Raw genomic sequence first — 57671 nt, forward strand, 5'->3', positions numbered from 1 at the left:
GATGGACACCTCACCGCTCATGATATCCACAACATAATTCAGGTCACTGCGATGACGAACGTGATCGATCCATGGTGAATACCACGCGTAAATCTTATCCCAGGGTGCCCCATGAACGTTATTCACATACAGGAAATCACGCATATACCGCCAGCCTTCACGAAATATCTGATGATATTCCTGCTGCGGATCAACCCTGATGCGCGCATCCATTTTTAAGGTTCCGTTATCTGCCTTTCCTGTTGTCGGGATAATACTCCATGCGTTGCCCTTTCGGATCAGCATTTGTTTCCGATCGGCAGACACGACGCCGCTCTGTACGCCCGACTGGTAGTCTTCGGCTTTTTGTTTTTTCACATCATACCGATGAATGGTCAACCCGGGAGTATTGGGAACACTTTCTGCTACAAATACAACATGCTCCGGGCCTGCAACAAGTCCGGCATAGTTTCGGTCGGGAAGCTCCAGCGGGACTATACGTTGCTGAATACCGTCAACATCGATCACTACATTTACGCCCTTCTCTTCCGGAGCAGGTTCATCTGTCTTTTTCTTTGACTTTTCTTCCGGTTTCTTTTGGGGTTCTTCTGAAACCGTTTCCTCGTCACTTCTCGGAAGTGCCGGAGCTTTGCCATCCTTTGCTAAAACGATGCAGTATAAACTGCGTGTTACGGACGGGTCATAGCTGCTCATATCCAGCCAGCCCGACTGAAGACCATAGTTCGTACTGGCCAGTGTATACAGATAGGCCCCGCTCTCATCCCAAACAGGCGTAATTGCATCAGCCATTCCATCGGTGAGCTGATGGCGGGCACCCGTTGAGACATTGTAAACAAAAATAGCCTTGAAATGACTTTCCAGCTGTCGGGAATAGGCGATCCATTTGCTGTCGGGTGACCACACCGGATTCATGGCCCTGTTTGGATGGGCATAGCGATCTGTATCAGCGATTTTCATTGTCCCGCTTTGCAGGTCAACAATCCAAATATTATAGTCTGTATCCGTAAAGGCAATATATTTTCCGTCCGGTGACCAGTCGGGCTGGAAATAAAAAGTTGGATCAGGCATTTTAATTTCCCTCACATTGCCTCCATCCTGATCTGCCACCATGAGTGCATACTCTCCAGACTTATCCGAGAACCATGCTACTTTATCTCCTTTCGGTGACCATACTGGCGCACGATCCGCCACGCCCGGTGAATTGGTGAGGTTTCGCCAGGTCCCTTCCTCCTTAGGAAAAGTGAATATTTCTCCGCGTACCTCAAAGATTGCGCGCTTTCCGGTTGGAGATATTGCCGGATTGTTTAAATCGCCCGCTGAAACGGATTCCCATCGGGGGCGGGAAAAATTCATGTCCCCCCGAACATTAATCACCAGCTGCTGGGTATTTCCATTTGCCGGATCCAAAAGATGAAGGTATCCTCCTTGTTCATAGACAATTCCGTTCGGACCGGCATCAAGACTCTTAACATCAAATTGTTTATGAAAAGTGATTTGGGCTTCAGCTTTGGTAGCCGGATTGAATGACCAGATATTACTGGCATAGTCCCTTTCGGAAAGATAATATACTGAGCCATTATACCAGACAGGGTCAAGATGACGCTCTTGCGTTGGCTGAGGCGTTCGGATAAGGTCCATTGTTTCCATATCGACGATCCAGATCGGCATGGCCTGTCCGCCCCGGTAATTACGCCATTCAGGATCCCAGAAGGTAATGGGTACATAGGCAATATGTTTACCATCCGGCGACATTTCACCAAAGGCTGCCCTTGGAAGCCCCACGGGTTCCGGCATTCCACCCTTCCGGTTAACCTTAAAAAAAGTACTGGTCTGTGTAGGGTGCCCTACTCTGCCGGAACGGAACATTACCTCGCCATCCGGAGTCCATCCCTGCACAAAATCACCGCCCGGGTGCCAGGTAAGGCGCAGCGGGGTTCCTCCCTCCGATGGAATCACATAGACATCTGTGTTGCCATCATACTCTGCACTGAAAGCAATCCACTTTTCATCGGGAGAAAAGTGCGGCAACGATTCTGATCCTTCGTGACTCGTTAAACGAACGGCGTCTCCACCTGCTCGGGAAACTTTCCAAAGATCATCGGCATAAACAAATACAATGCTGTTGGCAGAAAGGGTTGGCTCCCGAAGAAGCTGGGTACCCTGCCCGTTAACAGGTAAAATCGAAATAAGAAATAGTAGAGTAAATAGGGTTCGCATAGGGTTCTGATTAGTGACAAATGAAAATAGTCATTAATTGGAAATAATCCCTTACCGATTATAACAATGTAGCTTATTTATAAATATTTGGTAGCGGCTCCGAATCAGGGTCATAGGGTGCTATGCGCTCACCTTTAATTTTATAAATAGCCCAGTCATCCAGTGCGATACCCTTGTTTATCCGATTTCGAAGCGCATCGATCCAACCCATCTCCCTGGTAGTGACATACTCAATATCCGGGAAAAAACTTCGCGCAAACGTCTCATTGTCCGACAGGTCTTCGTCGCGCCCCACACAGAGAACCAGGTAATTTGGATATTGGCTGTCTGGCATTCTTTCCATGATTTGCATCACGCTGTCGGGTGTAACAGTCGACCCTATGTGCGGATAGGCCTCATAAAATCCTCCATAGTACAACGGCGCATCCTTAATTCTTTTATGGGTAGGATCCATTAAAACAAAACCTTTCAGATCCTCCTGCTCACCAAGGAACCGCATGCCTTCCACACGGGCTCTTTTGTTATCATAGGCGGAATAAAGAATAACCAGCGGGATATTTAAAATCCAAAAAAAGACCCAGCTGAATCTGACAAAAGAAGATAAGACTTTGCCCATGTTCCTTCGCTCAACAAAATTTGACCACCCGAGATACCCAAGGATAATAATATGGGGCATGATCGTAAAAATGAATCGCTCCTGCTTATTTGGAAAAACGGAATGGAAAACAAAGAATAAAAGTGCTGCCAGCCATACTGTTGTGCTTACTTTATAGGATCGGGCAAATCCAAACATCAGCAAAATACTTAGTGGCGGAATGAATACTCCCAATAATATTCCAAGATAAAAATGCCATGGTTCCGTAGTATAATCATTTGCATGTTCTACATTGAAAAGGAAGTAATACTGCAGCTTGCAGAACGGCGATCCGCATAAATAGTAGTCCCCCACACCATGAATGAGCACTATTGCTCCAACAAATACAGCTCCCAGATAGATCGATTCCTTCCATTTTCGACTCCACATTAAGCCCAGACCAATCCCCCCGGCAAAAAGAATTGTTTGATAACGCAGCGAAAAGCAAATACCCAGCAACAGTCCTGATAATAATATATATCGCAGCGGGAGATCACCTTTCAAAAAGCGAACCACCCAATAGGAAACCAGCAGAAGAAGAGGAATTGGAATGACTTCAACCAGATTGCGCACCGACATCTGGGGAAACATCCAAAAAAGTGCAAGCAAAAGACCCACAACGCGTGCTTTATTCCGATCGCCCAACTCCCATGTCAGCTTGTATCCAAAGTAAATGATCAATAAGGAATACAAGGCATGAATCAGGCGGTTAAAAACCATTTTGAGCGAAGGGTCAGACATCCCCAGAAATTCGGCAGTTCCGAGAATCACATAATTTGCGGCAGGATACAAAAGACTTCGTCCACTGGTATTTTCTTCCGGAGAATCCGTAATCATATTGCCTTTATCACGTCCTTCCAGCCAGCTTTGAGCAGGTTCAATTACTAAAAAATGATCATCGTGATATCCATAACCTCCGGAAAAAAATACACCAATCAATCGTACGGTAAGGGCAAGCAGAATGATCAGCAGCAGCGGACGTTCATTCCAAAGACGTTGAATCAGAGCCATAGTCAAATTTTGTGCAATATTAGAAATCCTGAATCGGATTCAAAAAATTAAACGAACGCCGGCTCTTCTTAAATTAGTATCCCAGGTTTTGTATACCGGCCGACCAGTAGAGAGTCGCCACAGATTTCTGATAATCTGCGCGCAACTTCAGGAGTTTCGTCTGTGCTTCGATAAGCTTTTCGAGCTGAATATTGATCTTGAATAGATCACTTTCACCATTTTCCAGGTTTATCCGTTCCGCTGCCAGGATTTGCTGATAACTAGTCACCATTTGATCAAGCTGCGTCAGGATCGCCCCGGTATTTACTACTGCTGTATACTGCGCATTAATTTCGTTAACGATCTCACGTTCCACGAAATCCTGTTCAAGATTGTTATCCCTGATCTTCAGATTGGTCTGCCCGATTTTTGCGCGCTCTTTTCGAAGGAAAATAGGAAAAGCAAAATCAATTCCTACCCTGTAATTATTATCGAAAGTCCAGCCATTATTTTCACCCTCCGGGGTAAAGGGCTGATCCAGGAACTGATATTTAAGATCAATTCTGGGCTTCAGATTTTCGCGGGCCAAACTTCTTTCAACGATCAACGCTTCATTCTTCAACCGCAACTTTTGTAATTCCGGGTGGTTTGCACGGGCCAGAGTCACAAGATCCAGGAGTACCGAGTCGCCTAATTCTGTTACGGGCAACGCCTCCGGACGGATGTAATCCTTAAGCTCCAAAGGAAGGCCTTCCGGGCTCCACAGGTGATTCGACAAGGATAAGGCAGCTTTGATCCGGTCGATATTAGCCTGCTGAAAATCTGTAATACGGTTCAGCAGGGTGATTTTTGCTTGTATCGTATCTATTGCCGCAACCTCCCCATATTCAAATCCCATTTTGGTTCGATTAAAGATATCCTGAGTGATGGCAATATTCTGCTGCATCAGTATATAATTGTTATAGGCATAATACCATTCCCAGTAATCCTTGGCAGCCGTTAAAAGCACCTTGTTGATCTCCTTGATTTGCTCTGCCTCAGCCATATCCTGAAAAATCAACGCTTGCCTGACCGTAGCTCTGCGCTGATCGATGAAAAGGCCCTGACCAATGGGCACCGATACACCCGCATACAACTGCTGATTATTGGTGGCATCAGAAATGAAATTCTCAGGATTCAGATATGCCCCGCGATTTTGCATGAATCCCACCTCGGGATTCACCGGGAACCAGACTGGAATTTTCAGAGAGACATCCAGCAAATTATAATATTCCGTGTCGCTGAATCTTTTTTGATTCCAGCTACCCTGCAATTTCGGATCAAATGCTCCCCGCGCAAGCCTGACTTCCTGAATCGCCTGGTCGGTAAGCAGGTTTGCCTGCTGGACTATGGGATGGTATGCGAGTACGACGGCATAAAAATCATCGAATTTAAGGATCGACGAACTGTCCATCGAAACAGACTGAGCCTTAACCCCATAAAAGAAGCAAGCAAATATTATGATCCAGATTGCTCTCATTTCTTCTTCTCTTCAGAAGTTTCTTCATTCTTATCAGATGTTTTCTCATCCTCTTTTCCCAGCAAACCCTGGTTATTCGGATCCTCGTATAGACTTGGCGGGAAACCGTTAAGCTGTCGCCATATTTCATACCACACCGGAACATCGTCGAGCATTACCCATCCCTTCGTTCCTGATCCGATTCGGAGCAGCTCAGGCCACGGTTCATCTTCCGGATCCGGGGTTACCAAAATACGGAACATTCCACCGCTTGAATTAACGTAATCGATCACCTGAACGACTCCGCCAAAAGTTCCCACAGAGACGCTTGGCCATCCCGAAAACTGCAGCGCAGGCCAGCCGTCAAATTCAATCCGTACTTTCCTGCCCTTGGAGATCAAGGGAACATCCATGGCGCGGACATACATTTCCACTGCCATATCCGGATTGGTTGGTGCGATAGTAACAACCGCTTCCCCTTCCTTGATGGTTTCACCGATTCCGGCACGCATCGCCTTTACGATATAACCATTCTGGGGTGAAATAATCTGGTACTGCTCATTACGAATCTCCATGTTGGCATACTCATTCCTCAGCTTGGCCCGGGATACCTCCGCATCATAAAGTTCAGACAACGTTGCATTCAGATCAGATTCTGCCTTTGAGATCTTGTCCTGGTACTCAGCTCGAACACCTGAAAGATTTACACGGGCATTGATCAATTCAGCCTTTGTCTGAAGAAATTTGTTCTCCGAGGAAACTACCTTCATACGGGACTCCTGATATTTCGATTCAATGTCCTGGAATTTAGTCAGCGCAATGTTTCCAGCCTCGTATAACGTTTTATTCCGTTCATACTGATTCCGGAAGTTGTTGAATCTGATTTTTTCCGCCTCATAATCCACGCTGTCACTAACAAGTTTCAATTCGGTCTGGCGAAGTTTGTTCACAGCCTGTTCATACTTCACATCGAGTGACTGTCGCAGGGCTGTGATCTGAACGCGAAGTGCATCAGCCTTGCTTTGTTTAGAGTCGATGCTGCTTTCCTTCGCCTCCACCTGTTCAGAAAGTCGTGTAAGCAATTGTGGATCAAAGTAGTCGGATTTAATTTCCGAAAGTGTAAGAATGGTATCTCCTTTATTCACGAACTGTCCTTCCCGAACCCGCCAGCTGGAAATTCTGCCCGCAATGGCAGACTCGACCGACTGCGGTCGGTTGCCGGGCGTGAAGGCAGTCATCTTGCCAGTACCGCGTATGTTCTGCTGCCAGGGAACAAACAGCATGACGAAAAACACCGCTCCCAGTCCCATAAGGATTTTTGCCAGCCTGCGGCCAGCACTGGGTGTTTTCAGCGTCTTTAGTGTGTAGAGCTGATGGTCGCTAATTACTTTCTTTAACTCCTTCATAACCTACCTCACTATTTTATTGAGTGCACCTGATTTAACCAATTCGTCGAACTTTCCGTTACCTGTGATCCTTCCTTCTTCAAAAAGAAGTACCCGGTCACAAGCCGCCATAATAAACGGATCATTTGATACCACAATAAGTGTCCAGTTATGTTCCTTTGCTGTTAGCATCTGAATAAGTGAGAGCCGTTCCGACTGGATGAAATCCTTAAAGAAGTCATTCAGGACCAGTAGACTTGGCCTTTTAGCCAGGCATCGGGCCAGAATAATTTTGTTTACAACACCGCGTGACAACCCCTTGCCACCGCTAAGCATAGGCGTATCCAACCCTTCCGGCATCGCATTGATGGTGTCTCCAACATTCACCTTGTCCAGTGCCCAGAGCGCATCTTCAGCCTTGGAATTCGGCTTGGAAAGCAAAACGTTCTCAAAGATAGTCCCTTCGAAGATATCCTCCTGGGAAACATTCTTGCCTATTTTATCCCGTAAATTCGTAAGATCCAGGTCGCGCAGAGAATAACCATCCATGGTGATGATTCCTTCATAACCCTGGTGAAGGCCGGTAAGCACTTTTGTAAATACCGTTCTTCCAGATCCCGCACCACCCGATATACAAATGCGTTCACCACTCCGGATATGCGTTTCCACATCCTTGAGTACATAATCCGTACTACCAGGAAATTTATATGATAGCTTTTTAACCCTAACTTCCATACCCCGCTCCAGCAGGTGCTTGGGAATATCAATACCTCCGCTTTTTTCCAGCGGCAAGTCTGTTACCTGCGAAATTTTGTCCACTGCCGTAAGCATATCATAAACCACATCCATGTACATGATGATCTTCTCAACAGAATTCAGTGTTAGAATGATGATCACTTCTGATGCTACAAACTGGCCCAATGTAATTTCACGCTGTACAACCAGGATAGTACCGATAATCAACAGGCCACCCGTTACAAGTCCCTTAAAAAGGAGAATAAAAATATATTGATTAACCAGCACACCGAAATGCACCTTCCTGTTCTTCAAATAATTGTTTACGTTATAATCAGTCTTCCGGATTGGCAGCGGTGTATTTCCAGATATTTTGAAGGAATTGATTGTTCTCGCCAATTCTTCCAGCCAATACACAACTTTATATTTATACTTCGATTCCTTGATGGAAGAGCTCAAACCCTTCGGGCCCGTAAAGTAGAAAATAAGCACGAGCATACCCACCAGCAGCAGACTGAAAAATACAAAGAACGGATGATAGAGCGACAGGAGGATCAAACCGAATAAAATTTGTATCACACCTGCCGACAGGTCGATCAACAGCTTAGGAAGTCCCTTTTGTAAGGTAAGAACATCGAAAAACCGGTTCATTAACTCCGGTGCATAATAATTTAAGAGCGCTTCGTTCTTAATTCTGGGTATCCTGAAGGCAAATTCAAAGGCCGCTTTTGTGAATACCCTGCGCTGTAAAAATTCCACCAGGGTGATCTGCATCACCTGCAGACCCCCTGCAGCAAATACCCCGATGATCACTAATGCGATTAAAACATAGACAGAGCTGAAAACAACCCCGCCCGAAATCAGTGATACTGTTGCCTGAATACCCAGGGGTAAGGTTAAGCTGATCAGACCGATCAGTACTGCGTAGATGTATATGTAAAATATATCTTTCTTTTCCTCCGAAAGCAGACGCATTAACCGCTGAAGAGGATTCAGTTTTTTAAGGTTCTCCCCATTTTCAGGATCATCACTTACCAAACTTTTATAACCAAAAATACCCATGAAGCTTACCTTGCCGTCTTCCAGCATCAGGTTGGGAAAGTAATCAGCATCACAGCTCAGTGTTTCCGAATCACTGATGCGAATTCTTGACACTTTGAGCTTACGCTTTTCCTTAAAAATAATAATAGGAATAAGATCATCCTCTGTTTCCTCAAAGGCAAATATCGGAATCTCCACGTCATCCAGAAACGACCTGATCTCTTCAGGGGCTAATTGATTTTCAAGAAAAATGATCCGCTGTTTGGTAGCGGCCTCAATCAGATCTCTCCGGAACTCAGGAGCGTCTTCCCGGTCGTAGTAACGGGGTGAGGCTTCCATTTCCCTTAAGGTAAAACCATCGAAGTCCTGCCCCAAATATGTTGAAGCCTCCCTGATTACCTGAATAATCTGGCTGCTGTTCATCCGCATGGTCTTTATTTTTTAGGTGTTATGGTATTGAAAATCATTTCCCCAAGAAATGCTTCATTCTGAGCCTGTAAGTTACCCTTCTTCTTTTTAATATCCGTTAATGATGGCAAATGCTCAGCATAGAAAAGTTGCTGATGCGCCATTTGAAGCACGGTGCTGATCAGCGAATGTGGGTATTTATACGCTGGATTGATTTCTGTGATATAGGAAGCAATTTTCGCGCATAATGACTTGAAGCCCCTGAATAATCCTTCCCGGTTGTCGTCATCCACCTGTTTGGTCAGATAGGTCTTATCAGATTCCCAAATGACAATCCGATACAGCGCCTCCTCGTCGACCTCCGGAAAAAGGGGATCCCTGTCTTTTTTCTCTGTTACGAGCGCCAGTGCTATCTGCAGTTTCTTGCGTGGATCAGAAATATTCTGCGTACCGAAATCAATGCGGTATTCAAGCCAATTCCAGTACCAGGCGATCAGATAAACAAGTAAACGATGCTTATTTTCAAAATACCTGTATACCGATGCTTCGGTAGAATCGATCTTTAAAGCCAGTTTTTTGAATGTAAACTTTTCGAAACCCAATTCATCGATCATTCGGATACTCTCCTCAATGATCTTCCTTCCGAGTTCTGTTTCCTGCGGGTCCCGCACGAATAAGTTCTCATTCATTAATAATTGCAGCGTAGCCATCTTCCAAAAATAATATAATTACTCAATTATAAAATAGTAATACTATCATATATGATATTCCTCTAACGCAAAAAATGAAATAAGGTTATACTGAAGTGAATTATTTTCCGAGAAGTGCCTTTATCAGGCCGACATTTTCACCTGGCTTCTTTACTACCAGCAGGTACCTGTCTGTTAAGCCTGAATAAACCCGTTCGGAAACACTGCCAAGTAATGCAGCAGCTGCTGCTGTTTTTCCACGTGCCCCGATTATAATCATATCGGCAGGGTGATTTGATGCCCATTTCAGGATGGACTGACCGATATCCGTCGATTTATTGATGCCTTCGATGAAGCAGTCAGGATTGATCGCACGGAAAGGCTCCACGAATTCCTTTAGTTTGTGCTCTGTGTAAGTAGCCAGCTTCTGATCAAGCAGGTTTCTCTTGACGAGAATTTCTTCCACCTCATCGACAGTTTCTGCGACCTGATTGATGTATTTGGATGAATCACGGTAAACCGTCAGGCAACTGGTATGTTTATGAAGACTTTCTGCAACATGCATGGCCTGCAAACTGTGCTCAGAAAAATCGACCGGCACCAGTACATGTTGAAATTCCATCTCCTTCTCAGGAACGAACAGAATACTGATGCCCGACTTTCGTGCTATTTTCCTTTCCACCAACCCCTCATTTCCTTTTTTACCAACAACGACCAGGTCATTTTCCAGATCCTGGGTAAGTTGTAAAATAACAGTTAGTGCATGCCCTTCACGAACTTCTATATCATAAGGTGTGGTTATACCCGATTCATTTATATATTGCTGAATCCTGTTTTCATAGAATCGTAATTCGGGTTCATTGAGGTCCGGAATATCAGACAGTACTTCCCGGGGCAGGTCGGCTGGATGAACTACATGTAAAAATGTTAACCTTTCAGGCTTAAGTTCCTTTTCAAGTTTAACCAGGTTGGAAAAAATGTACTGATCTGTATCAGACATGTCCAATGCGATTAACCAATTTTTATAGAAGTTCATATATATTAAATAATAGTAATACTTTTATTATAGATAGATTAACAATCATATTTTCGCAATGTTATAAAAAAAACTGATTATTCATGTCATCAGATATCCTCATACAAAATCTGCTGAACCCTGCAGTTCTTTTTTTCTTCCTTGGATTACTGGCAGTATTTATACGTTCAGACCTTGAAATCCCCCAACCCATCCCGAAGTTTCTTTCCCTCTATCTGCTGCTGTCAATTGGTGTGAAGGGCGGAGTAGAGTTGTCCCACAGCGGCATAACGAGCCATGTGATGACCACCCTGGGGATTGCGGTCTTCATGTCGCTCCTGGTACCGCTCTATTCATTCTACATTCTGAAGAAACGGGTAAGTATTTATGACGCCGGCGCCATCGCCGCGACCTATGGATCGATCAGCGCCGTAACATTTATTACTGCAACTTCTTTCTTGAAGGATCTTAATATTGAATATGGCGGACATATGGTTGCAGCCATGGCTCTGATGGAATCCCCTGCGATTATTGTGGGCGTTTTGCTCATTAATATTTACCGAAAGGATAAAAACGATGAAGAAACGTCCTATGGAAGCATTATCAAAGAAGCGCTTACAAACGGCTCTGTCGTACTGATCCTGGGAAGTCTTATTATCGGACTATTGGGAGGAGAACGAACCGAACAGGCGCTGGAACCCTTTACCGGCGATATTTTCAAAGGTATGCTGGCCTTCTTTCTCCTGGATATGGGCCTTCTCGCGGGTAAACGAATCCGATCACTGCGTAAGGCCGGATCTTTTCTTATTCTTTTCAGCCTTATCATCCCGGTTATTAACGCGGCTATTGGAATTGCTCTTTGTCAGCTTTTCCATATCAATATAGGTGATTCCCTTCTGCTGGTTGTGCTGCTTGCAAGTGCCTCCTATATCGCCGTTCCGGCAGCAATCCGGATTACAGTTCCTGAAGCTAATCCCGGATTATATGTACCGATGTCGCTTGCAATCACATTCCCATTTAATATCATACTGGGGATTCCCGTTTATTATCACATTCTGGAATATTTAAATTTACATACATGAAAGCACTGAAACGTGTAGAGATTATCACCGGATCCCTGGAATCTTCCAAGGTCATCAGAATCCTGGATCAAAATCAAATCAACGGATACACCCTGATTAAAAATGTCCTGGGACGCGGAGACAAAGGTGAACAGGATGGCGAAGGACTGCATAATGCTTTTCAAAACACATATTTCCTTGTGGCATGTTCTGAAGAAGAGCTGAATAAAATAACCGAACCGCTTCGGAAGCTGCTTAAAACTTCCGGTGGGGTCTGCCTCATCAGTGACGCTCAGTGGCTTATGCACTGATGAATCAACTCCTGTTCATACAATCGGAGTTAGGCAGCTGTATACATTTTTATTAATTTTATCACTCATCGGTTTACGCTCATAGAATGAAAAATTTCACCTACTTGTATATCCTCGTTTTGACGTTTGCGCTATTCGCCTCCTGTACGTCGGAAAATAATGACAACATCGAAAACACGAAGCCTGGTCAGTCTTCCTTGTACTTTAACGGTGATATCATCACTATGGAAGGCGACTCACCCGAATATGCAGAAGCCCTGGTTGAACAAAGTGGGAAAATTTTATTCGTAGGTACTGAGGAAGAAGCACGTGAAAAGGCCGGAACGAATTATGCAGAGATTGACCTGAAGGGCAAGACACTTGTTCCCGGTTTTATTGATGGCCACGCCCATTTCTACGGTTTCGGTGCTCAGGCGGTAATGGCAAATCTCCTGGCAAGTCCCGACGGAAACTGTGACAGTATTCCCGCCCTTATTACCACATTGAAAGAATGGCATGCCGCTAACGGAACCGACAAGACCAAGGGTTGGATCGTCGGGATGGGATTCGACGATGCAGTGCTGGCTGAAAAACGCTTTCCAACAAAAGAGGATTTGGATCAGGTCTCAACAGAAATACCAATTATGGTCATCCATATCTCAGGACACTTCTCAGTTGTGAATTCCAAAGGTCTTGAACTGCTCAACATCACTTCTGAAACAATGAACCCCGAAGGTGGCGTGATTCGTCGTATGGAAGGGTCCAACGAACCCAACGGCGTGCTTGAAGAACTCGCTGCCATTCCTGCCATGATCGATAAAATCAGTCCGACCGAACCCGAAATGATCGATTATTACATGGACAAAGGTCAGGAAATGGCGGTACGATATGGTTACACAACTGCTGTGGAAGGTCGTGCCATGAGCAATCATGAGCAAATTGCTGATTATGCCAGCCGGGGAAAGCTAAACATTGATATTTTGTCGTATATCGATTACATGTTCCCCCGGTACATGGAAACGGAATGGTATAGCAAGGAATATAAAAATCATTATCGCATTGCCGGACTTAAACTGACACTGGACGGATCACCCCAGGGAAGGACAGCCTGGAGAACCATCCCCTACCTGATCCCTCCTGACGGGCAGAAGGATGGATATAGCGGATACCCTGCCATACCTGAAGACGAGAAAGTGATGGAGATCGTTGATCTCGCATTTGCAAATAACTGGCAGCTCAAAACACATTGCAACGGCGACGCTGCATTTGATCAGTTATGCCGGGCATTGGGTCCTGCTGTAGCCAAATATGGGAACCAGAACCGAAGAAATACATTAGTTCACGGACAACTGATCCGGCCGGATCAAATAGACAGCCTTAAAAAATATGATCTTATCGCCTCACTTTTCCCCATGCATACATTCTACTGGGGCGACTGGTATGACGAGATCATCGGCCCGGATAAGGCACAACAAATCAGTCCGATCAAATCTGCATTGAACAAAGGTGTACGCGTTACCAGTCACACCGACGCCCCGGTGGCACTCCCGAACCTTATGATGATCATGTGGACCACCGTAAACCGTGTGAGCCGCAGCGGTAAAATTATGGGGCCCGCTGAACGACTTACACCTTACGAAGCACTTCAGTCATTTACCATTGGAGGCGCATATCAGTTCTTTGAGGAGAATGAGAAGGGAAGCTTAAAAGCAGGAAAACTAGCTGATATGGTGATACTTGACCAAAATCCGCTGAAAGTTGATCCGATGAAACTCAAGGAAATAAAAGTGCTCCAAACCATCAAGGGTGGTAAGACCGTTTATTCTGCGATGTAGACACATTAAATAGAATTATCTGTCTGATGATCAGAAGATAATTCTATTATTTCGGTTTATTTTTTGTATTTTGATTGACAATCAACCAATCAAAACTATGAGAAAATTAACCCTAGTGCTGTTTGCAGCATCAATGTTTTTTGCTTGCGGTCAGCAAGAGCAGGCACCCCCACCACCCCCACCTGTTGAAGAACCTGCAGGACCCGTAACTGTAAATGCAGATGAAAAATATGTAGCTATCTGTAAAGATGGACTGGCAGCCATGTCCAGTGGTGATATGGAGCGATTTGTATCTGACTTTACCGATAATGTAGTATATCAGTTTGCCTATGGAGACAGCCTTGTTGGCAAAACAGCAGTTCTGGAATACTGGAAGGATCGTCGTGAAAACGCCATCGAGGATATTAATTTCTCCAATAGCGTATGGCTGTCCGTAACAGTAGACGCTTCCAACAATTATAACGTTGCTCCCGGAGACTGGGTAATGGGCTGGTTCTTAACAACAGCCTCCTACAAAGCCACGGGCAAAAGTATGACGCAAAATATTCATACCTTGTATCATTTTAATGGTTCAGGAAAAGTTGATAGGGTAATTCAATACCTTGATCGTGCCGCAATAATGCAGGCGAGCAGTCAGTAATTAATATAAAGGTCCCGTCTGGAAATAGACGGGACTTTTACATTATATACTTCAACCAATTAGATACCACCCTTAGAAATTTGGGGATCAATCATTATATTATGAGATGATTTTTGCTTCCATATGAGGTTACCTGGTTTTCGATCAATTCTTTGGCTTCCGGCCAGTTTTTTTATAATACTGACAAGCTGTGGCCCGAATATTCCTGAGGGAGTGGAAACTTCGTTTTCTTCTCTTCCCGAAGAAATTGACTTCAACCTTGATGTAAAGCCCATACTATCCGACCGTTGTTATCACTGCCATGGTCCGGATAAAAATAAGCGCAAGGGAAAGTTACGGCTCGACACGCGTGACGGACTTTTCGAAGCCCTCGAAAATGGGGAGAAAGCCTTTGTACCGGGAAAATTGTCCAGGAGCGCAGCCATCGGGCGCATCCTGCACACCGATCCGGAGTTAATGATGCCCCCTCGGGAGTCGAACAGGTTCTTATCTGACCGTGAAAAAGCAATTCTGATTAAATGGGTGGAAAGCGGAGCTCAATGGAAGGAGCATTGGGCCTATATTTCACCGGAAAAAGCCAATCCACCGGCTCGGATTTCCGGATGGAATGCCAACAACGAAATCGATCTGTTCATTCAGGAAAAACTGAAGTTGCGGAATCTCGAGCCGGCACTTCAGGCTGATAAGGAACGGCTGCTCAGAAGGGTAACCCTCGACTTGACAGGGCTGCCGCCAACCATTGAAGAGCAGGATGCTTTTCTGGCTGATTCAGATGAAAATGCCTATGAAAAGGTGGTGGACAGGCTGCTGGCGTCAAAAGCCTACGCGGAAAGGATGACTTTGGAATGGCTGGATGTGGCGAGGTATGCAGATTCACACGGGTTTCATGCAGACGGGGCCCGCACCATGTGGCCCTGGAGGGACTGGGTGATCGAAGCATTCGATCAGAATATGCCTTATGATACCTTCGTAACCGAACAGCTAGCCGGAGATCTCATCCCTGATGCAAAACGGGAGCAGATCGTGGCCACTGCATTTAACCGAAATCATCCCATGACTGCTGAAGGGGGTGTGGTGGATGAAGAATTCAGGCTGGAGTATGTGGCCAACCGAACCAATACCCTGGGTACAGCATTCCTCGGGCTAACACTGGAATGCGCACGATGCCACGACCACAAATTCGATCCGATCACACAGAAGGAATATTACCAGGTAAGTGCCTTTTTCAACAATATGCGCGAGCTGGGCATGACTGGTGACGATGGCGATTTTGGCCCTATGCTGCCATTGCCCAGTTCTCAAACCGACAGCATCATTGCCTACCTGAATGAGGAGATATCTAGCCTGGAAACGGGACAATCCTCTGTTTCAAAAACTACCAAAAGACAGGAACCCGTTCTTCGGCAGCAACTTGATAAGATCACTCCTACAGATTCTACAAAATTCATGGACCGCAATCCCAATGTCTATGCGCAAGGTCCCGTGGAACTCATCGACGGTGTAAATGGAAAAGCTGTTTTATTCAATAACCAGGACGCCCGCCTCTATATCAATAATTTTGGACAGTTCGAGGCATTTGAACCTTTTACGGTAAGCGCATGGGTACGCGCAGACAAGGAAACAGGGAAGACCAAAGTGATTATTGGGAATGCCGGTGAAAAGAATAATCTATGGCGCGGCTGGGATGTTTACCTCGACTCCACAAATCACCTGAGTTTCAGGCTCATCAATACCCTCCCTCACAACATGATTCACGTCAGATCCGCAGATACGATTAAACTGGGCCAATGGACTCAGGTTTTGGTATCCTATGACGGGTCATTAAAAGCTTCCGGAGTTAAAATGGGAATTAACGGTGACCAGGTAAAAACTAATATTCTGTACGATCGTCTTTATAAAAACATCCTTCCAACCAACGTTTCAAGGACCCGCGACAAGCGGGGCGTCGTTCTCGGTAAGAGTTACAGAAGCTTTACTGGTGACAATGGTATTCTGAAAGGCTCTATTGATGAACTCGCAGTCTACGATTTTGCAGTCGACCCGATGGAGTTTAAATCCATTTATGAATCGACAAGGAATGGTTCCGTGGCAGGTGTAACCAGGAGAATTTCACAAGAGGAACGGAAGCTTCAGGAACTACGAAAGAAAAAAATCTACACCCTGGATACCATACCTGAACTTATGGTCATGGAGGAAATGGAGGATAAGAGGCCAACTTTTATTCTGACAAGGGGCGAATATGACAAACCTACAGAAAAGGTCCAGCCTGCTACGATCGATAAAGTCCTCCCATTTGATGAAAGCTACACGAGAAACAGACTCGGACTCAGCAAATGGCTGTTCGACAGAAATAATCCGCTTACCGCCCGTGTTGCCGTAAATCGTTACTGGCAGATGATCTTCGGAAGGGGTATTGTTTCAACCGTGAATGATTTCGGCAGTCAGGGTGCACTCCCCTCCCATCCAACGTTGCTTGACTGGCTTGCTGTAGATTTTATTGAAAACGGCTGGGATGTGAAGGCATTACTGAAAAAGATGGTAATGAGTGCGACCTATCAGCAATCAAGCCAGGATTCCAGGGATAAATTTGAAGCAGACCCCGAAAATATATTCCTGGCCAGGGGACCCAGTTATCGACTTCAGGCTGAAATGATACGTGATAATGCTCTGGCTTCCAGTGGATTATTAAATCGGAAAATTGGCGGTCCCAGTGCTAAACCATATCAACCCGACAGTCTATGGATTGAACTGGGAAATTTTTCACACTTCCTCCTTTACTATAGACAGGATCATGATGATCAGCAGTACCGCCGAAGCATGTATACGTTTATCCGCCGGACATCTCCGCCACCCAACATGATCATTTTCGATGCAACAAACAGGGAGGTTTGCACTGTATCGAGAGAACGCACGAATACACCGCTGCAGGCATTGGTGTTGCTCAATGATCAACAATATGTTGAGGCCAGTAAGGCATTAGCCTACAGGATAAGAACCATGCCCAATTCTGAAGATGTTGAATCGCAAATTGAAAACGGATTCCGTCTCGTCTTGTGTCGAAAACCGAACCGTGATGAATTAGCGGTACTTACGCGGCTGTATGAAAGTGAACTGAATGCTTTCCGTGAAGATCAGCAAAGTGTAAAAGAACTGTTGGCAGTGGGCGACTTTGAGATTCCCGACGAATGGCAAAATGCTGAATTAGCAGCACTCACACTGGTCTCAAGCACGCTTTACAACATGGATGAATCCTATATGAAACGATGAAGTACTATGTGTCATAATCAACACAGCAATTACACACGAAGAGACTTTCTTACCCGCACCTCATTGGGTCTTGGAGCGTTATCGCTGGGTTCGCTGCTCAATGGTACCGGCGCATTTGGCAACTCACTATGGCAGGATAATGCCCCACCCCATTTTCCTGCACGTGTGAAACGGGTCATTTACCTATTCCAGAGTGGTGCACCTTCGCAGTTAGACTTGTTTGATTACAAGCCCCAGCTTATTAAGATGAATGGCGAACAACTCCCTGAAAGTATTCGAAAGGGACAGCGTCTCACGAATATGACAGCGGGTCAGTCATCCTTCCCACTGGTAGGCTCCATTTTTGATTTTAAGCAGCATGGTGAAAGTGGCGCATGGATCAGCAGTCTGATGCCTTATACAGCACAGATCGCAGATGATCTCACCTTCATCAAATCGATGTATACCGAAGCAATTAATCACGATCCTGCTATAACCTTTATTCAGACGGGATCCCAGTTCCCCGGACGACCATCGATTGGCTCCTGGGTGAACTATGGCCTGGGAAGTGATAATGAAAATCTGCCTGCCTTCGTGGTGTTGGTGACAAAAAACAAATTCGGACAGCCACTATATTCACGGTTATGGGGTAATGGCTTTCTTCCTTCTGAATACCAGGGGGTACAGTTCCGTGCGGGTAAAAATCCTGTACTTTATCTGAGTAATCCTCCGGGGGTTACAGAAACTGCACGCCGGCGCCAACTTGACGCGTTAGGGGATGTACAGCAAATCCAGTTCGATAAGGAAGGTGACCCGGAAATTCTGGCGCGCATGTCACAGTATGAAATGGCCTACCGCATGCAAACCTCAGTCCCCGAGATCATGGATGTTTCCGGAGAGCCTGAGTATATCTACAATCTTTACGGTGAGGACAGCAGGAAACCAGGTACATTCGCCGCCAATTGCCTGCTGGCAAGACGGTTAATTGAAAAGGATGTAAAATTTGTTCAGCTCTACCATCAGGGCTGGGATCAGCATTATGCCTTGCCCGAAAATATAAGAATTCAATGCAAGGAAACCGATCAGCCAACTGCCGCATTGATTCAGGATCTGAAGCAGCGCGGGCTACTCGAAGACACACTTGTGATCTGGGGAGGAGAATTCGGACGGACAAACTACTCACAGGGCACACTAAATGCAACAAGTTTTGGAAGGGATCACCATCCAAAGTGCTTTACTATTTTCATGGCAGGTGCGGGAGTGAAACCAGGAATCAGCTATGGAACTACGGATGAGTTCGGATATAATGTTGCAAGCGACGGAGTGCACATTCACGACTTTCAGGCAACCCTCATGCATCTGTTGGGTGTTGACCATGAAAGGCTCACCTTTAAATACCAGGGACGGAGATTCCGGTTAACCGATGTGCATGGCAAAGTGGTAAAGGATATTCTTTCATAAATAATACAAGCAAAATGCCGACAAGAAGAAAATTCATCAAGGGAAGTGCCGCTGCACTGGCATTGGCATCATCAACTCCGGCATTTTCAATTGCTAAGATCCGGCATTCCAAAAATGCTCCGGTTGTTGGACATGGCGCTCATACCTACCGTGTACACAAATCATGGGGTGATCAGGACCCTGCTAAAATTCCGGTTCGTGATTGCCACGAAATGGTTCAGGACCGTTCAGGAAGATTGATTCTTCTTACCAACCATGTGAAGAATAACATTATTATTTACGACCGAAGCGGTAAGGTTACAGATACGTGGACACTTGAAACTCCTGGAGCGCATGGATTAACCATCGTTGATGAAGGGGGTGAGCAATTCCTCTTCATTACAGATGAACGGATAAATAAAGTTTACAAAACCACCCTTGACGGCCGTGTTTTGCTCAAACTGGATTATCCAACCATGATCCCGGCGTATACCGAAGCGGCTAAATGGAAGCCAACAGAAGTGGCCGTTGCACAGAATGGAGACTTTTATGTGGCAGATGGCTATGGCCTCAACTACATCGTTCAATATTCTCCACAAGGAGAATATATACGGCATTTTGGCGGTCAGGGAGATGGGGATACGGAATTCCAGTGTTGCCATGGTGTAACATTGGACACGCGTTTCGGAAGAAATGAATTGCTCATTACATCGCGGACGAAAAATGAATTCAAACGGTTCAGCCTGGAGGGTGAGCACCTGGAAACAATCAGCCTTCCGGGTTGCTGGATCTGCAGGCCGGTTATTAAGGGCGATGAGCTTTACTTTGCAGTAATCGTTAGCAAAGAGTGGTTCAGCTACGACGGTATGCTGGCCATCCTTGATAAAAATAACAAAGTAGTTTCATTACCCGGAGGAAGCGAGCCTGGGTATGAAAACGGCATGCTGGTTCCGCCTATATCTGATGATGTGACCTTTATGAACCCGCACGACGTCTGTATTGATAATGATCTGAATATCTATGTTCCCCAATGGTATTCGGGCAGAACATATCCGATTATGCTGGAAAGAGTTTAGAAAAAATTAAAACGAAATAAGTACCATGGGAGAATTACGAAAGGAAGATGTAAAACAGGAAGTTTTTGACTTGTATGATGATTATGCACATAATCGTATTGAGCGCCGGCAATTTATGGAAAGGCTGTCGGCCTATGCAGTTGGCGGAATTACACTGCCATCATTGCTGAGTTTTGTTATGCCGAATTACCAGGACAGGATACAGGTGCCTGCCAACGATCCACGGCTGAAAACTGAGACTATTGAATACGATTCTCCCAAGGGTGGCGGAAAGATAAAAGCACAATTATCAAGGCCTGTCAGCAGCTCCGGGAAATTGCCCGGCATCGTGGTGGTTCACGAAAACCGCGGATTAAACCCGCACATCGCCGACGTAGGAAGAAGAGCTGCGCTTGCCGGATTTATCTCCGTTTCACCCGATGCCCTGTCCCCTCTCGGAGGTTATCCGGGCAATGATGATGATGGCCGTACCATGCAGCGTGAACGTGACCGCGATGAGATGCTGGAGGATTTTATCGCAGCTTTTGAATATCTCAAAAACCACCCCGGATGTACAGGTAAAATCGGTGTGGTTGGTTTCTGTTTTGGCGGATGGATTTCCAACATGATGGCGGTTCGAATCCCTGACCTGGGTGCAGCCGTTCCTTTTTATGGCGGACAGCCCTCTGCCGATGAGATACCGAACATCCAGGCTCCGCTCCTCATCCATTATGCCGGATTGGATGAACGTGTGAATGCCGGATGGCCTGATTACAAAAAAGCCCTTGAAGAAAATAAGAAAGAGTTCACGACCTACATTTATCCCGATGTGAACCATGGTTTTCACAACGACACCACAGGAAGATTTGATGCTGATTCGGCCAGGCTTGCGTGGGAACGTACGGTGGCATTCTTTAAAGAGAAACTGACTAAGTGAATCCTATTAACCAATACTTCTCAGAAATTTGATTAGAACTTTCTAACTAATCAAATTACCTTCATCATCCCACTGGGCAATGTCTGCGCGTTTGTCCTGATCCACGCACTTGGCCAGCCAGGCGGGATCATAGGCCACCCCATGCTGATCCAATACCTCCTGTGGAACACCATCCCAGACATTCGGGGTATTGCCCTTATAGCCGAGGTCATCCAGGCCCATTCGAGTGGTATAGTATCCCGTCAGCACAAGATTCCGAATCCTGGAAAAGAAAGCTACTCCCTGTGCCAGCTCTGGAGCGGCATCATCGGGGTAAGCAATTTGATCCAGTATTTGCTTTTGTTGGGCTGCTGTAGACGAACTGAAATTAGTTTTGAATAATCGGTTTGAATAATTATCAAGCCACATCAATCCACCCCGCATGGGTGTTTGATGGTAAGTAATATCCTTCACAATAAATTCAATGAATTCAGGCACTCCCGCCTCAGTGGCGGAGCCGGCCGTATCGGATGCCGGAAGAATCAAATCACAAAGTACTGCGATTGTATCAATTTCACTGTCATTGAAAAAAGTCTGATCCATTAATTTGGCATCGTGTGCTTTTTCCTTATCTGTTCGCCCATATGCAGGCGCTTCAGGAAGCAACGGTGGCGTGCTCACATTGGTTGCCGGTTCACATGAAGTGAGGATCAGTCCGCCTCCTATTCCACCGGCAAGTAATGACTTTATGGTTTCTCTTCTGTCCATGATATTAAATATTCCGTTGCTTAATCTGTTCAACAATGTAATCTGAAGTGCGCCATGATAACGCCAGAATGGTCCAGGTAGGGTTTTTATCAGCCTGTGACACGAACGGACCGCCATCCACGATAAATACATTCTTCGCGTCATGAAGCTGCTGATACCGGTTCACTACCGATTTCCTGCGGTCGTCTCCCATCCGTGTGGTTCCAACTTCATGAATGATCCTGCCCGGCGCAGCCAGTCCGTAGTCCTGATCCTTCCCGGGTTTCGAACCCAGCACAACTCCTCCCATTCCGTCAAATACCTCTTCAAATGTATCATGCATGTGCCGGGCCTGGTTGCGTTCATGATCAGACCAGGTATAATTAAAACGCAAAACCGGTATACCGAACTCATCGACCACATTGGGGTCGATCTCACAGTAATTATCCTCCCGCGCGATACATTCTCCCCGGCCCGAAAGCCCAACTACAGAGCCGTAGAATTTCTTCACGTCATCCCGAAGCTGATTTCCATACCCTCCGACTTTCTCACCGATATATTGGTTAAGGTCATTGGGATTAAATCCGAATCCATAGGACGGCATTCCCATGCCACCCCAGACCTCCATGTGGTACCCGCGAGGAAAATCGAGCTCTTTATTATCAAGCCACCACGGGAAGTATATATGGGCACCGCCTACACCATCTTCGTTATAAGTTTTACGGTTCATCAGGTCGGGTATAAACGCTGCCCTGCTGGCACCTGTTGAGTCATGTAAATACTTACCCACAACACCACTGCTGTTTCCTAAACCTGCAGGATGCTGGGCGCTTTTTGAATTAAGCAGAATACGTGCAGAGCTACAGGCTGATGCGGCAAGAACAACCACTTTCCCCCTCAACGCATACTCCTGTCTATCTTCTTTATTCACGTATGACACTCCGGTTGCTTTTCCCTCATTATCGGTAAGTACTTCCCGCACCATGCTGTTCACATAGAGGTCGATCTGACCCCCTGCTTTTTGTGCCGGGAAAATCAGACAGGTTCCAGAGGAAAAATCGGCATATACGGAACAGGCCCGGTTGCACTGACTGCAATAAAAGCACACTCCACGTTCTTCATTGATCCGCTTGGTTAAAATTGACAGCCGGTTTGGAATGACCGTAACTCCTGCTTTTTTGGCGCCTTTAATGAAATACAATTCATGCAGCCGAGGCTTTGGGGGCGGTAGAAAAAACCCATCCGGTTCATTGGGTATATTCTCTTTGGAACCGAATACGCCTATCAGTTTGTCTACCCGGTCGTAATATGGCTTAACATCCTCATATCCGATCGGCCAGTCCTCACCCAATCCGTCGATGCTTTTATGTTTGAAATCATTGGGGCCAAACCGCAATGATATTCTTCCCCAGTGATTCGTTCGTCCGCCCAGCATCTGGGACCTGAACCAGTCGAACCGTGTCCCGGGCGCATTGGTATACGGCTGGCCTTCAATTTCCCAGCCTCCATAGGCGCTGTCAAAGTCGCCGAAAGGCCGAACACTCGAAGCTCCCCTTCTCGGAGATTCCCAGGGCCATTTAAGTTGGGTTCGCTGTTCCGGGGCTGCCGGGTCGTAATACGGACCGGCTTCTACCACAGCCACTTTGAGACCTGATTCAGAAAGTACTTTCGTTGCCATTCCTCCACCGGCACCGGATCCTACAATGATGACATCATAAACGTCGGGTGATTCTTTGATTTGCATAGATACATGGATGAGTCAGACTATAAGATAGTAAAATTCTGAAGGAATGGCAGTGACAGATTTGTAATTAATCTTTGAATAGGTTCAGATCCAAGATGGAATAATTAGGTAGTATTGGAAGATATATGTGAGTATTTGAAAGAATTATGTTAATCTGTTAAAATTCCCAAAAACAGGTATCATAAAAGCGTCAATCATTGGTTGATAGCTGTTAATAGAATCAGTCAAATCCATCGAATTTTGATATGTGGTATTTAGTACCGCTGCTATAGAATCGAAAATTTGAGGACTATGAAATCATTGAAAAACTCTGCGAGGAATTCCTGCAGCTTGTTCGCGCTAATTACTCTTTTCCAAATCACATCGTCAGTAAATACCCTGGCACATCAGCAAATGATGTTTTACGAAACCGATGGTCATTACTGGACAGTTTTACTTGTTTGTAAACAGCTGGGCATTCCTGAGGCTGAAGCGATTGCCTATGCCGCAGAATATCCGGACAATGTAATGAACCAAGACGGGTATATCGTTAAAAGCCGGATGACCTACCTGCTTCCAAAGTCCCAGAAAAAAGTTCATGCACTTACCGGCGGCTTGCCCGAAGAGGAACTGGTAATTTCCAGGATCATGTTAGCGGAAGCTAAATCCGCCAGGCAAAAAGGGACAGCTGCCCATCGCCTGGGAGATACATATGCACATACAAATGATAAAAAGCATAAAATGTTTCCTCACATCATTGGGCATCTTTTTCATATGAAAAAACCAGATCAGATACATAGAAATCCCGGGAAATATCTCCAATATGTAAATGATCTTATCAAATCATTCGGCGGACCGGAGGCTGAGATTGACATGTTTGTATTCAACTACATTTCTGACCATGGATTAGACTCAGAAAAGAATGCGGCAATTCTGAAAACAGAATATAACAGACTAAATGGTGCCCTTGCTTTCAGCGTTGAAAAAGACCATATCACGGTAGTTAACGATTACCTCCTCAGCAGAAATTCCCTTGGGTCATATGCCATACATCGGAATACAGATTCGAAAGGAAGAGATACAGCAACCATAATATTTATTAAGGAAAGTGATTCATACGTTACTAAATATGCATCCCGCAATAAATAACCCCTGTTCTGATGAAAAATTTGACATTCGCTACATCAATTATTTGTTTATCTGTCTTATTCAAATCTCATTTATCTGCGCAATGCATTCCAAATTTCCCATACAAGGATGGATGGATGGGTGGGGATTATGCCATATCTGTGCTTCTCCCCGATGAACGAACGTTATGGTTATTTTCTGATACATTCATAGCCCCCATCGGTGAAAATTCACGCAAAAATGCGGTAATGATTGCCAACACCATGGCCGTTTCAAGTTGCAATGAAGATAAATGGAATATCCGGTATGATTGGAATAGAAAGAAGCCCGATGAGCCGCAAGCGATTTTTTTACATAACGATCCATCCCATAAATACTGGCCAGCAGATGTATTCATTTCCGATAATACGTTATGGGTAATTTTATCTGATATTGGCCCTAAACCAGAAGCTACCTCAGATGATCTATTCGATTTCAAACACTACGGAACGACGATCGCGAAAATAGAAAACTATGGCGATCCTATCTCTGATTGGCTCATTGAATACTCGCCATGGGAAGAAGATTTCGTGCCCAAAGAATGGGTACAAGGTATAATGCACGAAGGTTATTATTATGTCTTTTATTCTGATAATGACCGGATTCTTCTCAGCAGGTTGTTCATCAATGACTACGAAGAACGACTGGAATACTGGTCAGAAGATCTTTCCTGGAAAAGAGGTTTCAATAAAACAGATGCGGCTGTCTTATTTACTGACAAAGTCGGAGGAAGTCTCACATATCACTCAGAGAAAAAAGAATGGATCCTTATTTACGGTCCAAACTTCCTGAGCAACCGTATCATGTACAGGACTGCCACGGACCTCACAGGCCCGTGGTCTGATCCTTATGTATTACTTGAAACCGAGGAAAATACTCCGGGAACACATCGATTCAAATCAACTAATTTCTGTTATGGAGCACATGAACAGAATCAGTTCAATCATGAAGATATGATTGTAATAACTTATGACTGCAATTCATCCAGCATCGATAGCCTGATTAATGACCTTTCAATATATCATCCAAGAGCGATCCACATTAATTACCCTTCTTCAAGATAACCTTAATTACTTCACCAGGGTGTACTTAAAATCGCATCCATCTTCGTCATTACCCGTTAAGGTCAGTGTATTACCCGTGATTTGATAACGCATTTCCTGGCATAAGTCAAACTGACAAATGTTCACTTTATCTCCTGAAACGGTGTAGGTTCCTTCAATATCAAGAAAAGTCGCTCCGGCAAAAATCAAGACAAGTCGAACGGTATTATCTTTTCTAAAAGTAAAGGTGAAACATTCTGTATCAGAACAGCTATACGTACTGTTGCTATTGTTCGATGGATCATCACAGCTGGAGTACACTTCAGAAGTTACTTTCCATGTATTTACAAGGGGGGCATCCGGTGTGGTTTCATCATCATCCTTATTACAGGAGGAAAATGTAAAAAGAACCGATAATAGAAGCAAAATAGAGATTATAAGATTTTTCATGGTGTTTTTTATGCAAGATCATCATAATGATGCGGGCATCGTTAGCACTAATCTTGCGATTTCTAACACATTTATAATACTGTGAAGAGACATGGAATTACGGGACTGTTAATGTCCAGCGGGCGGAGGGTTTTTAAGATATTCAATGGGCGTTAATCCGAATTTCTCCTTAAAGACTTTCGAAAAGTAGGACAGATTATTAAATCCAACCAGGAATGCAATGTCACCCACATTCCCTGCCTGCTGCCGCATCAAATCGGCCGCACGCAGAAGTCGCATATGCCGTATTAATTCATTCGGACTGAATCCTGTAGTTGCATCCATTTTACGATATAGTTGAGTGTAACTTACTCCCAGGTCACGAGCAAGATCTTCCACTCCAAAGTCAGTTTCAGCTAGTCTTTCCTCAATGATTTCCATTGTTTTCTGAATGAAACGTTCATCCATTGACTCCACAATAACCGAGGTTGGATTGATCGTAATTTCCCTGGTATATTTCTCACGAACCAGCTTTCTGTTAAATAGCAAATTTTCAATCCGGATCAGGAGTTCATTAACCTTGAATGGCTTAGGAATATATTCATCAGCCCCAAACTGGTATCCCTTTAATTTTGTTTCAATATCAACTTTTGCAGTAAGTAATATAATTGGTATATGGCAGGTGCGTTCATCTGCTTTTAACTCCTGGCAAACTGTAAGACCATCCTTCAAAGGCATCATAAGATCTGTAATGATGAGGGTAGGTAATTCCCTGATGGCTGCAGCAATTCCCTCCTGCCCATCCTTGGCTTCAAGCATGGCATATGTATCTGATAGCTCAGATCTGATATAATGCCGGAGATCCAAATTATCTTCAATTATCAGAATGGTATCCTGCTGCAGGCTACCGACAGGGAGATGCCCGGAATCATTTATTTGATCTCCTGCATTCTCAGGAGATCCAACCACGTCCTCACTAATCTGAACGCTGATTTCATCATCATTTAAATGAGATCTGCCAAGCGGAAGACGAACTGTAAAGGTTGATCCCTTTCCAGGTACACTTTGTACTTCAATCGTACCATGATGCAGCTCAACAAGTTCCTTTGTAAGTGAAAGACCAACACCACTTCCTTCAAATTCCCTTGTACTGGAAAGATCTACCTGATAAAATAAGTCGAATATTTTACCCAACTCCTCCTCTGATATTCCAATCCCGGAATCACTTACGTTTAAAATCGCACAACCATCCGGAAACTGAGCGTCAGGTGCTGCCTTCAATATTTCAATAGCAATCTGGCCACCCTCCGGCGTATATTTGAATGAGTTCGAAAGCAAATTACCCACTATCTTCTCCAACTTATCCTGATCATAATACATTATGACCCGGACATCTTCCGATATTTTGAAAGTAATTTCTTTTGAGGCTGCAATTGAAAAAAACTGACTTGAGATTAATGAAACAGCCGTTTGCAGTTCCCCGTAAACGCATGATAGTTTCATAGCCGAAGCTTCCTTTTTGGAAAGATCAAGAAGCTGGTTTACCAAATTCAGGAGTCGGGATGCGTTTCTGTACATTTGCTGAAGCTCCGACTTTTCGGCCGGATCCTTAGCCGCCTGGATTCTTTTATCAATTGGACCAAGTAGCAATGTTAATGGGGTACGGAATTCGTGGGAAATATTGGCAAAAAAACGGGACTTCATCAGGTCAAGTTCCTGGTATTTTGAAATTTCCAGCTGCTCTAGTTTAATCCTGGCTTTTAACCTTTCGCGACTTATAATTTGCCTTCTCACGGCCAATAATAACAGAATTATGCCTAATCCATAAAGAGAATAGGCCCACCAGGTTCTCCATGGTGGTGGTAAAATGATTATCTCCATCGAGGCACCTTGTTCATTCCATACCCCATCATTATTGGTGCCTCTGACCCGAAAAGTATACGTGCCGGGATCAAGATTTGTATATGAAATATTTCTTCTTGATCCGGAATCAATCCAATCCTTATCAAATCCAACCATCTGATAGCTATACCTGTTTTTTTGTGGCGCCGTGAAATCGAGTGAAGCAAACTCAAAGGATAATGTATTTTCCAAATATGAAAGAGTATAGCCATTCTTCATTAATTCACGTGGTTCATTGAGGATATTGAATTGAGTGATAACCACCGGAGGAACGGTCAGATTATGTTTCAGACTATCTGGATGAAAAATATTAATCCCATTGATCCCGCCAAAACACAAATAACCATTCTCAAGATTACATCCGGCATTAGAATTGAATTCATTACTCTGAAGACCGTCTTCCACAGAATAATTGATAAACGAATTATCCTCCCGGCTCAACCGGGATATACCTTTAACATGCGATAACCAGAGATCGCCATGAATGTCCTCGAGGATTTTATAAATCGATGAATTTGGCAACGCGCTATTATTCGAATCATAAAATTTCAAAAGGGTAAGACGAACTCCCAATGATGCATCCGGTTCAATCTGATAAGAAAACAGTCCAACATTGGTGCATAACCACAGTAGTCCCTTGCTATCGAATTTTGATGAAAATAACTTCATTGGACGATCCGGCTGCAGAACCATGCTAAACTTATTTTCAGCATTCATGTAATAAACAGCTCCTGACTGAGATGAAACCCACAGATGGCCCATTTTATCCTCTGTGATCGACGCGATGGAGGCATGTTTGTAAGACGATGGATTGTCGGCTGCAGGGATCAGTTTTAAAAACTTTCGATTACCTCCCTGGTCAACATCTGACTTAAAAAGTCCATCATTTGTCCCTGTCCAAAGTGACTGGTCCGCAGCTACGAACGTTGTTCTTACTCCATTATTCTGAAGACTGTAAGGATTTGATGGATCAAATCCATAAATGTCAAATTCTTCCGTGGTTGGATCAAAATGGTATAACCCTCCTCCCAGGGTTCCTATCCATAATGAGCCATCCGAGCCGTCAGATATTGAAAAAATATCAGGATGGGCCATGGTCTTCCTGCTGGTTCCCTGGCGGTATTGAGTAATTGAGTACGGTCCGGCAAAATTATTACGATCAAAAACAACTTTATTAAGTCCGCCTTCCAGACTACCTACCCATATATTACCAGCATCATCCTGTTGAATAGCAAATACGTTGTTTGTGATGAGACTCTGTCCATCAATATCAGATTTACCAATATGTAAAAAACCTTTATTGCTGGAAAGTTTGCTCAGGCCCTTGGAAGCATATCCTATCCAAATGGTTCCTGATCGGTCTTTTAAAATACTTCGAATATCATTTTCCATGATACTTGAAGTATTCAGTGAATTGTACTTAATATTTTCGAAATTGTCCTTCACGGGATCATACACACTTATACCCCATCCGGTCGCAATCCAAATTTTACCATCAGCCGACTTAACCAAATCCCTGGTGTTATTATCGATAAGACTGCTCTGATCAGTGATTACCTTGTTCAGGTCCTGGTAATAATTCCTTACGCGTAATTCATATTCATTATTCAACACATCGATCCGGGAAATACCACCGCCGGGAAATCCTGACCGTGCAATCCAAATTTTACCATTCTCTGTGACCAGGATTGACATAACACTATTATTTCCAATGGTGTTCTTCTCTAATGGGTCATGCCTGATATTAGTAATAAACTTTTCCTGGTCCGGGTTAAAAACGAAAATCCCTTCAGCAGTTCCCACCCATAAATTTCCGTACATATCCTGAGCTAGTGCCCTGGAGTTATTGGTTGTAATGCCGTCAAAAGTGATCGAATATTGCTGAAACCTATTTTCATCCTTCAAAAACTGATGCAGCATTCCCTGACCTTCATTTGTATTTGCTGTGGTGATCCATAACCTTTCATTCTCATCTTTAAAAATCTTAAGAATTACATTGCTACTGATTGAGTTTTGATCATCACCATTTTGCCGGTAAACAGTAAACTTCTCTTGAAATGGATCAAACTGGTTCAATCCGCCACCGTATGTGCCAATCCACAAATTGCCTTCCTGATCTTCCTCGATCGACGAAATATCATTGTAACTAAGAGAAGTGGAGTCAAAGGGATTGTTCCGAAATACCTTGAATTCATAGCCGTCAAAACGGTTTAACCCATCTTCGGTGCCAATCCAGAGAAAGCCCCTGCTATCCTGAAAAATACATTGCACTGTCGCTTGTGAAAGCCCTGATTCAAGATCGAAATGATCAAATTTATATGTGTAATTCCGGGCATGGGGAGGAAACTCTTGGGCATTTTGTGCGAAAGGAATAAAGAACAAAATAATACAGGCAATTAACTTGTTCATTAAATGCATTCCATTAAGTCAGGAAAAGATAGTTATTCTTTCAGAATTAATGGAATGATTTTTTCAGGATAGAATCCTTTTTAAATTCCTCGTCTCAATGGAAATGAGAATAAAAGGAATTAAAGGAGTTACACCCCTTAAAGAAATTGATAAAATGCTGTTATTGATTTGATATGACGATCCTGGTCAGCTTCACGAAATCACGAAAGAAACTTCTCAATTTGGCCATTTCAGTCGTATTTACCTGCATGGCTACCGCAATGGAATATTCCGGAAGATAGACACCAATGGTATAATAACCAGGGAAAAATCCGCTATGACCATATGCTTCACCTACTTCAGGAATTACCAGTTTTTGATAGCCCATCCCGTAACTTCCGCCGATCTCCGGAGAGGGAATATCCTGGAAATAAGTCTCCCCCATCTTTTCCATGTCAAACGCATTTCCCTCGAAGAGCAATTTCAGCCACCGCGCATAGTCGCGCGTCTCAAATGCCAGTCCGCCTCCTGTCCACTCAAACTGGAGGTTGTACCTTGAAATCCCATCTTCAAGCAAATGATCATTAAATCCCAGCGGAGATTCCTTATCCATATATCCCTGCGCCAACTTTTCAATCTTACGCGTATTAGTGGGTAAAATTCCGGTAAGATCCAGTGGTTTCAGCAAACGATCCTTCAAAACAGTATAATATTCTTCCCCCTCAATTTCCTCTATGATCATTCCAAGGAGAATGTAATTCGTATCTGAATAGGCGAAACCCTCTCCTGCACTGAATAATGGCGCATCGTCCAGGACATAAGCAATCAATTCAGCCGGTTTCCATACCCGATCCGGGTTCTTCAGTACTTCTTCGGAAAATTCCGGTTTGAATTCATAGCGCTCCATACCGGACTGATGCCTCAGTAGATTCATGATGGTTAGTTCTTCACTATTCGGCAAACGACTGTACCACTCTTCATCACCGAGCCATTTGGAGGCCCTATCTTCCAACTGCAATTTGTTCTCTTCGATTAACTGCATCAGAACCGCTGCGACAAAAGTCTTCCCCGTACTGCCACTTAAAAGACGATTCCCGGGTGTCATTGGGGTTCCCGATTCTACATCAGCCCAACCTGCTGTAAAAGACGTTGCTTCACCATTGGGATAAGCAACACTGAACACTATACCCGGATATTTACCCTGGGCAATAATACTGTCAACTTCCGCCTGGATTGCTTTGTCCTGTGCATGGCAAAACAGCGGAAAAACCAAAAAAAGGAAACAATATTTCATATAAGTCAATTTGCAATGGTTATGTCTCAACCGATTGTAAGAACACCCAGTATGGTCAGCATTGAATTAATCCATTAATTAAAAAGAAATGCACATATCCAGCAGCTACTAACGGCTGAATATGTGCAAATTTCAAGGAATTATCAATTCCGACCTGACATCAGGTAAAATGCAGATTTAAAAGGTTAATGCTACATCCTTGTTCCGGCACTCTGCAATTCTTTGCCAAAAGGCTGATTGTAGAATCGCTTACCAGTCACCTTGTACATGGCATTTGCCAATGCTGCAAACACAGGCGGGAATAAAGGTTCGCCAAGGCCCGTTGGGTCTTTGTCATTCTCCACAAAGTGCACTTCAATGGATTTTGGCGCTTCCGTCTGCCGAATCATCCGGTATGTGTTGAAGTTTTGTTTCTGGGGCACACCGTCTTCAAACGTCATTTCCCCGAACAGCGCGTTTCCTATACCATCCACGATTGCGCCTTCCCCCATATTGGCGGCGGCATCCGGATTGATCACAATTCCGCAATCCACGGCAGCGATGACCTTGGGAATGACTGGCGTATTATTTTTCATCTCCAGCTCAAGGATTTCGGCTACGTAGGTATTATGACAGAAATATGCTGCAACGCCCCGGTTTGAATTATCCGACTCATTCCATTTTGCCTTATCCCTCACCAGCTTCAATACGCCTGCATACCGATCCGGATCATAATCATTATTTTCTCCTACAGGATTGTTCTTTGCACGGTCAAATAATTCGAGTCGGAATTCGATTGGATCCTTACCAGCAAGTTCGGCCACCTCGTCAAGGAATGACTGTTCTGCCCCACCGATAAAGTTCGATCTTGGAGCACGGAAGGCACCAATCGTGATGTTGGAATTAATAAACCAACCTTCAGCGAGGTAATTATCTACAGCTCCAGCCGGAAAGCGGTTGGCTGCTACCGGGTGTTCCGGAATTCCTCCCCCTTTTACATGGAATGCAATTAGATTATTATTCTCATCAAGCCCGGCCCGGTACGTAGCCGTATACGTAGGCCTGTAAATACCGTAGGACATATCATCTTCGCGGGAATAGACCATCTTTACAGGAGCCTGAATCTTTTGTGAGATCATTGCGGCCTCCACCATGTGGTGACCGTAGGCCCGTTGGCCGAAACCACCGCCCATACGGGACAGCCTGAGATGAATATTTTCCTTGGGCATACCCAAACAGGCCGACAATGTTTGCATAATGAGTTCAGGTGCCTGAATTGGTCCGTACAATTCTGCCTTGTCTCCCTTAACACTGGCAAAGCAATTCACCGGCTCCATGCAGTTATGGGCGAGGTATGGTGCATAATAGGTTCTCTCAATCACCTTGGCAGCGTTTTTAAAGGCAGTTTCCGGATCTCCGTCTTTTCGTAATACCTGTGCAGGCTTTTGAGCCATCTCCTCCATCCTTGACTTATGCCCGGCTGTGCTTTCGGTTCCACCGGGAATCGTAACTTCCTGCTTACCTCCCCATCCGGCAACAACCACTTTCTTGTCGGTCGTTCCCTCCCATTCAACCTTCAGCTGTTTCCTGGCATTCATCACCTGCCAGGTTGTTTCACCAACGATTGCGACCAACTCGGTAAACGATGTGGTATCGAAGCCGTTTCGTTCGTAGTCGTCCTTAAGTGTTTCAAATACAAACACATCACGGATACCCGGCATGTTTTTGACTGATTCTGCATCCACAGATTTAACCTTCAAACCGAAAGCTGGCGGATGGGCGACCATAGCCACAAGCATCCCGTCCTCAAAGTGGTCAATGGAAAACATGGGTTTTCCGGTGACAATATTTTTTGCCTCCACGTTTTTACGTGAAGTTCCGACAATCTTAAAATCACTTATTTCCTTGAGTTCTACTTCTTCCGGCACTTCAAGTGTAGCAGCGAGTGAGGCTACTTCACCGTAGCCTGCCTTTTTACCACTGGCTGTATGGGTAAGCACCCCTTCTGAAGTAGTTATCTCATTGGCTGGAACATTCCAGGTTTGTGCCGCGGCATTCACCAGCATCTGGCGTGCAGTTGCTCCCGCAGTGCGAAGCGGTTTCCATCCAAGTAAAATTCCCATACTGCCGCCGGTAAACTGACGATCGAAGCGCTCCGGAAAGAAATCGGCCTGCTCTACCATCACGTTTTCCCAGTCGACATCCAGCTCCTCGGCAAGTATCATCGGCATGGAGGTTTTTACATTGGATCCGAACTCAGGATTGGGCGACATCAGGTTGATTCGACCATTATTTCCGATCTTAATGTAGCTGTTCAATTCATACCACTCATCCGGGAGTCCGAGCGCCTCCTGCTCCTTAGGTGAGCAACCGGCAAGCCAGCTGAAGCTCAGCATCATACCACCACCTGCCAGGGCGGAAACTTTCATAAAGGACCTTCTGTCTATGGGTGTTTTTAAATTCGTCATGTTGAGTTTTTTTAAGCGTTTGATGCGTTCTTTATAGCTTGTTTGATACGGACATATGTTCCGCAGCGGCAGATATTTCCTGCCATAGCTGCTTCAATCTGATCATCCGTGGGTGACGGATTTTGTTTTAGCAGTGACACTGCATTCATGATCTGACCGGCCTGACAATAGCCACACTGGGGGACATCGATTTCGAGCCATGCCTTCTGTACCGGATGATCTCCATTTTCCGAAAGTCCTTCAATGGTAGTTATGGGCTTATCTGCCACCGCAGAAACAGGAAGCTGGCAGGAACGAACAGCAACGCCGTCAAGGTGAACCGTGCACGCACCGCACTGTGCGATCCCGCATCCGAATTTGGTTCCTGTTAGCTGCAGGTGATCACGCAATACCCACAACATAGGTGTTGAAGGATCCACATCCACCTGTTTTTCCTGTCCGTTTACTTTCAGATTAAATTTTGCCATGATGTATCTGTTACGATTGATTGATGCATTTTATATCAAGTAAATATACGAAATACTCACAGTATGATCTTACAGATTTCAACCATATGATTACGAAAATCAAACAGTCTGCCCACGAACTCCGCCATTATACAGACAGCGCTTCATCAACAGTATTTCACCAAACGCAAATTCAAGTAAAATATTAAAGGATGGAATGGATCTCAATAAAGGAAATTAACACTTTACACAGAGCCATGCCTATGACATTGTCTACCGGCATGCGCTGGCCAATTACCATGATGAACTTGCTTTTGGGACTACCACCGGCAACGTTTATTACTCCAATGATCTTGGCGATTCATGGGATCAGCTCGCCGGAAACCTGCCAATGGTGTATGCAGTGAAATTTATATAAATCCCTTCAGGAAACCATTTTGATTAAAATGTAGGTCAGAATAAAAGCAAAAACCGGGGCAATGGCCCATACCAGGAAAAACCGTTTTACAGTTTTGTTACTGAAAGTCGGACTCCACCCATTTGAGGAAATACTCAAAGCGATGAATGCCGCTCCGTTAAGTTGCACAAGTGAAGTGGGAATTCCCTTCGATACGGAAGCGATCAGCAACAAACTGGCCACGATAATGGCAATAACAGTGGCATTAAACGGTGTTACGTGCACCATGTTTCTACCCTGACTTTCAGTTACCTTGTGACCCAGCAGGGAACTGCCTATTCCAAAACAGGGAGCGATGATCAGGACCGACAGGATGGTGATCGGAAGAAAGTTCTGTATGGATTCACTCCCCAGTGCGTTGATCGTTAGCGATGAAATGGGCGCTGCGGCATTGGCTACGTTGTTCGCCCCGATGGAAAATGCCACATAACAGGAAGCAAGGATCAGTATCAATTTAAAGCCTGCATGACTTTTCATGTGTGAATAGTCGTAGGAGTAAACCTTGCTTTTAATCAATGGGAATATCCATTTCGTGAGTGTGAGCATGAGGAGAAATGAAATAACCGGAAGGATAAACCAGGCCGGAATGATCTCGTAAAAAAGTTTGTGTGTGTTAAGTCCGCCCACAGCAGTAGCCGCACCAGCAATCGATAGAACGGTCGACTGACTGGTCGATTGAGGAACTCCCAAAAGATTGGAGATCAGCAGTGATAATCCAATAGCCAAAAGCACAATCGATGTATTAACAGGCGTAAAAAATGTCTGATCAATCAATCCTGACCCTAGTGTTAGCGTTACTTCTTTCCCAGCCAGAAGCGCACCTGCCAGCACCATGATGCCAAATAGGCCTGGAATCATAGATCTTTTAATGACATTTGCACCATAGGCCGCTGAAAACGACGGAGAAGTTCCGCTCGCCCCCATATTCAGCGCAAGAAACATTGCAAGCAAAAAAGGTATCGTTAGAAAATTGTAGAGTTCCGACATTTATTCGATTATAGATGAAGTCTGCATCACAGCTATAAATAAACTGGCCGCGATATCAGTTTGACGCAAAGCACCCTAACTGGTCACATTAATTCTTTAAGTGACTTTTTATGTATCCTCCGTCTAATACTTCAGCATATGAAAGATACGGGTATATATTGGTGGCTGTTTTTCTTCGGACTGATCACTTTTCTGTTAATCATCGACCTGTTTGTTGTGTACCGGAAAAACAGGACTGTAACCCTCAAATACGCACTCCTTGAAACGGCAGGCTGGATAATCGTTTCACTGGCTTTCAACCTTCTCATCTATTACCAGATGGGTACAGTAAAAGCGATTGAATTCACGACTGCCTACCTCATCGAAAAGTCCTTGAGCATAGACAATCTGTTCGTGTTCATGATCATTTTCTCCTATTACCGCGTTCCTGATAAATTACAGCACGGAGTATTGTTCTGGGGCATCATCGGGTCCATTGTGATGAGGGCCGTATTTATTTTTCTTGGGATTGAACTGATTGAACGGTTTGAATACATCCTTTATTTAATGGGTCTGATCATTATCTACGCAGGAATTCAGTTTCTGCGCAATAAAGAGTTCAAGGCCGATCCAAAGAACAATTTCGCTGTGAAGCTTACCCGCAGAATATTTCCGGTAATGAAAAATTACAGCGGAACGAGGTACCTGATCCTCAGACAAGGTAAATTGTTCATAACGCCCCTTTTCATTGTACTGGTTGTTATTGAGAGTACCGATATCGTTTTTGCGCTGGACTCCGTGCCTGCGGTTCTGGGTATCAGCAGAGACCCATTCATTGTTTACACCTCCAACATTTTCGCTATACTCGGACTAAGGGCACTGTATTTCGCCCTGGCCGGGGTGATGTCGATGTTTCACCTTCTTAAATACGGGTTGGGACTCATCCTGATCTTCATTGGGTTAAAAATCTTACTGGAGCACTATGTACAGATTGATATTATGGTATCGCTGGCAGTGATCCTCACCATATTCGCAGGTAGCCTTTTATTATCATTTCTAATCAAACCTGCGCCAAACACAGTTAATTATCTTAAATCAAATGAAAACACCTGAAATTATCCTTAGTATCACATTTACTGTTTTGATCTTCGGACCATTCTGTTACCTCTATTACCTCGGCAGGAAACGACAGCTCAATGTCACACGTGAACTTGAGCGGGCTGGTAAAAGCCTCGGACTCAACTTTTCTGTTAAGGAGGCATGGGGAGACAGGATTATTGGCTACGACGCCGCACACCGATCCATCGTATATTTGTCAATTGATAAAACCGAGATAAAACAGGAGACCATTTACCTGATGAATGTACAATCTGTGCGGATGATCCTTCCCGACCCTCAGCGTATTGTCCTGCGGTTTAGCGGACGTAATCAATCGACGGATATTGAAATCTACAACGCTGCCATTGACTCTCAGCATGATGAGCGGTTTCATGAAAACCTGGCAAACAAATGGGCAGCCTTTTTAGGAAGTAAAATCGACATCAACCCAAGGAGAGCCGCCTGATCGGAACTTCGGGAAGGGCCTTTACATAGCAGGCATCAGGAGAGTAGAATAAAAAAAGGCCGTCTTGCGCAGACGGCCTTTTCACAATACACTCAGTGCAAACCGATCTTATTGAATCATTACTTTTGCACCATATTTCTCCTTGATAACATTATTAAGCGTTACTGCTTTGTCCCTGGCCAACACTGCCCTTTCCTTAGAAAGCTGCAATTCACCCTGGCTCAGCAACTCGGCAGTCTCACTCAATGTTGAATCAAGTTCCATTTGCTCCTGGTTCAGACTTTCAAGATCGTTATTCAGGTTCATTACATTTGAAGACTGGGAAACCTGGAGGATCATCTGATTATTTTCTTCAAGCAGAGAACGGACTTCTTCAACAGTCGTTAATACCTCATTCCTTACCTCTTCTTTCTTTTCAGCTGTCTCCAGGTTCACCTCTTCAGCGAATGAAGCAACTCCCTCCAGCTGCTTTATCTCTGAAGTATAGTCTTCCAGAAACTTTGCCTTTTCCATCTCTACCTGTGCAATGGTATTGTTCAGCGAATCGCGGAGTTTCTGAAAACTTTCCGGTGCAAAGACATTTGCTCCTTTCAGTTCCAAACTATCCACAATAGCTATTGTATTCTCTATTTGTTCCTGCGGAACTTCCTGACATCCCGCAAACACCATCATACCTGGTATGACAGCAGTCATAATTAATCTATTAGATTTCATCACCTTATGTCCATAAAGCAGACCTGCTTTATAGCATTGTGACGGCAAGAATGTTGAAGGTAACACGAAATTTATTCCTAATTTTTTAGTAGTATTCCTTGTTCCATATGAAAGACCCCGGAAAAGATAAACTATCAGATAAAGATATCATTGACCTGATCAGGGCAGGTCGTGAAAACAATCGATATTACGACATAATTTACAGTCGGTATTTCGATAAGGTAAGAGGGAAATGCTATTCATTGGTAAAGGATCGTGAAACTGCCAATGACCTTGCCGAAGATATTATGGTGAAGATTTTCGAGAATCTGGTTTCATTCAAAGCCACCGCTATGTTTTCTACCTGGATTTATTCCATTACCTATAATCACTGTATCGATTATCTGAGGAATAAACGAAGTAGTCATTACCCGAAATGGAATAAGGAACATGAAATGTCGGAAATACCGGATAACCTCGAAGATGTTGAGAATGAAATAGACTACGAAAGGCTCAAAACCGTTATGGAAGAACTGCACCCCGAGGAACTCGCACTGATCAAAATGAAATACCTGGATGATATCCCGTTAAAACTGATGTCGGAAGCATTGCGAATCACCGAAAGTGCCTGTAAAATGAGATTGAAAAGAGCCCGGACCCGTTTGCTCTATCTATACTCAAAAAAATATTTAAAATAACCCGTGTTACAAATTCAAGCTATTCCGTCCAATAACAAAAAGCTATTATGTCAGATACGCTGAAATCGATATTCCAGGCAAAGCATACGCCGCCTTCAAACTGTTTGAATGCTTTTGAGTTGAAGTTCCCCGGGGCAAAACATGTCGAGTGGTTTATAAGCAAGGCGTACATCGAGGTTGTATTTTACCGCGAACATCTTGAGTACATTGCCAGGTTTTCACCTGCCGGCGAATTGATTGAATACCGGCGAAATTTACGTGAGGGATTTCTTCCCCTGAAGATCCGGGAAATGATACTGAGCAAAGGTGAGATCATGAACCGGGTGATCCTGAACCGGGGCAATGAAATTCTCTATGAGGTAATTTACCGTAATTCAGCCGGAGAGAGATTTATGATTTTGATTGACGATCTGGGAGTTATGATTGAGGAAAGGATATTATAATCACAGTCTCCCAAAAAACAGGGTCAAACGAATTTTCAAATCACATAGGGCTGCTTATAAAATCTCTTTCCCATTGACTGGTAAAGCGCATTGGCAAGGGCTGCAAAGGCTGGCGGAAACGCCGGTTCACCCAACCCTGTCGGATCAATATTATTTTCCACGAAATAAACCTCGATCTTCCTGGGTGCTTCCGACATACGTATCATCCGGTACGTATCAAAATTCTTCTTCGAGGGGACGCCTTCTTTGAATTCCAGGGATCCGTAGAGCGCATTACCAATCGCATCCACGATGGCGCCTTCCACCAGGTTTGAAGCGGCATCCGGGTTGACGACTATACCGCAATCCACTGCACAAACCACCCGGTCGACCGCAGGTTTTCCATTCTTTTCAGTCATCTCAAAAACAAGGGCCGCATAGGAATTATGGCAAAAGTAAGCAGAAACCCCTTTAGGAACGTTTGAATTATCCCAGTCAGATTTTTCCCTTACTAATTTCAACACCCCGGCATAACGCTCCGGATCATAATCATTGGTTTGGTCTTCCACGGGATTCCTGATGGCATAGTCGAGTAATTCCAGTCGGAAATCTATAGGGTCCTTCCCTGCCGCTTCGGCAACTTCATCCAGAAATGACTGTTCAGACGCGGCCATAAAATTGGAATGTGGTGCCCGGAAAGAGCCTACAGTTATATTGCTGCCGATGGTCCAGTCTTCTGCGAAATAGTGCTCAACGGCACCCGCGGGGAAACGATCCGGTGAAAGCGGACTTTGGGGTATACCCCCGATGTTCACATGATAGGCAACCATATTCCTGTTTTCATCGAATGCCGCCCTGAATTTTCCATAGTAGGCAGGTCGGTAAATCCCTGAGGTCATATCGTCTTCACGTGTGTAGATAAGCTTTACAGGGGCATTCATTTTTTGAGAAATAATCGCGGCCTCGATAAGCCAGTGTGCATAGGATCGTCTTCCATATCCGCCCCCAAGCCGTGTCATTTCAATATTGATCTTTTCTACCGGCAGTCCGATCCTTTCCGAAAGTGTGAGTTCGGTAAGCTCAGGCTTTTGCAGGGGACCTGCCAGCTCTGCCCTTTCGGGTGTTACATCCGCAAAGAAGTTCATAGGCTCCATGCAATTGTGCGCGAGGAATGGTGCGGTATAGGAACGTTCTATGACGTTGGCTGCGCCCCGAAACGCCGCTTCAGGATCACCATCTTTTCTTCTGAGGTTTGCGGGTTTGTCTGAAAGTTCCTTCATCTGCCGCAAATGTTCTTCCGAACTTTCCAGTCCGGACGGAACAAACTGGGCATATTCACTTCCGAAACGACTCCGTTTTTCCTCACGGGATTCAATGGGCTCACACTCGATCTTCAGTTCCTTCTTTGCATTCATCACTTCCCATGTTGAATTGCCAACTATTACTGCAACTTCCGGAAAAGAAAGCGTATCAAAATATTCCCTTCTGAAATCATCTTCAAGTACCTTGATGGTAAATACATCACGAATGCCCGGCATGGACTTCACAGCGCTGTCATCGATTGATGCAATTTTCAGTCCGAACGCCGGAGGATGCACAATCATCGCGTAAAGCATGCCTTCCCTGTAATAATCCATTCCGAAGAGCGGCTGCCCTGTTACGATTTTTTTGCCGTCAACATTTTTCTGTGAGCGACCGATAATCCTAAAGTCCTCCATGGATTTGAGCTCCACTTCTTCCGGAACAGTGATTTCTGCCGCAAGAGCTGCCATTTCTCCGTAGCTTCCCGATTTTCCGCTGTTCCCATGATGGAGCATTCCGGCGTTGGTTGTAACCTCCTCAACAGGCACCTTCCATTGTTCGGATGCCGCCTTTCTGAGCATGAACCGTGCGGATGCACCCGCCATTCGCAGGCCTGGCCATCCCCGGCGAATTGCCTGACTGCCGCCAATAAACTGCCTTGAATATAATTCGGTATTCAGCGGAGCCTGTTCGACGATCACATCTTCCCAGGCAACGTCCAGTTCCTCAGCCACGATCATGGGCATGGAGGTTTTTACATTTTGTCCGCCCTCGGGGTTGGGAGAAATAATCGTCACCGTCCCGTTACTTCCAATTTTCAGGAAGGCATTGATATCGAACCATTCTTCAGGTTTGGCGGCTTCGTCGGTCACCCTGGCACAGGATGCCAGCCAGCTAAAGCTGATCATCAAGCCCCCTCCTGCCAGTGCACTCCCCTTGAGGAAGGAACGTCTGCCGATTTTTGTCTTAACTAAGGTCATTGGATAGGTTTATTTAGCGCATGAACCTTTTGAGTAAAATACATAATATTTTATAAAGAAATGAACAATTCTAAAATCACCATCAATCTACTATCTTGTAGAGCAAACAAAATCAACCAAATGAAGAAATTGATCATTCTGTTATTCGCTGGATTTACTTTTTTATCGGGCATCACCAGTTGTTCAAATCAACCTCCATCAGAAGCCGCCGCCTCCGCTGTCATACACATCAACCAGGTTGGATTCCTGCCAGAATCGACAAAACCCGCGATGGTGATTGATGCTGACGGCGATGATTTCACCATTGAAACAGCCTCCGGACAAGAGGTTCTTTCAGGCAAGCTGTCGGACGAAAAGGAATGGGAAGATTCCGGTCAGCGTGTAAGACTGGCAGATTTCTCCTCTGTCCGGGAAGCCGGGAATTATATTCTTAAATCGGGCAGCGCCGCTCCTGTTGATGTTGTTATTTCACCGGATGCCTATACCGAACTTGTTAAGGCCTCAGCCAAATATTACTATTTTAACCGTGCTTCCACTTCCCTGGATGAACAGTTTGCCGGACCATACCAACGGCCTGCAGCACACCCCGATACCCTCTCCTATATTCATGCTACAGCGGCAAGTAACGAGAAGCCTGCCGGATCGGTCATATCCACACCATACGGCTGGTATGATGCAGGGGATTACAATAAATACATTGTCAATTCCGGGATTACGACCTGGACACTGATGCAGGCATTCCTCAGGAATAAAGCTTTGTTAAGCGGATTAACATGGAATATTCCGGAAAGCGGCAATGATGTACCGGACATTCTCGATGAGGTTCGGTGGAACCTGGAATGGATGCGCTCGATGCAGGACCCTGATGATGGCGGGGTTTACCATAAAAATACGACCGCTAACTTTGAGGGATTTGTGAAACCCGAAGAAGCACAGTCGAAACGATATGTCACGGCAAAAAGCACGGCCGCCACTCTGGATTTTGCAGCCGTTATGGCAAAGGCTTCAGTGGTATACGCCGATTATGACCCCGAATTCAGCAATTCGGCATTGCTTCAAGCTGAAAAGGCCTGGGAATGGGCAATACAGCATCCGAACGAGATTTTCAAAAACCCGAAGGAAAGCGGTCCGGATGGCCCTGCCGTGAACACTGGGGAATACGGGAACGTACAAGTGAAGGATGAATTCTTTTGGGCAGCAACCGAGCTGTACCTGGCAACGGGAGATCAAACCTATGCCGATAGCATCCAAATAGAGGAATACGGGGACTTCGGAGTCCCTGCCTGGCCGAATGTCGAAACGCTTGGCCTGATCACTTTGGTGACAAGCGATAAGGCCAGTGATGAACTGAAAGCATTGGCATCTGCCCAATTACAAAAACTTGCAGATCAACAGATGGATGCATACAATGCCTCTCCTGTTCACATCACGTTAAACTCCTACCGGTGGGGCAGCAATTCGGATATCCTGAACCAGGGCATGGTTTTAATTGCCGCTTATGACCTCACAGGAAATGAAGAATATTTAACAGCGGCATCTTCCGGACTCGATTATGTTCTTGGAAGAAACGCTACAGGATATTGCTTCGTCACCGGATTCGGAAACGTTTACCCCATGAATGTTCATCACCGCCCGTCTGCCTCGGATGACATCGCCGAACCCATTCCAGGAATGCTCGCCGGCGGTCCGAACCCAAATAATATGGAGCAGGATTGCGGCAAGGATCAATATCCCGATCACCATCCTGCAATGGCCTTTGCAGACATTGAATGCAGTTATTCAACCAATGAGGTAGCTATCAACTGGAATGCTCCGTTGGTATACGTATCGGCGTCGATTCAGAATTCATTGAGTGAATAATTGCAGCTAAGTTATCAGACTTTTACCTGGAATCAGTCAAAGAAGTTCATTCCTCTTGAAAAGGGAATGTATGCCCTTCATAATATCATTTATTTTTTCGATTAGGTCCGAAGAGCGGTTCGGTTAAAAACAGTATACCAATCTCGAAGCCTGCCCCATATGATTTATTGAAGGCCCTGCTATAGGTGCCAGCAACAATCAAATTCGTATGTTCCCATCGGATGCCCGCCCGGTAACTCAGTGGAGAATAAGCTCCCCCTGCCGTTCCGAATATTTCACTCACAATGGCCGACTGTGGAATGATTTTATAAATGGCCAGCCTGGAGCTATAGGTAAAGCCCCACTTTGTATTCCCTGATTGTTTATGATTCAAATTCACCGTGGCGCCCGGGAGAATATCCCACAATATAGTATTATTGGCAAATGCATATGTCGCCACCCCCATAGCCCACCAGGATCGAAAGCTGCTCGTGACCTCTCCCTGGTCCAAGTGCTGAGGAAAGAGACCAACTCCGGCCAGAAATGCGTATCCGGCTGTTTCGGCTTCATTTTGTGTAATTCTATGTTTCAGATAAATCGAAGGTGATGTATACGAATCGGAATTCGTCCTTGGATCATCGTAATAATGAGTTAACTGTATATTCAACTCCCAGTTCGGAATAATAGCACCGACCAGATAAAATTGAGAGTAATCCTGACCTACGGTTCCAACTAACGTCACAACACCGTGGGGAGCTACCCATTGATTATCTCCTGCGAATTGTTGTGCCCATACCCCGGTTATCGGCATGAGGGTTAAGGCAATAAGCCACAAAAAGGATTTTAACATTGGTGCAAATGTAAGCTAAAGTCATTTCAATTTTTTTCTTGAAAGTAGATACATTTTCTCTCATTTCAATTCCTCCAGATTATCAAATATTTGGTAAAAGAAACCAATAGACTTACCATACTCATCAACCAGTATGCGCTCATTTACCCCATGAAAACCTTCAAATTCTTTGGTGTTTTCCAGTTGCAAAGCAGTAATGGTATATACATCCGGAGCAAACGGGCGTGCCTGAAAATGCTTGGAGTCTGATCCACCAATCACAAAGAATGGAGAGACCATGAGGTCATTTCCCCAGATTTGGCGAATGGTTTTTTCCAGCATATTATAAGAGGGATTCCCAACCTCAGCAATGTTGGTCGCAGGCGTAGAAGCAGAAATATCCTTTACCGTAATCCGATCGTCCTGGATGGCATCTTTTACGTGTTGGATAATCACTTCAGGAGTATCGCCCGGCATAGGACGGAAATTCACTACCGCCGTAGCTGCAGGAGGCAATACATTGTCCTTAACTCCTGCATTAAACATAGAAACGGCAATGGTTGTATGCAACATGGCCCTTGTTACCTGATTTTGCGACATCACATCGATAAATTTCTGTTCCATCGGAGTAATCTCATCATCTTCACCAAAGGCAACGGCAGCGTACAATGGCTGTTGCTCTTCTGGTAATTCCGGACCCATATAACGGTATTGTGAACGGACAGCCGGGTGAATTTTATAAGGAAACTGCGCCGCTTCCAGTTTGGTAATGGCCTTGGCCAAAATTCCAATATTCGTTTCTGCCGGTGGCTGAGACGAATGTCCGCCAACCCCTTCCATTTTCAATTCAAGACTAATGAAGCCCTTTTGAGCAATACCTATAAGCGCTGTATTCCCTTCAATTCCTGGAAAAATACCAGGTGCTAATGGCGCGGATTCGTCCATCACATACGCAAAGCGTTTAATACCTCGTTGCTCGAGTACATCCGCAATATGTTTAGCACCTTCCGGCCCTCCTACTTCTTCGTCCTGGCCAAATACAAAATAGATGGTTCGCGATGGCTGCCAGCCTTCTTTAATTTTCATTTCGGCAGCTTCTAAAATGGCATGGATTTGATTTTTATCATCCAACACACCACGACCCCAGATATACCCATCTTTTACAGTTCCGGCAAAAGGATCGACTTCCCATTGATCTCTGGAATCTTCCGGCACAGGCACGACATCCTGATGTGCATAAAAAAGTGCAGGCTGTAAACCTGGGTCTTTTCCTTCCCAGGTAAATAGCAGGCTATAAGGCCGGGGGTCACCGAGGACCTCTTTTTTCAGCGTCTTGTGTACCAGTGGGTAAGCTTGTTCTAAAAACTTATGGTAATCGGTAAATGCTTTGCTGTCAAACTCATTTCTGTCCTGATTCGAGATTGTCGGGAAAGTTACTGCCTTTGATAAGCGTTGCACCGCACCCTCCAGATCCACCTCAATTGAAACTTGTTCAATCCCGGTCATTTGCATCGACGTAAATTCATCCAGGTTGATAGCCTGGTCTGATTTTTTGTCTTCTGAGCGTTCTTCTGAATTTTTATTACAACCACTAAATAAAAATATCAAACCAAACACGAAACAGAGAGAGTAATTGAATTGTGATTTCATGGGATTTCCTTTAAGACGAGATATTAGATAAGTAAACTCAATAATAAAAAATATTTCATTGTAAAAGTTGCTGAAATGCCTAAACGCAAAAGGGCTTTAATAATCTATACTTTAGTCTATTTGATGCACTGTCACCATAGCAACGGAATCACAGGCGCTACGGTGAACCGTAGTTGATGCGCAGGTCCGAAAGCATCCGGGGCTGCAAGATAATACCAATATTGAACGCCCAGACGCAGGGGTATTTTACCAGCCCTGAGGACTTTCTGAACTCCGGTTCCGATAGGGAACGTAAACTTATTTCCATCAGACCCATTGTGATTGTAGGCATACGTAGGGGATGCAGTGATTTGCCATCCCTCTTTCAGGTTAATGGTATAAAAATACTGGCCGGCAGTTACGCTCGCACTTGGTGAACCATCGGCGGTAATCCAATAATCATCGGGTATTAAGGATAAACTTCAATTAAACCAGGAAGGTGCTTCAAGAGAAGCATACCTCTCTTCTCCGCCTCAGGCGGATACGGAGGACAGACAGGTAAAAACAAAAACAATTCGATGCTACTGTATCCAGGTAAAAGTAGGAACAGGATACAGGAACAGGTGTAAAACAATAAGGGTGTGCATCTACTGTATCCAGTTAAAGTGAAGGATACCTACCTTCTCCGCCTCAGGCGGATACGGCAGGCAGACAGGGAGCAGGATACCCTCCTACGCCTTTGGGCTCCGGCGGGCAAAGCAGGGGCAAAAAAATTTGGGTTCAAGTATACTAGTAAGTGCACGAAACGTATTTGAACAGATGAGCGTCAGGAAGTTATGCCTCTGGATTTTGCTATACCAAATAGATTAAAGCCCATCAATCAATCAATCCATTCCTTCCACACGTGAGCCGCCGGCAGCGACAACCTTTTCACTTATCTCCCTCACTCTGGCTTTAATCGAATTCAGCCGACCTTCCATGGCATTCATCTGATCTGTGATGATCTTCATCGTCTGCTTATGCGTTTCCGTAGGACCGTATGTTGATGTTGTGATCCCACGTGACAAGGCAAACGCCCGTTCACTCAGCAAGGGTTTATTTCGCTCCCCGATCTGATTTTTCGCCGCATTTCCATTGAACTCGGAGTCGAGCTCATTTAACTGATCCCTTACTTGTTCGATCTCTTCAAGTAAAGCATTATCGACATCAGCCTTCAAGGCAGCCATTCCTATTTTATCAATCTTTTTCTGCTCATTTTGAAGCGATATGCCTAGGGCGCCCAGATCGCGGTTCATTTCCTCATAAGTTCTCCAGAACGCAACAACCTCTTCCATCGGACTGCCTTCCAGGGTACCTTTCATCATCGGCTCAACGAGAACATTGACCGGCCCCGCCAGCTGAGTGAACTTACCTTTTTCGTATTTATTCAGGGTTGCCGTATAGGTTCCTGGTGCACAGAGTAGTCCCTGAATCTCATCCTGGTCACCTTCGAGGGTAAGCGCTGCATTCCCTCCCACCCGAAGATTCCAGGCCACACGATTGAAGCCCTTTTTATTCTCTGCCTTGAGGCGGTTGATCAGATGACCTTCCTGATCCCTGATCTCAATATAGATGAAAGGTTCAATCTCCCGTGTCTCATCTTCCAGTGCTGCCCAACCAGGAAATGGAATATTTCCAGTAACATCTTTTTCACCGGTCTGACGCTCCTTTTTCAGGCTTTCAATCCCATCCTTGAGGTAATAGGTGAATACAGCGCCAAAATCGGGATTAGGCGCGAGGTAGAGCTGCGTGCCCTGTGATCCTCTTGCATTCTCAAAATCCATGATCGAGCGTTCGATATACCACCAGGCCTTCCTGGGTTCAAATAACACGGCTTCCGCATCGAGCTGTTCGCGGCTTATATTTCTCAATGCTGAATAATCATCGAGAATATAAAAACCTCTTCCGAACGAAGCCGCGACCAGGTCATTCTCTCTTCGCTGAATCGCAAGATCCCGGAATGATATTGTCGGTATGCCCGACTTCAGCTTTGTCCAGCTTCCACCGCCATCGAAGGTTACATAAACGCCAAATTCGGTCGCTGCAAACATCAGGTCTTTATCAACATGATCCTGTACGATCCTCCAGACCAGGTTCTTCTCCCCCAGCCCGTTATCAATCCTCGTCCAGCTGGAACCGTTATCCGTACTCTTCAGCAAATATGGTTTAAAATCCCCTTCCTTATGATTATCGAGGGCGACATACATAGTGCTCTCGTCGAAAAGATCAGCCTTAATATCATTCACATAGGAACGTGCAGGGACACCCAGCGCACTTACTTCAATTTTTTTCCAACTCTGACCTTCATTTTCTGTAACCTGGATCAATCCATCGTCCGTCCCGATGAAGATTACCTTTTCATTCACGGGAGAAACGGCTATGATGTGATGGTATTGAAATTTGACATGGCACCCACATCCCATGGTGAATCCCAGCTTTGCGTACGGCCCATGATCGGGAGTGCGAGACGTTCCTGGTTACGGGTAAGATCACCGGAGAGCGAGGTCCAGCTGTCGCCGCGATTGGAAGACTTCCAGAGGCGCTGTGATCCATGGTAGATTGTTGCCGGATCATGGGGTGAAACCAGTATGGGCGCATCCCAGTTATAGCGCTCAAAGTCCTCATCGGGACCAGGTTGTGGCATGATATCAATCACTTCCCCGGTGGCAAGATCCATTCGTGAAAGCGTTCCCTGCTGGCGCTGACCGTACATGATATTGGGATTGCCGGGTTCTGTTGCGGGCTGATGTCCGTCCCAGTCAAGTACCACCTTCCAGTCGGCATTCCGGATGCCGTGATGGTTGTCGGTCCTTGAGGGACCGCCCTGCGTGCTGTTGTCCTGTGTTCCCCCGTAAACATTATAAAAAGGCTCCGCATCGTCAACGGCAACCTTGTAGAACTGCGTTACCGGCAAGTTTTCCATGTATCTCCAGGAAGCGCCCAGGTCGAAGCTTTCATACACTCCGCCATCAGTGCCCACCAGCAGATAATTCGGATCAGAAATTTTAAACGCTACGGCATGATTATCGCCATGCTTAGCGGTTTCATCCATATTTTCAAACGTCTTGCCGCCGTCTTCCGATTTCATCAACGTGTTATTCATCATGTAAAGACGGTCGAATTTATGCGGTGAAGCATAGATTTCCTGATAATAATGCGGACCTGTCGCACCAGCTACAGCATCAGACATTTTTGTCCAGCTGCCGCCTCTGTCGGCTGACCGCCACACGCCTCCTTTGGTGCGGTCGAGCTCAATCGCAGCGTAAAGAACATCAGGATTGATCGGCGAGATGGCCAATCCGGTTTTTCCCCAGTTACCTTCGGGCAGGCCCGTTTTCAGCTGCGTCCAGGTATCACCCCCGTCTTCACTCAGGTAAAGTCTTGACTTCTTTCCCCCTCCCATCCAGGCAGCTACAGTGCGATGATGTTCCCAGGTTACCGCATACACACGGTTGGGATCACGAGGGTCGATCACCATATCCGTGACTCCTGTATAGAATTCATCGCCGAGTGTTTTTGTCCATGTATTGCCTCCATCTGTCGATTTGAAGAAACCCCTGTCGCCCCCAGGACTCCAGAGCGGTCCCTGGGACGCTACCATGATAACATCTGAATCATCAGGATGTACTATGATCTTTGAGATATGTTCCGAGTCTTTCAGGCCCATGTTTGTCCATGAAGCACCTCCGTCTGTACTTCGGTACACGCCGTCGCCGAATCCGGCATGGCGTCCTCCAACATTCTCACCTGTTCCTACCCAAATGGTATAGGGATTATTCGGATCGATTGTTACACAACCGATGGAATAGACGGGCTGATCATCAAAAACAGGTTTGAAGGTAGTCCCTGCGTTGACGGTTTTCCATACTCCGCCTGAACCGACGGCGACATACCAGACACTTTCATTCGTAGGATCAATCGCCAGATCTGCAATCCGGCCCGACATAAATGCCGGTCCGATATTCCGGAATTTCAGGTTGTCAAACAGTTCGCTGTCATATGGTTTTGGGGAAGTTTCAACGGATCTTTTCCGCTGCGCTTCCGAGGTGATTGAAAAACCAATTAATAAAGTGAAGATGAGGAGGGTAAAGGTATGTTTCATAGGTAAGTTCCGACTTTAATTAAAAGTATAAATAAAAGTGTATACATGTAAAGCCCCGATACAAATTGTGCTGAATTAAATGGCCATAATCGATGCTACTGTATCCAGGTAAAGTAGGAACAGGATACGGGATACAGGATACAGGTATAAACAATTTGAGTGTGATTCTACTGTGTCCAGGTCAAGAGAAGGATACAGGAGCAGGATACCCTCCTACGCCTTTGGGCTCCGGCGGGCAAAGCAGGGGCAAAAAAATTTGGGTTCAAGTATACCGTATCCGGTTATATGTAGCATACGGGATACAGGGGCAAAAAAATTTGGGTTCAAGTATACCGTATCCGGGAAAGTGAAGGATACGGGATACAGGATACAGGTATAAACAATTTGAGTGTGAGAATACTGTATCCAGATCAAAGTAGGATACGGGATACGGGATACAGGGGCAAAAAAAATTTGGGTTTTAGTCTACCGTATCCGGTATCCTCAAACCCAAACTGTTTTTGCGAGCCCCCTGCCGGGATCGAACCAGCGACCTACTGATTACAAGTCAGTTGCTCTACCAGCTGAGCTAAGGAGGCAATTTACAACCGGATCAGATCCGATTTGTAAATGGAGATGCAAAAATAGAGTTGCCTGAATTAATTCCAAGCGCTTACCCGAAATTTTTGCAAAAAGTTTTTAATTGAGCACTCTAGTCGAACTTCCAGCGCACAAACGCTTCCATCGCCTCATATTCCGCCAGACCCAGGTCGTGATAATTCAATGCGGTTTCACGATTCCGTTCCTCGGCACGTACCCAGAATTCACGCTGGTCTTCACCCGGGAATACAGGCGTATCCTTTTGTGACTGATGCTGGAAGATCGCCATGCGCTTACGCTCCACTTCCTGGGGCGACAACGGAACGGCCATCTCAATCTCATGCGTTTCAAATTCATGCCATGCCCCTCTGTAAAGCCATAACCAGCAATCCTTCGTCCACTTTTCGGTTTTCCGTAATCGAACCAATGCCTCATGCACAATATTGAAACACTTGATATGCGTACCATGAGGATCGGCAAAATCGCCCGCGGCAAATACCTGGTGCGGCTTCACTTTCTGAAGTAATTCCATGGTGAGCACAATATCGTCTTCCGTGTCCGGGTTTTTCTCCGTCTTACCACGTTCATAGAACGGCAAATTCTGAAAATGGATATGGTCGTCCTCCAGTCCCGCATATCGGGCGCCCGCGATGGCTTCGCTTTTTCGGATAAATCCTTTCACATCCAGGATCTCCTTCAGGTCCAGCTGATTAGGCTCCTTTGTCTCCAGGAAGACACGCATCCGCTCATAGGTCTCACGTAACCTGGTAGTATCCTCTCCAATGCTTTCCTTGAAATCAATGGTAAATTCCACATACCGTAACACATCATGATCCCAGATCGCCGTATTCCCCGATGTCTGGTACGCCACATGAACGTCATGCCCCTGGTCGACCAGGCGGATAAATGTCCCTCCCATGGAGATCACATCATCGTCAGGATGGGGTGAGAATATAATGACACGCTTCTTGGCAGGCTCTGCCCGCTCCGGCCGCTGTGAATCATCGGCATTCGGCTTACCACCCGGCCAGCCGGTAATTGTATGCTGGATCTTATTGAAAATATGGATGTTAATATCATAGGCCGGTCCCTGATCAACCGCCAGCTGCGCCATGCCATGATTGTTATAATCTTCGTCAGTAAGCTTCAGGATGGGCTTATTCACGGTCTTTGATAACCAGATCACCGCCTTCTTCACAAGCGCGGGCTCCCACTGACAGTCCTTCACCAGCCATGGCGTGTCGAAACGGGTAAGTTCCGAAGCCGCATCCTTGTCAAGCACGAATTCCACATTCTCCGAATTTTGCAGGAAAGTGGCCGGTACATCGCTTGACATACTGCCCTCAACCGCCTTTTTGATGATGGGTGCCTTCTTACCACTCCACGCCATTAGAACAATCTCACGGGCCTTGAATATCGTACCAATACCCATGGTAATCGCCTTGGTGGGCACATTTTCCTTTCCACCAAAGTCGCGCGATGCATCCCGTCGGGTGAGATCATCCAATGTTACCAGGCGTGTTCCTGAATTCGGAGCGGAACCAGGTTCGTTAAACCCTATGTGACCGGTCCGACCAATACCAAGCACCTGGAAATCCAGTCCCCCCGCATCCGTGATCTTCTGTTCATAGCGCAGGCAGTAGTCATGGATCTCGTCTTTCGGCAGGGTTCCATCCGGGATGTTGATATTCTCCTTTTTGATATCTACATGATCAAAAAGGTGTTCCTTCATGAAGTAGACATAACTTTGCACCGATTTCGGCTTCATCGGATAATACTCATCCAGGTTGAAGGTGATCACATTCTGAAAACTCAGCCCTTCCTCCTTATGCATGCGGACCAGCTCTTCATACACGCCGATAGGCGTTGCTCCCGTTGCAAGTCCGAGAACTGCCATCTCCCCGGCTTCCTGCTTCCTGCGGATGATCGCGGCAATGCGTTCCGCAACTTTTCTTGAGGCAATTTCCTTATTTTCAAATACCGTGACCGGCAGCTTTTCGTACCGTGTTTCTTCCAGTAAATTAAGTCTCTTCATGAATTTTGGTTGATTGGATATTGGGACAATTAAGGTTTTTCGAATAGTGGTTAAAGCGAAATGGCAATTTTTGCAATATTTTTCAATTTTGACAGTAAAGTCTGAAATTTTTAATTGAAATCGTGAATAACCCTGGGTAGAGCAGAGGTGGGAATCTTTTTTGTGCAATGAATCAGGGGATCCTGAGACCCCAAAGGGGTCCCTTTGGGACAAGCTCAGCCTGCCTGCCGGAAGGCAGGGATGACGATGGATAAAGACCGGCGGTACCCTAAATTCTGGTCGTAGAATCCCTTCTACGACACTGCAATGCAGATCATTAGGTCGTAGGTAGGAACCTACGACCTGGATATGGGAACCCACGATCAGGCATTGGGCGTGCCAACGGTACGCTCCATGTGTAGAAAATGACAATGTTAAAAAGAAGGCGTGCCGCTCCGAAGGAGTCCCTTCGGGAAAGGTACGCTCCATGTGTAGATAATGATAAGGGATTTACCCGGCCGTACGAATAATACGCAACTGTTTTTTCAGGTGCTGAAGCTCATCAGCGGCGGAATCAATCTTTGACTGGAACTCATCCTTCAGCTTATTGGCCTTCTTGCTGTCGGCAAAAAACTCCAGATTATTCTTCCAGACCGCTATATCGTTCTCTATGGAACTGATCTGCTTACGCAGGGACTGTTCCTTGCGGTAGAGCTTTTGATCGGCGTTCGGACTGTGAAGAATGTCACTTACTTCGTTTTCAATACGAAGCTTTTCCTTCTGATCCTCATCGAGGGTCTCCAGGCTCTTGATGTAGGTATCAACCGCCTTCGTATACATATCCCGAATCTTACTAATATCCTTTTTCGGAACGAAGCCGGTTTCATTATACTCTTCCTGGTACTTCTTGAACTTCTCGACGTGATCGCCATCGCCCTTTGCCAATTCCTGGATCTTCTTGCAAATCTCCTTCTTCTTTTCCAGGTTCTCTACGTATTCCTTGGAGGCGTCATCACGCGAAGCCCGCTTCCTTTCAAAAAATGCATCACATGCTTCCTTGAATTCCTTATAAACAGACTCACGGAATTTTCCCGGCACCGGGCCTATCTCACGCCATTGGCGCTGTAATTCCTTAAGCTTCTCTGCTGTATCCTGAAAATCCTCACTATCCTTCAGTGCGAGGGCTTGTTGTACCATAGCCTGCTTTTTCTCCAGGTTGGCCTCACGTTCCGCATCCAGTTTCTTGAAGAAATGATTTTTATTGCTGAAAAATGTCTTGAATGCCGACCAGAATTTCTTATTCACCTCTTTAGCCTGGGCACGCGGCAATCCGCCTGTATTCTCCCATTTCTTTTGTATCGCAAGAATTTCTTTGGTCTTTTCATTCCAGGCCTTGATCCGGTCGGAATCAAATTTCTCAAATGCCTCTACCTCGTCTGCCAGCGCAGCTTTAACCGCGAGATTCGCCTCAAGCTCACCCTTCAGCTTATCGACAAATTCCTTTCTGCGTTCATATACCGCATCAGAAGCGGCCTTGAAACGATGCCAAAGCGGTTCCTGCTCATCCTTCGGGACGGGGCCAATGTGCTTGAATTCGTGATGAAGTTCATTCAGCTCCTTAACCGCATCAGAAATCTGATTCCTATCTAACAGCGCTTCTGCCTTATCACAAAGCTCAAGCTTAGACTCAAGGTTTTTCCTCCGGTCGAGCTCCTTCAGCTCATAATAAATACTCCGGTTATCATAGAACCGGTCGATCAAAGCATTATAATTTGCCCACATCGTACGAGCATATGAACCCGGCACCGGTCCGACGTTTTTCCATTCCTCCTGGAATTTCTTAAATGTGTCGAAACTAATGTTTGTTTCTTCAGAGTCGACGAACTCACGAAGCCGCTCCAGTATATCTTCCTTCTTCTTCAGGTTTTCGTCTTTCTGACGCTCCCTGTTCTTCGTGTAGTCGTGTTTTCTGTCACGGATCAGCTGATAATTCGCATCGAAACGAAGTGTTAATTCATCCGGCCGATAGGAAAAATCTCCTTCTTCCCCGCCTTCAGCAATAAACCTGTCGAGTGCTTCCTGCCGCTCATGCGCCCTGAACTCATCAAAGAAATGCTTGATCTCGCGTGCTTTCTTCTCCGCCTGAATCACATTATCCGCCTTCGCCAGCTCTTTGATTACTTCAACGAGTTCCTTCCTCGAGTAGACACTGTAATCAATATCTTCATCCTCATGGTCTTCATCATCATCCTTTTCCTTCAGATCATGTTCAGACTCCAGCTCAGTTTTTGTTTTTTCGTTATCCCCGGAAGATTCAGGCTTTTCAGCAACAACACCTGCAGAAGGTTCATCTTGGTGAGCCCCCTGGCCTTCGTTCTTCGATGCATCTTCTTCGGCTTCGTTGGCTGTAATATCTTCATTGGTAACTTCAGCAGTTTCAGCCTCCGACTGTTCGGCCTCATCACCTGTGACTTCAATTTTATCTTCAGAAACAGGCGATTCCTCAACAACTTCTTCCGTTTCCGGAGAATCGGTTGTTGCAACAGGGTCAGATTTATCTATAGGTGCTTTTGTGTCCTCAGAAGGCACAGGCTTTTCATCCAGAGGCTTTTCTTCTGTCTCTGTAGTGGACTTTGGTGTGCCGTTTGTCTGATCGGCTCCATCCAACGCGGCCCGCACTTCTTTCTCTTCTAAATCCTTATCCTGCGCCATAACATTTTATTACACCTCTATAACTGTAAAAATACTAAAATCATTCAATTAAGTCTTGGGTCGGTGGGATAATTTGAATATACATAAAAACGGCCTCCCAGCTGTTTTAACACAGTTTTCCATAAACTGTTCACGTCGGAGTCAAAGATAAGCTCCGGACTTACCGGAGGAGTGACGATCCAGGAGTTGGCGGTTAGCTCTTCTTCGAGCTGTCCTTCCGACCAGCCGGAATAACCTGCAAAAAATCGAAAATTGTTAATATCTATCAATCCTTCCTGCCCCAGAAAGGTGAGTTGATCAAAATTTCCTCCCCAGAACAGGCCCGGGGATATCTCCGTGCCACCTTCAATCTTGTCCGACCGGTGAACAAAATGCAATGTATTCTGCTGAACCGGACCACCCACATACACCGGTGTTTCAATCATGTCAAGATCTTCCATGATCTCACTCACTTTTACCTGGGAAGGTTTATTCAATACGAAGCCAAAGGAGCCGTCTTCATTATGTTCGCATAACAGTATGACCGTCCGTTCAAAATTAGGATCCGGCAGAAAAGGCTCCGAGATCAAAAGGGATCCTTTTTGCGGTGGAACTTCATTATTGAACTTGAAATAATCCATATCAGTGTAAGGCAGCTTTGAGTGGTAATTCGGCCAGAATCAGCGATTCCTGGTGGTTTATTTCCTTCAACCTACTATAAACCTCCTTTTCATCAAAATAATTAAGAGCCATTTTTACAAAAATATGGCCGTGCTTCGCTTCGGAAGCCCATAAATCATGGTAGAATTTCTTTAGATCACCCTCCGGAAGCGCTTCATAGATCAAACGGAACCTTTCAGCTCCCCTGCATTCCACCACCGAAGCCACCAGCAGTCTGTCAAGAAATCGCTCTTCCCTCCCGCTCCGGCAAAAGTCAACCAATGCTTTCACATAGGGATCTCCCGGAATTTCGTGGGGAAGTGACAAGCCCCGGGATTCCATGATCTCATAGACCGACCTGAAATGTTCCAGTTCCTCAACTGCCGTGTCGATCAGTTCCGGGATTATCTCAAGCCTGTCGGGATATTTTGCCACCAGGCTCATGGCCATTGCACTTGCTTTTCGTTCACAGTGTGCATGGTCCAAAAGGAAATTATCAAAATCGGATATGACCGTTTCCACCCATTGGGGTGAACTTTCACTCTCAAGTTCAATGCTTAATTTCATGGTATCAATCTTAGTAAATCCACCACTGAAAGGAAAATTTATCGGTATATTTGAGTAGAAAAAATAACGCCATGAAATCTTCGATTGCCGACCTAAGGAAGGAATATTCAAAAAAAATTCTCGACGAGTCCCATGTTGACAAGGATCCGATCCGTCAGTTTTCCCAATGGTTCGAAGAGGCCCTCGCCTCTGAAATCATGGAACCCAATGCCATGACACTTTCTACAGTCAGTGAAAATGGGTTCCCCTCAGGAAGGGTCGTTCTTCTGAAAGGAATCGAGAATAATGGGCTCGTGTTCTATACAAATTATCAAAGCTCCAAGGGCAGGGATATGGAGAATAATGCCGTCGTCTCCCTCACATTTTTCTGGCCGGAACTAGAACGACAGGTCAGAATACAGGGAACCGCTACAAAAGTGCCCCGTGAAGTAAGCGAAGCCTATTTCAAAAGCCGGCCAAAAGCGAGTCAGATTGGTGCATGGACCTCCCCTCAGAGTACACCGATCAAAAACCGGTCGATCCTCGAGGAACGTCAACAAGCTCTCGAGAAAAAATACAGTGACGCTGAGGTGCTTCCCCTTCCAAACCAGTGGGGCGGGTATCATGTGGCTCCATTTCTGATGGAGTTCTGGCAGGGACGCCCCAGCAGGCTTCATGACCGGGTCCTCTACACGCAAACGAAAGATTCCTGGAAGATCTCACGGCTTGCACCCTGATCTGAAAATATATTTTGAACGGTATGCAGCCGGACCGGCATTATTGCCGCCTCCTGAAACACCTCCGGAACTGATCTTTACCATCCCTGCTCACCGGGAAGAGAACATCGCGCACACGATCGATTCATTGTTGGATTGTGAATTCAACCGCCCAAGCGAAATCCTGGTGCTGCTGAATTACAGCGAAAACAGCCCACAGGCTATCAGGGATGCCCATCACCGCGACCTGGAACACCTGCGTAA

The 57671-nt window shown here is 45.4% G+C and carries 42 protein-coding genes and 1 tRNA gene (2 of these 43 only partly in view); 17 read left to right on the forward strand and 26 right to left on the reverse strand.

Features of this window, described 5'->3' with window-relative positions:
• The 7 genes from LDX50_RS19315 to LDX50_RS19345 all read right to left on the reverse strand — a co-directional run.
• Nucleotides 1-2217, reverse strand: the 5' portion of a protein-coding gene (locus tag LDX50_RS19315) for a S41 family peptidase (protein ID WP_225697846.1). 1038 nt of this gene lie to the left of the window's left edge; only the first 2217 of its 3255 coding nucleotides appear in the window; the start codon lies at nucleotides 2215-2217; its stop codon lies off the left edge, out of view.
• A gap of 73 nt (nucleotides 2218-2290) precedes the next feature.
• Nucleotides 2291-3862 (reverse strand): glycosyltransferase family 39 protein, encoded by a 1572-nt coding sequence (locus LDX50_RS19320; protein WP_225697847.1) that lies wholly within the window; start codon nucleotides 3860-3862, stop codon nucleotides 2291-2293.
• A 73-nt stretch (nucleotides 3863-3935) separates the two neighbouring features.
• Nucleotides 3936-5360, reverse strand: a complete 1425-nt coding sequence (locus LDX50_RS19325; RefSeq protein ID WP_225697848.1) for a TolC family protein — start codon at nucleotides 5358-5360, stop codon at nucleotides 3936-3938.
• The gene (locus LDX50_RS19330) at nucleotides 5357-6745 is read right to left on the reverse strand and encodes an HlyD family secretion protein (protein WP_225697849.1); all 1389 of its coding nucleotides are present in this window, start codon (nucleotides 6743-6745) and stop codon (nucleotides 5357-5359) included. The genes LDX50_RS19325 and LDX50_RS19330 overlap by 4 nt, the downstream gene beginning before the upstream one ends.
• Nucleotides 6746-6748: 3 nt before the next feature.
• Entirely contained in the window at nucleotides 6749-8929 is a 2181-nt protein-coding gene (locus LDX50_RS19335) for a peptidase domain-containing ABC transporter (protein ID WP_225697850.1), read from the reverse strand.
• A gap of 5 nt (nucleotides 8930-8934) precedes the next feature.
• Nucleotides 8935-9618, reverse strand: a complete 684-nt coding sequence (locus LDX50_RS19340; RefSeq protein WP_225697851.1) for a TetR/AcrR family transcriptional regulator — start codon at nucleotides 9616-9618, stop codon at nucleotides 8935-8937.
• Nucleotides 9619-9718: 100 nt separating this feature from the next.
• Nucleotides 9719-10633, reverse strand: a complete 915-nt coding sequence (locus LDX50_RS19345) for a universal stress protein (RefSeq protein WP_225697852.1) — start codon at nucleotides 10631-10633, stop codon at nucleotides 9719-9721.
• A gap of 83 nt (nucleotides 10634-10716) precedes the next feature.
• On the opposite strand from LDX50_RS19345, the gene LDX50_RS19350 reads away from it, so the two are divergent.
• From LDX50_RS19350 to LDX50_RS19385, 8 genes are all read left to right on the forward strand, one after another.
• The gene (locus LDX50_RS19350; RefSeq protein ID WP_225697853.1) at nucleotides 10717-11694 is read left to right on the forward strand and encodes a sodium-dependent bicarbonate transport family permease; all 978 of its coding nucleotides are present in this window, start codon (nucleotides 10717-10719) and stop codon (nucleotides 11692-11694) included.
• On the forward strand, nucleotides 11691-11984 hold the full coding sequence (locus LDX50_RS19355) for a P-II family nitrogen regulator (protein ID WP_225697854.1): 294 nt from the start codon (nucleotides 11691-11693) through the stop codon (nucleotides 11982-11984). The genes LDX50_RS19350 and LDX50_RS19355 overlap by 4 nt, the downstream gene beginning before the upstream one ends.
• Nucleotides 11985-12070: 86 nt before the next feature.
• The gene (locus LDX50_RS19360) at nucleotides 12071-13798 is read left to right on the forward strand and encodes an amidohydrolase (protein ID WP_225697855.1); all 1728 of its coding nucleotides are present in this window, start codon (nucleotides 12071-12073) and stop codon (nucleotides 13796-13798) included.
• A 97-nt stretch (nucleotides 13799-13895) separates the two neighbouring features.
• The gene (locus tag LDX50_RS19365) at nucleotides 13896-14438 is read left to right on the forward strand and encodes a nuclear transport factor 2 family protein (RefSeq protein WP_225697856.1); all 543 of its coding nucleotides are present in this window, start codon (nucleotides 13896-13898) and stop codon (nucleotides 14436-14438) included.
• Nucleotides 14439-14651: 213 nt separating this feature from the next.
• A complete protein-coding gene (locus LDX50_RS19370) occupies nucleotides 14652-17705 on the forward strand; it encodes a DUF1553 domain-containing protein (RefSeq protein ID WP_225697857.1) in 3054 nt (1017 codons plus the stop codon).
• A 6-nt stretch (nucleotides 17706-17711) separates the two neighbouring features.
• Entirely contained in the window at nucleotides 17712-19145 is a 1434-nt protein-coding gene (locus tag LDX50_RS19375) for a DUF1501 domain-containing protein (protein WP_225697858.1), read from the forward strand.
• A 14-nt stretch (nucleotides 19146-19159) separates the two neighbouring features.
• Nucleotides 19160-20200 carry an NHL repeat-containing protein gene (locus LDX50_RS19380; protein ID WP_225697859.1) on the forward strand — a complete coding sequence of 347 codons (1041 nt, stop codon included), beginning with the start codon at nucleotides 19160-19162 and terminating at the stop codon, nucleotides 20198-20200.
• 25 nt (nucleotides 20201-20225) lie between these two features.
• Nucleotides 20226-21116 carry a dienelactone hydrolase family protein gene (locus LDX50_RS19385; protein WP_225697860.1) on the forward strand — a complete coding sequence of 297 codons (891 nt, stop codon included), beginning with the start codon at nucleotides 20226-20228 and terminating at the stop codon, nucleotides 21114-21116.
• Nucleotides 21117-21158: 42 nt separating this feature from the next.
• Here the strand turns inward: LDX50_RS19385 and LDX50_RS19390 are convergent, their stop codons facing one another.
• Both LDX50_RS19390 and LDX50_RS19395 read right to left on the reverse strand, forming a co-directional pair.
• Entirely contained in the window at nucleotides 21159-21863 is a 705-nt protein-coding gene (locus LDX50_RS19390; protein WP_225697861.1) for a gluconate 2-dehydrogenase subunit 3 family protein, read from the reverse strand.
• A gap of 4 nt (nucleotides 21864-21867) precedes the next feature.
• Nucleotides 21868-23586, reverse strand: a complete 1719-nt coding sequence (locus LDX50_RS19395) for a GMC family oxidoreductase (protein WP_225697862.1) — start codon at nucleotides 23584-23586, stop codon at nucleotides 21868-21870.
• A 291-nt stretch (nucleotides 23587-23877) separates the two neighbouring features.
• Between LDX50_RS19395 and LDX50_RS19400 the strand changes: the two genes are divergently transcribed.
• On the forward strand, nucleotides 23878-24714 hold the full coding sequence (locus tag LDX50_RS19400; protein ID WP_225697863.1) for a hypothetical protein: 837 nt from the start codon (nucleotides 23878-23880) through the stop codon (nucleotides 24712-24714).
• Between the two features lie 11 nt (nucleotides 24715-24725).
• Nucleotides 24726-25796 (forward strand): DUF4185 domain-containing protein, encoded by a 1071-nt coding sequence (locus LDX50_RS19405; RefSeq protein WP_225697864.1) that lies wholly within the window; start codon nucleotides 24726-24728, stop codon nucleotides 25794-25796.
• Nucleotides 25797-25802: 6 nt separating this feature from the next.
• Here LDX50_RS19405 and LDX50_RS19410 read toward each other — a convergent pair whose 3' ends face one another.
• The 6 genes from LDX50_RS19410 to LDX50_RS19435 form a co-directional block, all read right to left on the reverse strand.
• The gene (locus LDX50_RS19410; protein ID WP_225697865.1) at nucleotides 25803-26225 is read right to left on the reverse strand and encodes a lipocalin family protein; all 423 of its coding nucleotides are present in this window, start codon (nucleotides 26223-26225) and stop codon (nucleotides 25803-25805) included.
• Nucleotides 26226-26333: 108 nt separating this feature from the next.
• Nucleotides 26334-30515 (reverse strand): hybrid sensor histidine kinase/response regulator transcription factor, encoded by a 4182-nt coding sequence (locus LDX50_RS19415; protein ID WP_225697866.1) that lies wholly within the window; start codon nucleotides 30513-30515, stop codon nucleotides 26334-26336.
• A 160-nt stretch (nucleotides 30516-30675) separates the two neighbouring features.
• On the reverse strand, nucleotides 30676-31788 hold the full coding sequence (locus LDX50_RS19420; RefSeq protein WP_225697867.1) for a serine hydrolase domain-containing protein: 1113 nt from the start codon (nucleotides 31786-31788) through the stop codon (nucleotides 30676-30678).
• Nucleotides 31789-31979: 191 nt separating this feature from the next.
• Nucleotides 31980-34235: a xanthine dehydrogenase family protein molybdopterin-binding subunit gene (locus LDX50_RS19425; RefSeq protein WP_225697868.1), complete on the reverse strand. Its 2256-nt coding sequence runs from the start codon at nucleotides 34233-34235 to the stop codon at nucleotides 31980-31982.
• Between the two features lie 11 nt (nucleotides 34236-34246).
• Complete coding sequence (locus tag LDX50_RS19430) at nucleotides 34247-34702, reverse strand: (2Fe-2S)-binding protein (protein WP_225697869.1); 456 nt, start codon at nucleotides 34700-34702, stop codon at nucleotides 34247-34249.
• A gap of 403 nt (nucleotides 34703-35105) precedes the next feature.
• On the reverse strand, nucleotides 35106-36125 hold the full coding sequence (locus LDX50_RS19435; protein WP_225697870.1) for an inorganic phosphate transporter: 1020 nt from the start codon (nucleotides 36123-36125) through the stop codon (nucleotides 35106-35108).
• Between the two features lie 138 nt (nucleotides 36126-36263).
• Between LDX50_RS19435 and LDX50_RS19440 the strand changes: the two genes are divergently transcribed.
• Nucleotides 36264-37217 carry a TerC/Alx family metal homeostasis membrane protein gene (locus LDX50_RS19440; protein ID WP_225697871.1) on the forward strand — a complete coding sequence of 318 codons (954 nt, stop codon included), beginning with the start codon at nucleotides 36264-36266 and terminating at the stop codon, nucleotides 37215-37217.
• Complete coding sequence (locus tag LDX50_RS19445) at nucleotides 37204-37668, forward strand: hypothetical protein (RefSeq protein ID WP_225697872.1); 465 nt, start codon at nucleotides 37204-37206, stop codon at nucleotides 37666-37668. The genes LDX50_RS19440 and LDX50_RS19445 overlap by 14 nt, the downstream gene beginning before the upstream one ends.
• A 108-nt stretch (nucleotides 37669-37776) precedes the next feature.
• Here the strand turns inward: LDX50_RS19445 and LDX50_RS19450 are convergent, their stop codons facing one another.
• The gene (locus tag LDX50_RS19450; RefSeq protein WP_225697873.1) at nucleotides 37777-38361 is read right to left on the reverse strand and encodes a hypothetical protein; all 585 of its coding nucleotides are present in this window, start codon (nucleotides 38359-38361) and stop codon (nucleotides 37777-37779) included.
• A 128-nt stretch (nucleotides 38362-38489) separates the two neighbouring features.
• Here LDX50_RS19450 and LDX50_RS19455 point away from each other — a divergent pair, with 128 nt between their 5' ends.
• Together LDX50_RS19455 and LDX50_RS19460 are read left to right on the forward strand one after the other, a co-directional pair.
• On the forward strand, nucleotides 38490-39059 hold the full coding sequence (locus LDX50_RS19455) for an RNA polymerase sigma factor (RefSeq protein WP_225697874.1): 570 nt from the start codon (nucleotides 38490-38492) through the stop codon (nucleotides 39057-39059).
• 47 nt (nucleotides 39060-39106) lie between these two features.
• A complete protein-coding gene (locus tag LDX50_RS19460) occupies nucleotides 39107-39502 on the forward strand; it encodes a hypothetical protein (RefSeq protein WP_225697875.1) in 396 nt (131 codons plus the stop codon).
• A gap of 35 nt (nucleotides 39503-39537) precedes the next feature.
• On the opposite strand, the gene LDX50_RS19465 is transcribed toward LDX50_RS19460, so the two are convergent.
• The gene (locus LDX50_RS19465; protein ID WP_225697876.1) at nucleotides 39538-41763 is read right to left on the reverse strand and encodes a xanthine dehydrogenase family protein molybdopterin-binding subunit; all 2226 of its coding nucleotides are present in this window, start codon (nucleotides 41761-41763) and stop codon (nucleotides 39538-39540) included.
• Between the two features lie 120 nt (nucleotides 41764-41883).
• Between LDX50_RS19465 and LDX50_RS19470 the strand changes: the two genes are divergently transcribed.
• Nucleotides 41884-43623 carry a glycoside hydrolase family 9 protein gene (locus tag LDX50_RS19470; protein ID WP_225697877.1) on the forward strand — a complete coding sequence of 580 codons (1740 nt, stop codon included), beginning with the start codon at nucleotides 41884-41886 and terminating at the stop codon, nucleotides 43621-43623.
• Nucleotides 43624-43708: 85 nt separating this feature from the next.
• On the opposite strand, the gene LDX50_RS19475 is transcribed toward LDX50_RS19470, so the two are convergent.
• The 9 genes from LDX50_RS19475 to LDX50_RS19515 form a co-directional block, all read right to left on the reverse strand.
• Nucleotides 43709-44452, reverse strand: a complete 744-nt coding sequence (locus LDX50_RS19475; protein ID WP_225697878.1) for a hypothetical protein — start codon at nucleotides 44450-44452, stop codon at nucleotides 43709-43711.
• Between the two features lie 60 nt (nucleotides 44453-44512).
• Nucleotides 44513-46081 (reverse strand): M20 family peptidase, encoded by a 1569-nt coding sequence (locus LDX50_RS19480; protein ID WP_225697879.1) that lies wholly within the window; start codon nucleotides 46079-46081, stop codon nucleotides 44513-44515.
• 863 nt (nucleotides 46082-46944) lie between these two features.
• The gene (locus tag LDX50_RS19485) at nucleotides 46945-48465 is read right to left on the reverse strand and encodes a WD40/YVTN/BNR-like repeat-containing protein (protein WP_225697880.1); all 1521 of its coding nucleotides are present in this window, start codon (nucleotides 48463-48465) and stop codon (nucleotides 46945-46947) included.
• An 11-nt stretch (nucleotides 48466-48476) separates the two neighbouring features.
• Nucleotides 48477-50201: a WD40/YVTN/BNR-like repeat-containing protein gene (locus LDX50_RS19490; RefSeq protein ID WP_225697881.1), complete on the reverse strand. Its 1725-nt coding sequence runs from the start codon at nucleotides 50199-50201 to the stop codon at nucleotides 48477-48479.
• 505 nt (nucleotides 50202-50706) lie between these two features.
• Nucleotides 50707-50779 (reverse strand) — tRNA-Thr (locus LDX50_RS19495).
• A gap of 113 nt (nucleotides 50780-50892) precedes the next feature.
• Nucleotides 50893-52815, reverse strand: coding sequence for a glucosamine-6-phosphate deaminase (gene nagB / locus LDX50_RS19500; RefSeq protein ID WP_225697882.1), 1923 nt, complete (start codon nucleotides 52813-52815; stop codon nucleotides 50893-50895).
• Nucleotides 52816-53304: 489 nt separating this feature from the next.
• Nucleotides 53305-55506 carry a DUF349 domain-containing protein gene (locus LDX50_RS19505; protein ID WP_225697883.1) on the reverse strand — a complete coding sequence of 734 codons (2202 nt, stop codon included), beginning with the start codon at nucleotides 55504-55506 and terminating at the stop codon, nucleotides 53305-53307.
• Nucleotides 55507-55550: 44 nt separating this feature from the next.
• Nucleotides 55551-56126: a YqgE/AlgH family protein gene (locus LDX50_RS19510; RefSeq protein WP_225697884.1), complete on the reverse strand. Its 576-nt coding sequence runs from the start codon at nucleotides 56124-56126 to the stop codon at nucleotides 55551-55553.
• 1 nt (nucleotide 56127) lies between these two features.
• Nucleotides 56128-56712 (reverse strand): MiaE family protein, encoded by a 585-nt coding sequence (locus LDX50_RS19515; protein ID WP_225697885.1) that lies wholly within the window; start codon nucleotides 56710-56712, stop codon nucleotides 56128-56130.
• Nucleotides 56713-56783: 71 nt separating this feature from the next.
• On the opposite strand from LDX50_RS19515, the gene pdxH reads away from it, so the two are divergent.
• On the forward strand, nucleotides 56784-57428 hold the full coding sequence (gene pdxH / locus LDX50_RS19520; RefSeq protein ID WP_225697886.1) for a pyridoxamine 5'-phosphate oxidase: 645 nt from the start codon (nucleotides 56784-56786) through the stop codon (nucleotides 57426-57428).
• Nucleotides 57367-57671: the 5' portion of a glycosyltransferase family protein gene (locus tag LDX50_RS19525; RefSeq protein WP_225697887.1), read on the forward strand. It continues 952 nt past the right edge of the window; 305 of the gene's 1257 nt are visible here — the first part of the coding sequence; its start codon is at nucleotides 57367-57369; the stop codon falls past the right edge of the window. Before pdxH ends, LDX50_RS19525 begins: the two co-directional genes overlap by 62 nt.

It is taken from the genome of Fulvivirga sedimenti (assembly GCF_020328055.1).

Bases quoted from the DNA above. Each gene is read 5' to 3' on its own strand.
- LDX50_RS19490 (WP_225697881.1), bottom strand. From the start codon at position 50,201: ATGAAACATACCTTTACCCTCCTCATCTTCACTTTATTAATTGGTTTT.
- LDX50_RS19440 (WP_225697871.1), top strand. From the start codon at position 36,264: ATGAAAGATACGGGTATATATTGGTGGCTGTTTTTCTTCGGACTGATC.
- LDX50_RS19395 (WP_225697862.1), bottom strand. From the start codon at position 23,586: ATGCAAATCAAAGAATCACCCGACGTTTATGATGTCATCATTGTAGGA.
- LDX50_RS19435 (WP_225697870.1), bottom strand. From the start codon at position 36,125: ATGTCGGAACTCTACAATTTTCTAACGATACCTTTTTTGCTTGCAATG.
- LDX50_RS19330 (WP_225697849.1), bottom strand. From the start codon at position 6,745: ATGAAGGAGTTAAAGAAAGTAATTAGCGACCATCAGCTCTACACACTA.
- LDX50_RS19385 (WP_225697860.1), top strand. From the start codon at position 20,226: ATGGGAGAATTACGAAAGGAAGATGTAAAACAGGAAGTTTTTGACTTG.
- LDX50_RS19360 (WP_225697855.1), top strand. From the start codon at position 12,071: ATGAAAAATTTCACCTACTTGTATATCCTCGTTTTGACGTTTGCGCTA.
- LDX50_RS19340 (WP_225697851.1), bottom strand. From the start codon at position 9,618: ATGGCTACGCTGCAATTATTAATGAATGAGAACTTATTCGTGCGGGAC.
- LDX50_RS19320 (WP_225697847.1), bottom strand. From the start codon at position 3,862: ATGGCTCTGATTCAACGTCTTTGGAATGAACGTCCGCTGCTGCTGATC.
- LDX50_RS19460 (WP_225697875.1), top strand. From the start codon at position 39,107: ATGTCAGATACGCTGAAATCGATATTCCAGGCAAAGCATACGCCGCCT.
- nagB (WP_225697882.1), bottom strand. From the start codon at position 52,815: ATGAAGAGACTTAATTTACTGGAAGAAACACGGTACGAAAAGCTGCCG.
- LDX50_RS19325 (WP_225697848.1), bottom strand. From the start codon at position 5,360: ATGAGAGCAATCTGGATCATAATATTTGCTTGCTTCTTTTATGGGGTT.
- LDX50_RS19405 (WP_225697864.1), top strand. From the start codon at position 24,726: ATGAAAAATTTGACATTCGCTACATCAATTATTTGTTTATCTGTCTTA.
- LDX50_RS19470 (WP_225697877.1), top strand. From the start codon at position 41,884: ATGAAGAAATTGATCATTCTGTTATTCGCTGGATTTACTTTTTTATCG.
- LDX50_RS19380 (WP_225697859.1), top strand. From the start codon at position 19,160: ATGCCGACAAGAAGAAAATTCATCAAGGGAAGTGCCGCTGCACTGGCA.
- LDX50_RS19390 (WP_225697861.1), bottom strand. From the start codon at position 21,863: ATGGACAGAAGAGAAACCATAAAGTCATTACTTGCCGGTGGAATAGGA.
- LDX50_RS19505 (WP_225697883.1), bottom strand. From the start codon at position 55,506: ATGGCGCAGGATAAGGATTTAGAAGAGAAAGAAGTGCGGGCCGCGTTG.
- LDX50_RS19375 (WP_225697858.1), top strand. From the start codon at position 17,712: ATGTGTCATAATCAACACAGCAATTACACACGAAGAGACTTTCTTACC.
- LDX50_RS19415 (WP_225697866.1), bottom strand. From the start codon at position 30,515: ATGAACAAGTTAATTGCCTGTATTATTTTGTTCTTTATTCCTTTCGCA.
- LDX50_RS19350 (WP_225697853.1), top strand. From the start codon at position 10,717: ATGTCATCAGATATCCTCATACAAAATCTGCTGAACCCTGCAGTTCTT.
- LDX50_RS19475 (WP_225697878.1), bottom strand. From the start codon at position 44,452: ATGTTAAAATCCTTTTTGTGGCTTATTGCCTTAACCCTCATGCCGATA.
- LDX50_RS19455 (WP_225697874.1), top strand. From the start codon at position 38,490: ATGAAAGACCCCGGAAAAGATAAACTATCAGATAAAGATATCATTGAC.
- LDX50_RS19420 (WP_225697867.1), bottom strand. From the start codon at position 31,788: ATGAAATATTGTTTCCTTTTTTTGGTTTTTCCGCTGTTTTGCCATGCA.
- pdxH (WP_225697886.1), top strand. From the start codon at position 56,784: ATGAAATCTTCGATTGCCGACCTAAGGAAGGAATATTCAAAAAAAATT.
- LDX50_RS19480 (WP_225697879.1), bottom strand. From the start codon at position 46,081: ATGAAATCACAATTCAATTACTCTCTCTGTTTCGTGTTTGGTTTGATA.
- LDX50_RS19410 (WP_225697865.1), bottom strand. From the start codon at position 26,225: ATGAAAAATCTTATAATCTCTATTTTGCTTCTATTATCGGTTCTTTTT.
- LDX50_RS19430 (WP_225697869.1), bottom strand. From the start codon at position 34,702: ATGGCAAAATTTAATCTGAAAGTAAACGGACAGGAAAAACAGGTGGAT.
- LDX50_RS19400 (WP_225697863.1), top strand. From the start codon at position 23,878: ATGAAATCATTGAAAAACTCTGCGAGGAATTCCTGCAGCTTGTTCGCG.
- LDX50_RS19365 (WP_225697856.1), top strand. From the start codon at position 13,896: ATGAGAAAATTAACCCTAGTGCTGTTTGCAGCATCAATGTTTTTTGCT.
- LDX50_RS19515 (WP_225697885.1), bottom strand. From the start codon at position 56,712: ATGAAATTAAGCATTGAACTTGAGAGTGAAAGTTCACCCCAATGGGTG.
- LDX50_RS19425 (WP_225697868.1), bottom strand. From the start codon at position 34,235: ATGACGAATTTAAAAACACCCATAGACAGAAGGTCCTTTATGAAAGTT.
- LDX50_RS19355 (WP_225697854.1), top strand. From the start codon at position 11,691: ATGAAAGCACTGAAACGTGTAGAGATTATCACCGGATCCCTGGAATCT.
- LDX50_RS19445 (WP_225697872.1), top strand. From the start codon at position 37,204: ATGAAAACACCTGAAATTATCCTTAGTATCACATTTACTGTTTTGATC.
- LDX50_RS19510 (WP_225697884.1), bottom strand. From the start codon at position 56,126: ATGGATTATTTCAAGTTCAATAATGAAGTTCCACCGCAAAAAGGATCC.
- LDX50_RS19345 (WP_225697852.1), bottom strand. From the start codon at position 10,633: ATGAACTTCTATAAAAATTGGTTAATCGCATTGGACATGTCTGATACA.
- LDX50_RS19335 (WP_225697850.1), bottom strand. From the start codon at position 8,929: ATGCGGATGAACAGCAGCCAGATTATTCAGGTAATCAGGGAGGCTTCA.
- LDX50_RS19465 (WP_225697876.1), bottom strand. From the start codon at position 41,763: ATGACCTTAGTTAAGACAAAAATCGGCAGACGTTCCTTCCTCAAGGGG.
- LDX50_RS19450 (WP_225697873.1), bottom strand. From the start codon at position 38,361: ATGACTGCTGTCATACCAGGTATGATGGTGTTTGCGGGATGTCAGGAA.